General features: G+C 61.8%; 58 protein-coding genes and 1 pseudogene (2 of these 59 cut by a window edge). 33 read left to right on the plus strand and 26 right to left on the minus strand.

Annotated elements, in window-relative coordinates; all coding sequences use genetic code 11:
• Both Tel_03150 and Tel_03155 read left to right on the plus strand, forming a co-directional pair.
• On the plus strand, window positions 1–374 hold the 3' end of the coding sequence (locus Tel_03150; GenBank protein ALP52223.1) for a hypothetical protein. It extends 1,036 nt beyond the left edge of the window; only the last 374 of its 1,410 coding nucleotides appear in the window; its start codon lies beyond the left edge, outside the window; it ends in the stop codon at window positions 372–374.
• A 53-nt stretch (window positions 375–427) separates the two neighbouring features.
• On the plus strand, window positions 428–919 hold the full coding sequence (locus Tel_03155) for a hypothetical protein (GenBank protein ALP52224.1): 492 nt from the start codon (window positions 428–430) through the stop codon (window positions 917–919).
• Between the two features lie 85 nt (window positions 920–1,004).
• Here Tel_03155 and Tel_03160 read toward each other — a convergent pair whose 3' ends face one another.
• The 9 genes from Tel_03160 to Tel_03200 all read right to left on the minus strand — a co-directional run bounded on the left by Tel_03160 (window position 1,005) and on the right by Tel_03200 (window position 11,938).
• The gene (locus Tel_03160; GenBank protein ALP54714.1) at window positions 1,005–1,727 is read right to left on the minus strand and encodes a short-chain dehydrogenase; all 723 of its coding nucleotides are present in this window, start codon (window positions 1,725–1,727) and stop codon (window positions 1,005–1,007) included.
• Window positions 1,720–2,715, minus strand: a complete 996-nt coding sequence (locus Tel_03165; GenBank protein ID ALP52225.1) for a DNA photolyase — start codon at window positions 2,713–2,715, stop codon at window positions 1,720–1,722. The genes Tel_03160 and Tel_03165 overlap by 8 nt, the downstream gene beginning before the upstream one ends.
• Window positions 2,712–3,527 (minus strand): hypothetical protein, encoded by an 816-nt coding sequence (locus tag Tel_03170; GenBank protein ALP52226.1) that lies wholly within the window; start codon window positions 3,525–3,527, stop codon window positions 2,712–2,714. The genes Tel_03165 and Tel_03170 overlap by 4 nt, the downstream gene beginning before the upstream one ends.
• Before the next feature lie 42 nt (window positions 3,528–3,569).
• Window positions 3,570–4,763, minus strand: coding sequence for a hypothetical protein (locus Tel_03175; GenBank protein ALP52227.1), 1,194 nt, complete (start codon window positions 4,761–4,763; stop codon window positions 3,570–3,572).
• A 344-nt stretch (window positions 4,764–5,107) separates the two neighbouring features.
• A complete protein-coding gene (locus tag Tel_03180; GenBank protein ID ALP52228.1) occupies window positions 5,108–7,540 on the minus strand; it encodes a response regulator receiver protein in 2,433 nt (810 codons plus the stop codon).
• Window positions 7,541–7,561: 21 nt separating this feature from the next.
• Window positions 7,562–7,993 carry a two-component system response regulator gene (locus tag Tel_03185; GenBank protein ALP52229.1) on the minus strand — a complete coding sequence of 144 codons (432 nt, stop codon included), beginning with the start codon at window positions 7,991–7,993 and terminating at the stop codon, window positions 7,562–7,564.
• On the minus strand, window positions 7,990–10,122 hold the full coding sequence (locus tag Tel_03190; protein ID ALP52230.1) for a hypothetical protein: 2,133 nt from the start codon (window positions 10,120–10,122) through the stop codon (window positions 7,990–7,992). Before Tel_03190 ends, Tel_03185 begins: the two co-directional genes overlap by 4 nt.
• Window positions 10,123–10,411: 289 nt before the next feature.
• Window positions 10,412–11,230 (minus strand): glycosyl transferase, encoded by an 819-nt coding sequence (locus Tel_03195; GenBank protein ALP52231.1) that lies wholly within the window; start codon window positions 11,228–11,230, stop codon window positions 10,412–10,414.
• Entirely contained in the window at window positions 11,231–11,938 is a 708-nt protein-coding gene (locus tag Tel_03200; protein ALP52232.1) for a glutamine amidotransferase, read from the minus strand. It abuts the gene before it with no gap.
• 89 nt (window positions 11,939–12,027) lie between these two features.
• On the opposite strand from Tel_03200, the gene Tel_03205 reads away from it, so the two are divergent.
• From Tel_03205 to Tel_03220, 4 genes are all read left to right on the plus strand, one after another.
• The gene (locus Tel_03205; protein ID ALP52233.1) at window positions 12,028–13,197 is read left to right on the plus strand and encodes a sodium:proton antiporter; all 1,170 of its coding nucleotides are present in this window, start codon (window positions 12,028–12,030) and stop codon (window positions 13,195–13,197) included.
• A gap of 8 nt (window positions 13,198–13,205) precedes the next feature.
• A complete protein-coding gene (locus Tel_03210) occupies window positions 13,206–13,694 on the plus strand; it encodes a hypothetical protein (GenBank protein ALP52234.1) in 489 nt (162 codons plus the stop codon).
• Window positions 13,694–14,575, plus strand: coding sequence for a 1-aminocyclopropane-1-carboxylate deaminase (locus tag Tel_03215; protein ALP52235.1), 882 nt, complete (start codon window positions 13,694–13,696; stop codon window positions 14,573–14,575). The genes Tel_03210 and Tel_03215 overlap by 1 nt, the downstream gene beginning before the upstream one ends.
• A gap of 62 nt (window positions 14,576–14,637) precedes the next feature.
• Window positions 14,638–15,003, plus strand: a complete 366-nt coding sequence (locus Tel_03220; protein ALP54715.1) for a hypothetical protein — start codon at window positions 14,638–14,640, stop codon at window positions 15,001–15,003.
• Here the strand turns inward: Tel_03220 and Tel_03225 are convergent.
• The gene (locus Tel_03225) at window positions 14,984–15,643 is read right to left on the minus strand and encodes a haloacid dehalogenase (GenBank protein ALP52236.1); all 660 of its coding nucleotides are present in this window, start codon (window positions 15,641–15,643) and stop codon (window positions 14,984–14,986) included. The genes Tel_03220 and Tel_03225 overlap by 20 nt on opposite strands.
• Window positions 15,644–15,691: 48 nt before the next feature.
• Between Tel_03225 and Tel_03230 the strand changes: the two genes are divergently transcribed.
• Together Tel_03230 and Tel_03235 are read left to right on the plus strand one after the other, a co-directional pair.
• Window positions 15,692–16,246 carry an ADP-ribose diphosphatase gene (locus Tel_03230; protein ALP52237.1) on the plus strand — a complete coding sequence of 185 codons (555 nt, stop codon included), beginning with the start codon at window positions 15,692–15,694 and terminating at the stop codon, window positions 16,244–16,246.
• Window positions 16,243–17,058, plus strand: coding sequence for a 3'(2'),5'-bisphosphate nucleotidase CysQ (locus Tel_03235; protein ID ALP52238.1), 816 nt, complete (start codon window positions 16,243–16,245; stop codon window positions 17,056–17,058). The genes Tel_03230 and Tel_03235 overlap by 4 nt, the downstream gene beginning before the upstream one ends.
• A 7-nt stretch (window positions 17,059–17,065) precedes the next feature.
• On the opposite strand, the gene Tel_03240 is transcribed toward Tel_03235, so the two are convergent.
• The gene (locus Tel_03240; protein ALP54716.1) at window positions 17,066–17,491 is read right to left on the minus strand and encodes a hypothetical protein; all 426 of its coding nucleotides are present in this window, start codon (window positions 17,489–17,491) and stop codon (window positions 17,066–17,068) included.
• 84 nt (window positions 17,492–17,575) lie between these two features.
• Between Tel_03240 and Tel_03245 the strand changes: the two genes are divergently transcribed.
• Window positions 17,576–18,355 (plus strand): hypothetical protein, encoded by a 780-nt coding sequence (locus tag Tel_03245; GenBank protein ALP54717.1) that lies wholly within the window; start codon window positions 17,576–17,578, stop codon window positions 18,353–18,355.
• A gap of 13 nt (window positions 18,356–18,368) precedes the next feature.
• Window positions 18,369–18,569 (plus strand): hypothetical protein, encoded by a 201-nt coding sequence (locus tag Tel_03250; GenBank protein ALP52239.1) that lies wholly within the window; start codon window positions 18,369–18,371, stop codon window positions 18,567–18,569.
• On the opposite strand, the gene Tel_03255 is transcribed toward Tel_03250, so the two are convergent.
• The 4 genes from Tel_03255 to Tel_03270 form a co-directional block, all read right to left on the minus strand.
• A complete protein-coding gene (locus Tel_03255) occupies window positions 18,563–19,579 on the minus strand; it encodes a hypothetical protein (GenBank protein ID ALP52240.1) in 1,017 nt (338 codons plus the stop codon). The two genes, Tel_03250 and Tel_03255, sit on opposite strands and share 7 nt — an antisense overlap.
• A gap of 108 nt (window positions 19,580–19,687) precedes the next feature.
• A complete protein-coding gene (locus tag Tel_03260; GenBank protein ALP52241.1) occupies window positions 19,688–20,461 on the minus strand; it encodes a hypothetical protein in 774 nt (257 codons plus the stop codon).
• Between the two features lie 38 nt (window positions 20,462–20,499).
• Window positions 20,500–21,825, minus strand: a complete 1,326-nt coding sequence (gene rimO / locus Tel_03265; protein ID ALP52242.1) for a ribosomal protein S12 methylthiotransferase RimO — start codon at window positions 21,823–21,825, stop codon at window positions 20,500–20,502.
• 66 nt (window positions 21,826–21,891) lie between these two features.
• Window positions 21,892–22,323: a hypothetical protein gene (locus Tel_03270; protein ID ALP52243.1), complete on the minus strand. Its 432-nt coding sequence runs from the start codon at window positions 22,321–22,323 to the stop codon at window positions 21,892–21,894.
• 318 nt (window positions 22,324–22,641) lie between these two features.
• Here Tel_03270 and Tel_03275 point away from each other — a divergent pair, with 318 nt between their 5' ends.
• Window positions 22,642–22,896, plus strand: a complete 255-nt coding sequence (locus Tel_03275) for a hypothetical protein (GenBank protein ALP52244.1) — start codon at window positions 22,642–22,644, stop codon at window positions 22,894–22,896.
• On the opposite strand, the gene Tel_03280 is transcribed toward Tel_03275, so the two are convergent.
• Window positions 22,893–25,262, minus strand: a complete 2,370-nt coding sequence (locus Tel_03280) for a hypothetical protein (GenBank protein ALP52245.1) — start codon at window positions 25,260–25,262, stop codon at window positions 22,893–22,895. The two genes, Tel_03275 and Tel_03280, sit on opposite strands and share 4 nt — an antisense overlap.
• 303 nt (window positions 25,263–25,565) lie before the next feature.
• On the opposite strand from Tel_03280, the gene Tel_03285 reads away from it, so the two are divergent.
• A complete protein-coding gene (locus Tel_03285) occupies window positions 25,566–26,081 on the plus strand; it encodes a hypothetical protein (protein ALP52246.1) in 516 nt (171 codons plus the stop codon).
• A 497-nt stretch (window positions 26,082–26,578) separates the two neighbouring features.
• Here the strand turns inward: Tel_03285 and Tel_03290 are convergent, their stop codons facing one another.
• A complete protein-coding gene (locus tag Tel_03290; GenBank protein ID ALP52247.1) occupies window positions 26,579–26,899 on the minus strand; it encodes a hypothetical protein in 321 nt (106 codons plus the stop codon).
• A gap of 274 nt (window positions 26,900–27,173) precedes the next feature.
• On the opposite strand from Tel_03290, the gene rbcL reads away from it, so the two are divergent.
• The 14 genes from rbcL (at window position 27,174) to Tel_03360 (ending at window position 38,029) form a co-directional block, all read left to right on the plus strand.
• On the plus strand, window positions 27,174–28,586 hold the full coding sequence (rbcL, locus tag Tel_03295) for a ribulose 1,5-bisphosphate carboxylase (GenBank protein ID ALP52248.1): 1,413 nt from the start codon (window positions 27,174–27,176) through the stop codon (window positions 28,584–28,586).
• 30 nt (window positions 28,587–28,616) lie between these two features.
• Complete coding sequence (locus Tel_03300; GenBank protein ALP52249.1) at window positions 28,617–28,967, plus strand: ribulose 1,5-bisphosphate carboxylase small subunit; 351 nt, start codon at window positions 28,617–28,619, stop codon at window positions 28,965–28,967.
• A 62-nt stretch (window positions 28,968–29,029) separates the two neighbouring features.
• Window positions 29,030–30,928 (plus strand): hypothetical protein, encoded by a 1,899-nt coding sequence (locus Tel_03305; GenBank protein ALP52250.1) that lies wholly within the window; start codon window positions 29,030–29,032, stop codon window positions 30,926–30,928.
• A gap of 172 nt (window positions 30,929–31,100) precedes the next feature.
• Window positions 31,101–32,510: a carboxysome shell protein gene (locus tag Tel_03310; protein ALP54718.1), complete on the plus strand. Its 1,410-nt coding sequence runs from the start codon at window positions 31,101–31,103 to the stop codon at window positions 32,508–32,510.
• Window positions 32,510–32,764 carry a carboxysome shell protein gene (locus Tel_03315; protein ALP52251.1) on the plus strand — a complete coding sequence of 85 codons (255 nt, stop codon included), beginning with the start codon at window positions 32,510–32,512 and terminating at the stop codon, window positions 32,762–32,764. Before Tel_03310 ends, Tel_03315 begins: the two co-directional genes overlap by 1 nt.
• Entirely contained in the window at window positions 32,764–33,018 is a 255-nt protein-coding gene (locus tag Tel_03320) for a carboxysome shell protein (GenBank protein ID ALP52252.1), read from the plus strand. Before Tel_03315 ends, Tel_03320 begins: the two co-directional genes overlap by 1 nt.
• A gap of 50 nt (window positions 33,019–33,068) precedes the next feature.
• Window positions 33,069–33,377: a carbon dioxide-concentrating protein CcmK gene (locus Tel_03325; GenBank protein ID ALP52253.1), complete on the plus strand. Its 309-nt coding sequence runs from the start codon at window positions 33,069–33,071 to the stop codon at window positions 33,375–33,377.
• Between the two features lie 33 nt (window positions 33,378–33,410).
• Complete coding sequence (locus Tel_03330) at window positions 33,411–33,707, plus strand: carbon dioxide-concentrating protein CcmK (GenBank protein ID ALP52254.1); 297 nt, start codon at window positions 33,411–33,413, stop codon at window positions 33,705–33,707.
• 111 nt (window positions 33,708–33,818) lie between these two features.
• On the plus strand, window positions 33,819–34,259 hold the full coding sequence (locus tag Tel_03335) for a bacterioferritin (protein ID ALP54719.1): 441 nt from the start codon (window positions 33,819–33,821) through the stop codon (window positions 34,257–34,259).
• Window positions 34,260–34,287: 28 nt separating this feature from the next.
• The gene (locus Tel_03340; protein ALP54720.1) at window positions 34,288–34,548 is read left to right on the plus strand and encodes a pterin-4-alpha-carbinolamine dehydratase; all 261 of its coding nucleotides are present in this window, start codon (window positions 34,288–34,290) and stop codon (window positions 34,546–34,548) included.
• A gap of 367 nt (window positions 34,549–34,915) precedes the next feature.
• Window positions 34,916–35,956: a sodium-dependent bicarbonate transporter gene (locus Tel_03345; GenBank protein ID ALP52255.1), complete on the plus strand. Its 1,041-nt coding sequence runs from the start codon at window positions 34,916–34,918 to the stop codon at window positions 35,954–35,956.
• A 39-nt stretch (window positions 35,957–35,995) separates the two neighbouring features.
• Complete coding sequence (locus Tel_03350; GenBank protein ALP52256.1) at window positions 35,996–36,316, plus strand: transcriptional regulator; 321 nt, start codon at window positions 35,996–35,998, stop codon at window positions 36,314–36,316.
• A 42-nt stretch (window positions 36,317–36,358) separates the two neighbouring features.
• Complete coding sequence (locus tag Tel_03355; GenBank protein ID ALP52257.1) at window positions 36,359–37,390, plus strand: LysR family transcriptional regulator; 1,032 nt, start codon at window positions 36,359–36,361, stop codon at window positions 37,388–37,390.
• A 24-nt stretch (window positions 37,391–37,414) separates the two neighbouring features.
• On the plus strand, window positions 37,415–38,029 hold the full coding sequence (locus tag Tel_03360) for a hypothetical protein (GenBank protein ALP52258.1): 615 nt from the start codon (window positions 37,415–37,417) through the stop codon (window positions 38,027–38,029).
• A gap of 49 nt (window positions 38,030–38,078) precedes the next feature.
• On the opposite strand, the gene Tel_03365 is transcribed toward Tel_03360, so the two are convergent.
• Both Tel_03365 and Tel_03370 read right to left on the minus strand, forming a co-directional pair.
• Window positions 38,079–38,669, minus strand: a complete 591-nt coding sequence (locus tag Tel_03365; protein ID ALP52259.1) for a nucleoside triphosphate hydrolase — start codon at window positions 38,667–38,669, stop codon at window positions 38,079–38,081.
• Window positions 38,670–38,790: 121 nt separating this feature from the next.
• Complete coding sequence (locus tag Tel_03370) at window positions 38,791–39,057, minus strand: hypothetical protein (GenBank protein ID ALP54721.1); 267 nt, start codon at window positions 39,055–39,057, stop codon at window positions 38,791–38,793.
• 116 nt (window positions 39,058–39,173) lie between these two features.
• Here Tel_03370 and Tel_03375 point away from each other — a divergent pair, with 116 nt between their 5' ends.
• From Tel_03375 to Tel_03400, 6 genes and pseudogenes are all read left to right on the plus strand, one after another.
• Window positions 39,174–39,524, plus strand: coding sequence for a hypothetical protein (locus Tel_03375; GenBank protein ID ALP52260.1), 351 nt, complete (start codon window positions 39,174–39,176; stop codon window positions 39,522–39,524).
• Between the two features lie 77 nt (window positions 39,525–39,601).
• A complete protein-coding gene (locus tag Tel_03380) occupies window positions 39,602–40,876 on the plus strand; it encodes a hypothetical protein (GenBank protein ID ALP52261.1) in 1,275 nt (424 codons plus the stop codon).
• Entirely contained in the window at window positions 40,869–42,218 is a 1,350-nt protein-coding gene (locus Tel_03385; GenBank protein ID ALP52262.1) for a hemolysin D, read from the plus strand. The genes Tel_03380 and Tel_03385 overlap by 8 nt, the downstream gene beginning before the upstream one ends.
• 167 nt (window positions 42,219–42,385) lie before the next feature.
• A complete protein-coding gene (locus Tel_03390; GenBank protein ALP52263.1) occupies window positions 42,386–45,550 on the plus strand; it encodes a cation transporter in 3,165 nt (1,054 codons plus the stop codon).
• Entirely contained in the window at window positions 45,547–46,026 is a 480-nt protein-coding gene (locus Tel_03395; GenBank protein ALP52264.1) for a hypothetical protein, read from the plus strand. The genes Tel_03390 and Tel_03395 overlap by 4 nt, the downstream gene beginning before the upstream one ends.
• A 38-nt stretch (window positions 46,027–46,064) precedes the next feature.
• A pseudogene (locus tag Tel_03400) lies at window positions 46,065–46,490 on the plus strand (hypothetical protein).
• 220 nt (window positions 46,491–46,710) lie between these two features.
• Here Tel_03400 and Tel_03405 read toward each other — a convergent pair.
• From Tel_03405 to Tel_03435, 7 genes are all read right to left on the minus strand, one after another.
• Window positions 46,711–47,166 carry a hypothetical protein gene (locus Tel_03405; protein ALP52265.1) on the minus strand — a complete coding sequence of 152 codons (456 nt, stop codon included), beginning with the start codon at window positions 47,164–47,166 and terminating at the stop codon, window positions 46,711–46,713.
• 11 nt (window positions 47,167–47,177) lie between these two features.
• Complete coding sequence (locus tag Tel_03410; GenBank protein ALP52266.1) at window positions 47,178–50,351, minus strand: cation transporter; 3,174 nt, start codon at window positions 50,349–50,351, stop codon at window positions 47,178–47,180.
• A gap of 11 nt (window positions 50,352–50,362) precedes the next feature.
• Window positions 50,363–51,619: a hypothetical protein gene (locus Tel_03415; protein ALP52267.1), complete on the minus strand. Its 1,257-nt coding sequence runs from the start codon at window positions 51,617–51,619 to the stop codon at window positions 50,363–50,365.
• The gene (locus Tel_03420) at window positions 51,616–52,863 is read right to left on the minus strand and encodes a hypothetical protein (protein ID ALP52268.1); all 1,248 of its coding nucleotides are present in this window, start codon (window positions 52,861–52,863) and stop codon (window positions 51,616–51,618) included. The genes Tel_03415 and Tel_03420 overlap by 4 nt, the downstream gene beginning before the upstream one ends.
• A 222-nt stretch (window positions 52,864–53,085) precedes the next feature.
• A complete protein-coding gene (locus Tel_03425) occupies window positions 53,086–53,481 on the minus strand; it encodes a hypothetical protein (protein ALP52269.1) in 396 nt (131 codons plus the stop codon).
• 73 nt (window positions 53,482–53,554) lie between these two features.
• A complete protein-coding gene (locus Tel_03430; GenBank protein ID ALP52270.1) occupies window positions 53,555–54,952 on the minus strand; it encodes a hypothetical protein in 1,398 nt (465 codons plus the stop codon).
• Window positions 54,953–55,639, minus strand: coding sequence for a two-component system response regulator (locus Tel_03435; GenBank protein ALP52271.1), 687 nt, complete (start codon window positions 55,637–55,639; stop codon window positions 54,953–54,955).
• Between the two features lie 278 nt (window positions 55,640–55,917).
• Here Tel_03435 and Tel_03440 point away from each other — a divergent pair, with 278 nt between their 5' ends.
• Window positions 55,918–56,068, plus strand: partial view of a copper resistance protein CopA gene (locus Tel_03440; GenBank protein ID ALP52272.1) — the 5' portion only. It continues 1,547 nt past the right edge of the window; the window shows 151 of its 1,698 coding nt (coding positions 1–151); the start codon lies at window positions 55,918–55,920; its stop codon lies off the right edge, out of view.

A 56,068-nucleotide genomic window follows, 5' to 3' on the forward strand; every position in this document is an offset into this window, starting at 1 on the left:
TTCTGCCCTCGGCCATCCATTGGCAGCTGGGTCGCAGCCTGCGCCGCGCCGACGCCTTGTTACAGCAGGCCGGATGTTCGGCGACGCAATTGCTCGCCTTGCTGCGCAGCGAAGTGGGGCCGCGGGTGGGACGCAACGGCCGCGACGTGCCGGGACTGACCCTGGGTGAGTATAGCGATGCGGCGCTGCTGCAGGCCGCTCAGCCGCCCGACACGGCCCAGTGGCGCCAGCTGCAGGATGGGCTTGGCCGGGGCGTCAGGCTACGTTATCGGGGACGCCCTGTGCCGGGTGAGGATTTGCAGCGGCAGGTTGAATGGTTGCAGCTCTATTATGGTCCCTTGGAGAGCCGCATCGGACCGCTGCAGGCGGGCTGATTTGATGCCTATGTTAAGCTAATGGGTATCGCTTAGAGATCAAAGATGTCCCCATGAGTAACGAATACAAGAAACACGAGGGCAAGGGCGCGCTGCACCAAGGTCATGCCCGTTCCGCCCCTTATCCGGTCAGCCGTCTCGGCGCCAATGTTGAATTGGTGGACCTGGTGCAGCAGATCGCCACCGCCGACAGCCATATCAATACCCGTGTCTCGGCCAAGCTGCAGGTGATTGCCGATCAAATCCGTAATCTGCAGGCGGAGGCGCGCGAGGTGCTGGAATCGGCCCAACGTGATCAGGATCTGCATCGCGCCCAGTGCAATTTCAAGCGCATTCCCGGGCGCACCTATCACCTCTACCAACGCAATGACGGCAGCAACTATTTTTCCATGCTTGGCCCCGACGACTGGGGCGGCCGCGCGCCCCATGAATTCCAGGGCAGCTATCGGCTGGAAAACGACATGTCATGGACGCCGGCCGATCAGGTCGACATGCCCGACGACAGCCGCGAGCTGGTCAGGCGTTTGCTGGGAGAGCGTTCATAACAGCAGCACCCCTTATTTTCCCTTGCCGTTCGCACAATCCGGCAGCCGCCCGGTGAGAAATGCGGGTGAGGTGTGTCCCTGCGCGTTAATCCTTGTCCTTCCTGAAACTGACGACCTTTTTGAGTGGCGACAGGTTGATCTCGTCGATCACCGTGCCGGGGCGGCTGTCGAGGATCATCCTGATGGCGGCGGCGACATCGGCGGCTTCGATGTAATTGGCGGCGTCTGCGCCGTGGCTGAAGCTGAGTCGGTCGAAGAAAGCGGTCTTCACCATGCCGGGATTGATGATGCTGACGTGCACCCCACTGCCGCTGCATTCCTGCCGCAGGGCCTGGGCGAAGCCGCGCAGGGCGAACTTGCTGGCGCAATAGAGGCTGCCTTTCTGTGAACCTTCCAGCGCCGCCTCCGAACCGATGAAGATGATGTTGCTGTGGCTGCGTTTTTTCAATTGAGGCAGGAAGGCGCGGCAGACGAAGGCGTGGCTGGTGAAGTTGAGATCCATCAGTTTGTAGATCTGCTTGTAGCTGAATTCCTCCAGACTGGCGAAGCGTCCTTGGCCGGCGCAATTGATAATGGCGTCCACCTCGGGGTATCGCCTGGCCAATGCGCCGAGCTGATCCGGCAGGGCCTTGATATCGCCCAGGTCCATTTCCGTTGCGATGAAATTGGCCGAGTCAATCTTGCATTTACTGAAATCGCGGGCGATGCCGATGACATGGTGGCCGTCCTGCAATAGCCGTTCGGCGCTGGCGCGGCCGATGCCTGAACTGGCGCCGCTGATGAGCAGGGTGCGGGGCGGGTTAGTCATCATCCTGACAGATAAACAGTTTCTCTTCGGGCATTAACTGTAATAGTTTTTCCCGGCAAAAGGCTAGCATCTCCTGTTCCAGTTGTGTTTCGTAGGAGACCATCGGCTGCGATTCGGCCAGCGGCCCGGCGAACAGTTTCTCTTGTGGATAGAGTTTGACCATGTTGCGGTAAAAGCCCTGGGGCATACGAAAGGCGCCCAGACTGACCGAGTGCAATCCGTCCAGATCGATGCGGGTGAAGACCTGTTCAAAAAAATCACTGTACAGCCGTTGATACTCGTCGCAGTAAATGAGCGGGTCGAAACGCAGCCCGACGGGCCAGCCGGCCTGTTGCAGTTTTTCCAGGGCGTCGAGCCGCTTCGGCAGCGGCGCGGCCTTGTGTTCCAGCGCCTCGGCCACTACCGCGGGTGAAAGACTGAAGGCGACCACGCAGTTCGGCATGGCCTCCATTTCCAGCAGGCTGCGGATCTGGGTGCTCTTGGTGCGCAGCTCCAAACGGGCCTTGTCTAGATTTCTGAACAGCGGCAGGGTGTGCTGCATAAAGCCGGTGACCGGTTCCAGGGCCAGACTGTCGCAGTCGTAACCTGAGAAGAACCACGTCGTCTCGTCCGACTCGGCGACGCGCTGTTCGATGGCGCCGTGAAAGTCTTCGTAGTTGACGAACAACACATAGTTGGCCGAGCGGTACATGCCCTGTAAAAAACAATAACGACAGTCATAAATGCAGTTGAGCATGTGCGAGAAATAATAATTGCGTCGACCGCCGATGTTGTAGCCGAGCGGCGCCTCGAGGACCCAGTGGTCATGCTTGCGCGCCAGGATCAACGCCGGGCGTTGCTTTTGCAGGCGAAAGTTCTGGCCCTTGGGATTGAACACCTCGCCGTAGCGTTCACACGTGACGACCCGGGCGTGGGGGAAGCGCTGGCGTATGGCCACGCTGCGCGGGTGATCGAGGACCGCCTGCTCGATGTACAGCGTCTCGATCATGCCGGGGCGAAGCTCAGCGGCATGGCATCAATGCGCTGCCTGAGTGCGGTGATGACCTGCCTGCTATTGCGGGCCCCGGCGAAATCCTCCACGTCGGGGCGTGTCTCGCCAAGCGCCTGGCAGCGCTGCAACAGGCGCTGCAGTTGGTGTTGTTGTGCGACGCTGAAGTGCCAGCGTTGCAGGAAGGTGTCCATGATCGCCGCCGTCGCTTGCTGTTCTGCCAGCTGCTGGTCTAGCTGGGTGAGCGTCTGCAATAGGGCATCAAGGCAGTCGAGCCGGGCGTCGATGAGCGCCTCGACCTGTACGGCGGTAAGCTGGTCGGCCGGATGGGCGGCGTTGTCCGAGATCACCTTGAATACATGCACCAGCTCATGGCTGTTGAACCGGCTCGCGGCGGCGTAAAACCCCGCGGCCTCCATGTCGTAGGCGCTGTTGTCGGGGTAGGCGTGCTCGGCTTGCGCGACGCTCACCAGGTCGACCGTCGCGCAGGGCGGCTGAAACGGCAGCGGCGGATACCAGGTGTTGCCGCTGGCGGCGTCGCTGAGCTTGTGCGCCAGCACCGCCTCACCCACGTCGAGATGGGGATGACCGGCGACACCGAGATTGATCCAGACATGTCGGGCGCGGGGATCGGCGCCCTGCAGATAGGCGCAGGCCGCTGCCGCGGCGCAGCTGCCGATACCGCTGATGATCAGGCGCAGTTGTTCATTTTCATAGATACGAAAGCCGTTCTCGCGCTGCCGTCCGTGCAGGCGATAACGGCGAATCAGGGGCTTGGCCTCGCAGGGGAGGGCGGTGACGAGGTGGATCATGTCTCTGTGCCATAAAAAATGGAACAGAGATTTTAACAGCCTTTAGCCGGAGAGTTTGAACTGGCCCACCAGGGCCTCCAGGCCGCGGGCCAGCTCCGCGAGCTGCTGGCTGGTCTGGGTGGTGCGGCCGGCGCCGTCGGCGGTGACACGGGTGGCCTGGTTGATGGCGTCGATGTTGCGGTTGACCTCTTCGGTGGTGGCGCTCTGTTCTTCGGTGGCGCTGGCGATCAGGGTGTTGAGATTGGAGATGTTCATCACCGCTGTGGTGATCTGGGACAGGGATTCGTTCACCTGAGCCACCTGCCCAGCGCCCGCCTGGCCCTGGCTGCGGGCCGATTCCATCACCTGTTTGGCGTTCTGGGCCGCGCTTTGCAGCTTGGTGATCACCTCTTCGATTTCGTGGGTGGAATCCTGGGTGCGCAGCGCCAGGGTGCGCACCTCGTCCGCCACCACGGCGAAGCCGCGCCCCTGCTCACCGGCACGCGCCGCTTCGATGGCGGCGTTGAGCGCCAGCAAGTTGGTCTGCTCGGTAATATCCTTGATTACATCCAGGATGACGCTGATGTTGCCCACATCGTCGCTGAGTTGATTGATGGCTGTGGCGGCGTCTTCCACTTCCTTGACCAGATCGTTGATGCCGTTCATGGCCTGGCTCGAGATATTGGCCCCTTCGCTGGTCTTGCTGTCCGCTTCCCGGGCCGAGGCCTCGGCGTCGGCGGCGTTGCGCGATACTTCTTGTACCGTGGTGGCCATCTCGTTCATGGCCGAGGCGGCCTGGTCGGTTTCGCGCTGTTGGCTTTTCAGTTGATTCTCGGATTCATCGGCGATGCTTTGCATTTGTTTGGCTTCGGCGGCGAGGCGGTGGGTGGACTGCGCCACTTCGGCGATGATCTTGTGCAGTTTGTCGAGGAAGGTATTGAAGTGGCGCGACAGCTCGGCGACCTCGTCATTACCCTTGGGGGTCAGGCGCTGGGTGAGGTCACCGTCGCCCGAGGCCAGTACCTGCAGCACCTCAACCACTTTTTTCAGGGGGCGGGTAATGGCGCGCGATACGATCAGGCCGTAGATGAACGCGATGACGCCATTGAGCAACAGGTTGGCCGCGATCGCCTCCAACGGGTGGGTGAAGCCTAGCAGTTCCCGTACGACAAACTCACCCAGTATAATGGCGAGGATGACATTGATGGCGATGGCGAGTTGGATCTTGTGGCCTATCTTAAGGTCCTGCAACTTCATAATCCCTCCGGCGGATTGGGCCTCATGCACGTGTGCTAATAAACTATCTTGATTGTGGTTTTCGGGTGTTCTAGACGTCAAACTCAGGTGCCCCTCCCCTTTGTGTCGGCCGCCGGCCGACGATGTTTAGTTCGACAGTCCGCTTTCAGCGCTCAAGTTTTGAGCTCTGCGGTGGTGCGGGTTGCCTCGACATTGATCGCTTACGCCGCCCAGTCCCAGGGCCATGGCCGCGATCTGAGCTTTGCCGCGCACCTGCCGCGGGGGGCGGCGTCGATCTGTGTGAAATTTACTGGCGCGTCAGGATTGCCTGACAGCGTTGCCTCGGTCAGCGCGATGGTGACGCGCTACTCGGCCAGTTCCTCCATCGGCACGGGCTTGCCGAAGAAAAACCCCTGTGCCAGGTTGCACTGACTGGCGCGCAGAAAATCGAATTGGGCGGCGTTTTCCACACCCTCGGCAATGACCTCCAGCCCCAATTTTTGTGCCAGTGAGATGCTGGCCTCGACAATGGCGGCGTCGTTGGGGTCGTGGGTGATGTCGCGCACGAAGGTCTGGTCTATCTTGAGCACATCCAGAGGAAAGCGTTTGAGGTAGGCCAGCGAGGAATAGCCCGTGCCAAAGTCGTCGATGGCGATACGAATGCCCATGGCATGCAGCGCCTGCAACTGTTCGGCGGCGGCGGCCGGGTCGTGCATGATGGTGTTTTCGGTGATTTCCAATTCAAGCCGTTCAGGCGGCATGCCTTCCTCCGCCAGCACCCGGCGCACCTTGTCGAGCAGGTCGGGGTCGCTGAATTGGCTGGCGGAGATATTGACGGAGACGCGCAAGCCGTTGTGACACCCGTCCCGATGTTGCACACAGGCCTGGCGCAGCGCCCACTCACCGACGGCGATGATCAAACCGGTGCTCTCCAGCATGGGCACGAATTCGGCGGGGGGGATTAACCCGCGTTGCGGGTGCTGCCAGCGGATCAATGCCTCAATGCCGACGGCGCGACGGCTGGTGAGTTCCATCTGGGGTTGGAAATGGAGCCGGAACTCATCTCGTTCCAGGGCGCGACGCAGGTCGGTCTCCAGGGCCAGAAGTTCGTGGCCGCGATCATTCATTTCCCGTGTATAGAAGCGATACTGGCCACGCCCCGCGGCCTTGGCTCGATACATGGCGCTGTCGGCATTGCGCAGCAGATCCTCGACGCGGCTGCCGTCGTGTGGAAAAACAGCGATACCGGCACTAAAGGTGACAAATATATCCTGATTTTCAATCATCAAAGGGCGCTCGAAGGCGGCGCGTAATTTGCGCAATACTGCCAATACGGCGTCGACCTGCTCCAGATCGGCGACCAGGATGGTGAATTCGTCTCCCCCGTGGCGGGCGATTGTGTCGTTGGGCCGCAGCACGGATTGCAGCCGCCGGGCCACCAGCTGCAGCAATTCATCGCCGGCGGCATGTCCGAAACTGTCATTGACCCGTTTGAAGTTATCCAGGTCGATGAACATGATGGCGACAAAGCGGCGGCGCCGCTTGGCGCCTTTCAATTCAGCCTGCAAACGGTCCATTAACAGAAAGCGGTTGGGGAGCTTGGTCAAGCCGTCGTGGGTGGCTTGATGCTGAAGTTCGGCTTCGAAGCGTTTGCGTTCGGTAATGTCACGCGCAATCATTGAAAGGTATTCCACCGTGCCGGACTCATTGGCATGGACAAGCATGACCTGGGAGACAGGGATTTCTCTGCCCTGGGTGCTGTGCAGGACGGTTTCTCCGGCCCAGGGTTCTGGTTTGTGAGTGGTATGCATGATTTCTTGCATTATGTTATCTACCAAATGGCGCGGAAAAATGTCCTTAACACGGTATTCACGGACATCTTTCTCGCCTTCGAGTGCAAGCATGTCGCGTCCCGCGGCATTGATATAACATAGTCGCCCGCCGGGCTCGAACATGGCTACCAGGTCGGTCGTTGCCTCGAGGATGGTCACCAGGCGTGAATGCTCCTCGTCGGCCAGTATGCGCTCGGTGATGTCCCGGCCGGTGGACACCAGGTGCGTAATCTCGCCCCGGCCGTCTTTAAGCGAGGTGATCACTTTTTCTTCGTAAAACAGTTCTCCGTTTTTGCGCCGATTAATCATTACGCCTTCGAATGCTTCACCGCGTCTCACCGTCGACCACAGCGCCCGATAAAAGGCCTCGTTATGACGGCCCGATTTCAGGAGCGAAGGTCGCCGACCGACAGCCTCTGCGCGGGTATAGCCCGTCAATTGTTCAAAGGCCGGGTTGACGTATTGGATGTGGCCGTCGGGGTCGGTGATAAATACACTGTCCGCGGCTTGCTCCACCACCAATGATAATTTTTTTACCGTTTCCTGTACTTGACGCCGTTCGCGCCGCAAGCGGAATTCATGAATTTCACGATTCACGGCCGGCAGCAAGCGCGTCAAATTATCTTTCATGATGTAATCCTGTGCGCCGCTGCGCATGGCTTCGACCGCGGTGTCTTCGCCGATGGTGCCGGATACAAAAATTAAGGGTAAGTCCGGATCGTGTTGTTTGGTGATTGCAAGCGCCCTGATGCCGCTGAAACTAGGCATGGAAAAGTCTGACAGCACGATATCCCAGGGCTGTGTTAAGGCGGCCTCCAGCGTCTCTTGTTTATCCACCCTGTACCAGTCAATATTGGCGCCGGCAGTTTTCAAATGCGCCGCCAGTAACAGAGCATCGTCTTCAGAATCTTCTGCCATCAGGATGCGCACTGTTTCAGTGTCCGGTTTCTCTTGCGGATGTTTCATGCGCGCTTCACCCAGTATGTGTTAACCGATTGCGGGTTCATTGATGAGTAGCCAGTAAAGCCCAAGTTGTCCGGCCGCGCGAACGAATTCGTCAAAGTCTACCGGTTTGCGTACATAGCTGTTGGCACCCAGCGAATAACCCTTGAGGCGGTCCTCTTCTTCGTTGGAAGAGGTCAGAATCACCACCGGCAGGTAACGGGTCCGCTCGTCAGCGCGTATGCGCCGCAATACCTCGAGGCCGTCGATTTTGGGGAGTTTGATATCCAGTAATATTACGGCGGGCAGGGTGACCTCGGCATCGCTTGCCTCCGAACCAAACAGATACGCTAAGGCTTCAACGCCATCGCGCGCCACAATCACCTTGTTGTTGATATTGTTTTTCTTCAACGCATGGAGGGTAAGTGCCTCGTCGTCGGGGTTGTCTTCTACCAGCAGAATGTCCTTGTGGTTCATCGCGACTCCATCTGAGTTTGCAAAGTGAAATAAAAGCTCGTTCCCTGATCTACGCTGCTCTCGGCCCAAACGCGCCCGCCGTGTTTGCTGATGATTCGCTGGACTGTCGCCAGGCCGATACCGGTGCCGGGAAATTCACTGCTGGCATGTAAACGCTGAAATGCGCCGAACAGCTTGTCGACATAGGTCATATCGAAGCCGGCGCCATTGTCGTGCACAAAATAGGTATCGACGCCATCGCTGCTTGTGCTGCCGAATTCAATCTTGGCGATGTCGCGTTTGGCGGTGAACTTCCAGGCATTGCCGAGCAGATTGTCCAATACAATACGTAGCAATCGGCTGTCTCCGGTAGTCTGTAGGCCGGGCTGGATTCGGACTTGCGCCTGTCGTGTGGGATCGCCTTTTTGAAAATCCCGTATCACGTCGTCGGCCAATCGGCTTAAGTCTACGGGCTCACGTTTCAGCTCCGCGCGGGTAACGCGTGAAAGCTTGAGCAGGTCGTCAATCAGCGCCCCCATCTTCTGGGCGGCGGCGCAAACGCGTTGCAAGTATTCGCGGCCGCCATCGTCGAGTTGTGCGCCGTACTCGTTTAGCAGGATGCGGCTAAAGCCGTCGATGGCGCGCAGGGGGGCGCGCAGATCGTGTGAGACCGAGTAACTGAAGGCCTCGAGTTCGTGGTTGATGGACTCCAGTGCCTGGGCCCGCTGGCTGAGGGCCTGGTTCAGCTGTCGCACTTGTTGTTCCGCCTGTTTGCGAGCCGACGCGTCGCGGATAATGCTGGTGATCAGAGTGCCGGCTTCGGTGTATATCGGGCTCAGACTGACTTCCACCGGGAATTCACTGCCATCCTTGCGCAGGCCGTAGAGTTCGAGTCCGGTGCCCATGGGACGGACGATGGGCCTGGCGATGTATTCGTTGCGGTAGTCCTTGTGGTGATTGCGCAAATGCCGAGGAATGAGCACTTCGATCGCTCGTCCTATCAGTTCTTCACGGGTATAGCCGAACCATTGCTCGGCCCGTGCGTTCACCAGGTTGATACAACCTTGTTGGTCGACGATGACAATGGCGTCCGGCGCCAACTCAAGCAGGGTTCTGAAACGGGTTTCACTGCTACGTAGTTCGTGCTCCGCCCAGCGACGTCTTGCCAGGTGATGGGCGCTCAGCCAGCTGATGGCGGCCAATAATATAATCATGACCGCAAAGATGATGCCCATGTTTTTAGCATAGTCCTGGGTTTGGTTGCTTAATATGTCGGTGGGCAGCCGGGTCATGACCAGCCAGTCATTCGGGCCAATTGCGGTGGGAATACCGGGGTTTCCGAGCGCAGTCTCAGGCGCTATCCTGCTATAGGTAAATAGGTTGTTTTTCAGGCGGAACTGGGAGTGTTTGGGGCCTTCGTTTATGATCGACCAAGCCGCACTATGGTGCTTGGCGAAGCTGGTGTCGCGGCGCTGCGGATACATAAAGCCCCATTCCAGCTCCGGACTCGGGCCAAGCAGCCAATATCCTTCCGCGTTAAGCAGCCAGATTTGCCCGGCGCCTTCGGCGGCGATGGCGCGGATGCGCTCGAGTAGTCGCTGCCCGAGGTAATTAAGCGCAATCAGCCCACGTTTTTGCCCTTGCCGATCAAATACCGGCGTCGCGATACGCAGCGTCGGTTTGATGGGCTGCACGATTTCGCCGAACTCGACGTTAAGATCAAAAGGCGTGGCGTATAGCTCGCCTTGTTTGAGGGGCAGGGCTTCTTGAACGTAATAGCGTTCTGATTTGTCCTGCAACGCTTGCTTAGGTACGGGTATAACAGCACTTCCTTCACGGTTGACCCGTGCTTGCTCCAGGCCTTGTAGGTCGATAAAGCGGAGATGGTCATAGGCGGGCCGGTGCTGGAGAAAATTGAGTAATTCAGCACCGAACCGCTGGCGCGTCGCTGGAGTGTCTTGGGCGAGAAAGTCTTGCAAGGCAGGTAAGTTGGCCAGGTACAGTGCGTCATTGCCGAGGCTTTGCAGTTCGGTGGTGATGACTTGCCGCGCCAGACGGATCGACTGCCACTCGCGTTCGCGGGCAATGGTCAGCGCGGAGGCGGCCTGGGTACGATATAACAGCCACAAGATGACAGCCAGTAATAGCATTAACGGCAGCCAGATCGATATGAATGTCAACCACGTGCGTCGGCTATTCATGCGGCCTGGGTCCCGTCATCTGCTACTGGGAATGAATCCTTGTGCATACGGAGCGGCAACTATCCTTAGTCTCAGTCTATCCGTGTTAGGCCTTGAAAGCGGTCGACAGGCCTGAAGCTATTTCTGTACAGAATATGGGGAAGAGCGCGCGTATTATTGCCGTGTAAAACCAAACCCCCGCTTGAAAATAGATCATTTAATCAAGGAAGTACAGTGATTCGACGGATGGGTCCGCGGTCTAAGCCGGGTTAAATAAGGGCGCGAATTCCCGGATGATTTCCAGATTATTGTGTTTATGCGCACCCTTGAGCAGAACGCGCAGTTTGCTTTGCAGCATGTCTTCGGCGGCACGGCGATCCGCTTCCGCCAGCGCCTGCTGCGCGAGACATTTGTGCAGGGCCCGGATGCGGAAGCGGTCCATGCCCCAGTGCTGTCGCGAGAGCTGATCCGCATGGCCGCCGTGTTTGATGATCAGCGGCTGCTCGCAGTACAGCACCGGATAACGCGCGCTGATGCGCAGCCATAGATCGTAGTCTTCGCAGGCCGGCAGGGTCTCGTCAAACAGGCCGATCTCATGGAATAGCTCGGCTTGTATCATGGTCGCGGAGGGCGAGATGGCGCACAGGGGCAGGCAGTGGTGAAAGATCCAGCCGCCGGCCTTGGCGTGTTTATCCATTGGATTGACACGCACGCCGTGGCGAATCCAGATCTCGTCGCTGTGAATCAGTGTATTGCCGGGCTGTTGTGCCAGCATATGCAGTTGCGTTGCCAGTTTATGCGGCAGCCATTCGTCATCCGAGTCGAGCAGGGCGATCCAATCGCCGCGCGCCTGCCGAATGCCGCGATTGCGCGCCGCGCTGACGCCGCGGTTGTCCTGCTTAAGATAAATCACCGACGCATAGTGCTGCCGGACCAGCTGTTCGGTGCCGTCGGTGGAGCCGTCATCGACCACGATGACCTCGTCCGGCGCATGAGTTTGTGCCAATACCGAGTCCAGCGCGCGCGCCAGAGTATGAGCACGATTATGGCTGGGAATGATGACGGAGACGCTGTGCATTTAGAGCTTAACCAGCGGGCGCAGCCAGCGTTTATAGAGTGCATCAGCGTGAGACTGGAGTGTGGCGATGCGCTGTTCCAGGTCCTGGCTGAGTTGTTCCAGGGTTTGAATACTGTCGCCAGCGTGGGCGATTTCATCGGCATGCAGTCGCGCCCAATCCATTACCATATCCGCAGTCATCTCCACATGGCATTGCATGGCCAGGGTGTTGCCCATGACGAAGGCTTGGTGTGGGCAATGGCGGCTGCTCAGGATGTTGCTCGCGCCCTCGGGAATGGTGAAGGTCTCGCCATGCCAGTGGAAGGCGGTGAAGCTTGGCGGGAGTCCTGCCAGCCAGTCGGCCGCGGCCGGGTTGCGCGCTTGCCGCACCTCGAACCAGCCCAGTTCCTTGACCGGATTGGGGCGGACCGTGCCGCCCAGGGCCTTGCTGATCAACTGTCCGCCGAGGCAGTGACCCAACACCGGCATCTCGATCGCGACGGCGCGGCGGATCAGGGCCAGCGCCGGGCCGATCCAGGGAATGTCATCATTCACGCTCATGGGGCCGCCCATGAATACCAGCGCGGCGCAGTCCTCCGGGGTGGCGGGTACCGGTTCGCCCAGGTCGAGATGGATGACCTGAAACGGCAGATGATGGCGCTTAAGAAATGTGCCGAAGTAGCCCGGCCCTTCGGCGGCGACATGGCGCAAGATACAAATCGGTTTCATATGCTTGGTCGGGTGAAAACACGATGGCGTAGTGACTTATTGTGGCTTAACATGGTGGCCGGGTCCAATCGGTCATCTGATGTAAGGCCATGAGCGCAGACGCTATCGTTTTTTACATATTCGTCATCTTCACCGGCGCCGCCTTGCTGGCCACAGTGGGCCTGTATGCGCGTCAGTCCCTGTTGGTGGTGTATATGCTGCTAGGTGTGTTGGCCGGGCCGTCGGTGCTGGGCTTGGTCAGCGATGCGGAGGTGGTCAAGGGTATCGCCCACATAGGCGTGATCTTTCTGCTGTTTCTCATCGGCATTAATCTACCGCCGCAAAAACTGATGCAGATGCTGGGCAAGACCAGCATCATTGCCGGCATCAGTTCCGTGTTGTTCATGATCATCGGCACCCTGTGTGGAATCGCCTTCGGTTTTGGCGTGGCCGAATCTTTGATCATGGGCGCGGCGATGGTGTTTTCCAGCACCATCATCGGCCTCAAGCTGTTGCCCACCACGGTGCTGCATCACCAGCACATCGGTGAGATCATTATCAGTATCCTGCTGCTGCAGGACATTCTCGCCATATTCATCCTCATGCTGTTGCCGGCGCAGTGGCATAACGGCGCCCCCTGGCTCGACATGCTGACGATGGTGTTTTCCCTGCTGGGCCTGATCGCCTTCGCCTATCTGTTCGAGCGCTATGTGCTGATCAAGTTGATCCGGCGCTTCAACCGCATTCATGAATATATCTTTCTGGTGGCCATCGGCTGGTGCCTGGGCATGGCGGAACTGGCCGAGATAGCGGGGCTGTCGGCTGAGGTGGGGGCCTTCATCGCCGGCGTGGCCTTGGCCACCAGTCCCATTGCCTTGTTCATCGGTGACAATTTGCGGCCGCTGCGCGATTTCTTCCTGGTGATCTTTTTCTTCGCCCTGGGGGCCGGCTTCGAGCTGGACATGCTGGGCAGTGTCCTGTGGCCCAGTCTGGTATTGGCGCTGTTGGCCCTGGTCTTGAAGCCGCTGATCTTCAAGCTGTTGCTGGTGCGTTATGACGAGACCGATAAGGTGGGCATGGAGGTGGGCGTGCGGCTGGGGCAGATTTCCGAGTTTTCCCTGTTCATCGCCGTGTTGGCCTTGGAGTTAGACGTGATCGGACAGCAGGCCTCCTACGTGATCCAGCTCAGTACCATGCTCACCTTCGTGTTTTCATCTTATTTTATTGTCATGCGTTATCCCTCGCCCATCGCCCTGTCTGACGAATTGCGGCGGGATTGATCCGATCAATGAAACTGTTTGATGATGCATTGTTGGACGGGTTGGTGGCGCAGGCCAAGGCCGCGCCGCGGCTGCGCGCCAATCATAACGTACATGTTCATCTGGACGAGCCGGTGCAACGTCTGTTTATCGCGATTGAGCCAGGCAGCTATGTGCGCCCGCATCGCCATCCGGAAGCGGGTAAGTGGGAGTTCTTTCTGGTGTTGCGCGGCCGTATCGACGCACTGTTGTTTGACGCCGGCGGCACGCTGCTGCAGCGTGAAGCCTTGACGCCCGGCGGCCCGGTGCAGGGGTTCGAAATCCCACCCAACACCTGGCATTGTGTGCTGGCTTTGGAATCGGGCTCGGTGTTCTTCGAGGTCAAGCAAGGCCCCTATGCGCCGCTCGGCGACAAGGACTTCGCCGCCTGGGCGCCGCCGGAGGGCGCCGCGGGCAGCGCCGAGATGTATGACTGGTTGGTGCGTGCCCGTCCCGGTGACTCGCCGCCGGACCTGTGATGGTGTTGCTCCCCCGGCCCACGCCCGTACAGACGCTCCATGATCCCCTGTTGGAGCGCGCCGGCGTGGAGCTGCTGATCAAGCGGCTTGATCGGGTTCACCCGCTGATCTGCGGCAACAAGTGGTACAAGCTCAAATACAATCTGCCGGCGGCGCGTGAGCAGGGTTACGAAACCGTGCTCAGTTTCGGCGGCGCCTGGTCCAATCACATCCATGCCCTGGCCGCCGCCGGGCGCGCATACGGCTTTGAAACCGTCGGCGTGATCCGCGGCGAGGCGCCGCGCAGTCTGACGCCGACGCTGCGCTTCGCCCGCGATCAGGGCATGCGGCTGCACTTTCTCAGCCGCGCCGATTATCGGCGCAAGCACAATGCCGAGATCGTCGAACGGTTGCGGACTGAATTCGGTGATTTTTATTGGCTGCCGGAAGGTGGCAGTAATGCCTTGGCGGTGCGCGGCTGCGCGGAAATCGTCGCCGACGTCGATCAAGCCTTTGATGTTATCGCCTGTGCCTGCGGCAGCGGCGGCACACTGGCGGGGTTGGTGAGCGGGCTGGCGGGCAGGCGCCGGGCGCTGGGCGTCGCAGTGCTGAAGGGGGCGACGTTCTTATATGACGCGGTACGGGCACTGACGGCGGCCGATTATGACAACTGGCATATCGATCTGGATCATCATTACGGTGGTTATGCCAAGACCACACCGGACTTGTTGGCGTTTATGCATGAATTCGAGGCGCGCCATGCCATGCCGCTGGACCAGGTGTACACCGGCAAACTCATGTCGGCCTTGTACGATTTGATCGCCCGGGGCGCGTTCGCCCGGGGCAGCACGCTATTGGCCCTGCACAGCGGCGGTTTGCAGGGCCGCGCCGGGCTGGCGTAGAGTAAGGACGATTGAGCTCTGAGACTGTTCCCATGAATAAAGCGATTCCCATCAAGGTGGAGATGACGCCGGAAACCAAATGCGGCTTTTGCACCGCCTCCAAATGTTGTACCTATATCACCCATCAAATCGACGGGCCGCGCAGCAAGGCCGAGTTCGATTATCTGCTCTGGCAGGTGTCCCACGAACGCGTGGCGGTGTTCAAGGACGACGACGGCTGGTTTCTGCTGATCAATAATCCCTGTACCCATCTGCTGCCCGACGGTCGTTGCGGTATTTACGCGACCCGGCCGCAGATTTGCCGCGAGCACAGCAATGATAACTGCGAGTTCGATGCCAATATGGAAGAGGAATTCGAGCTCTATTTCGACAGCTATGAGGCCTTGTTGAGGTACTGCAAAAAGCGCTTCAAGCGCTGGGGGGCGTGATTTCCTCGAACTGGTGGAAGTAGGGGAATTCCGCGCTGTAACGGGGCGATTGTTTGCTGTCGGGATGACAGGCCGCCAGCAGATGGCGGATGCCGAACCGCGCGGCGGAGCGCAGGGCGTGTAGATTGTCGTCCACCAGCAGGGTCCGGTGCGGGGTAAAGGGGCTGCGCGCCTGCAACTCGGCCCAGAACTCGGGCGCCTCTTTGGGCAGGCCCAGTTCATGGGCCGAAATCAGTTCATCCAGGTGCGTGTCCAAGCGGGTGTGCTCCAGTTTCAGCGCCAGGCTGCGGGGATGGGCGTTGGTGACCAGCACGGCGCGTTTGCCGAGTCGGCGCAGGCTGTCAAGAAAGACCAGCGCGCCCGGCTTGATGGCGATCAAGTGGGCCACCTCGCGCTTCATGGCGGCGATGTCCAGCGTCAGTTCGCGGCTCCAGAAATCCAGGCAGTACCAGTTGAGGGTACCCTCGTGGCGCTTGAAGCAGGGCGCCAGCACCCGCTTGGCGGTGGGGATGTCCAGGCCGCGGCTGAAGGCGTAGCAGTGGGGGACATATTCCTGCCAAAAATGGCTGTCATAATTGAGGTCCAGCAGGGTGCCGTCCATATCCAGCAGGACGGTACTGATATTATTCCAGTCAGGCATGATTCACTCAGGAGGCCGAGGCGCTGCAGCTCGGGCTATAATACAGACATGCGCAGGAAACCTGAAATACTGGCGGCCGAAACCATCATCCAGACGCGGCTGTTTCATCTCGAACGCGTGGATCTACGCTTCGCCAATGGCATGGAGGTGCAATACGAGCGCCTCAAGACCGGTTCGGGCGGCGCTGTGCTGGTGGTGCCCATGCTGGATGACGATACGGTGATGCTGATCCGCGAATACGCCGCCGGCGTGCACCGCTACGAGTTGGCCCTGCCCAAGGGCCGCATCGAGGCGGGCGAGGACCCGCTGGCGGCGGCCGATCGTGAATTGATGGAAGAAATCGGCTACGGCGCCAAGCACTTGGAGCACCTGACCACGTTTAGCGTAGCCCCCGGCTATCTTGGACATCAGACCCAGGTAATCCTGGCCCAAGGGCTGTATCCGCAGCGCCTGGCCGGCGATGAGCCGGAGGAGATCGAGGTCGTGCCCTGGTCGCTCACCAATCTATCTGAACTGGTGGGGCGGGAAGACGTTACCGAGGCACGTAGCATCGCGGCTTTATATTGGGTGCGCGACCTGCTCGCCGACAGGCGCGGGGCATGAGTCCCTCGGCGCCCTACAGCGAGCTGCTCGAGCCGGTCAAGGCCGTCGCTCACGCGGCCGGTGATGCCATCATGAAGGTCTACCAAGGCCATTACTGTGTCGAGCAGAAATCAGACGACAGCCCGGTAACCGAGGCGGATTATGCCGCCCATAACGTGATCGCCGAGCGCCTGGCGGCCTTGACGCCGGATTGGCCGGTATTGTCGGAGGAGGGCGAGGCGGTGGCCTTCGAGCGGCGCCGGCAGTGGCGGCGCTACTGGCTGGTGGACCCCCTGGACGGCACGCGCGAGTTCATTAAGTGCAATGGCGAGTTCACCGTCAACATCGCCTTGATCGAAGACCATCGGCCGGTACTGGGGGTGATTCAGGTGCCGGTCAGCCGGGAGTGCTATTTCGCCGCCGCGGGCGACGGTGCCTGGTTTCAGCCGGATGGACAGGCGGCCTACGCCATCCGTGCCAGGCAATGGGACGGCGGGAACATCACCATCGCCGGCAGCCGTTCGCATCGCAGCCCCATATTTTGTTCCTTTTTGGAGTTTTTCGACGATTATCGCGTGTTGTCATTAGGCAGTTCGCTCAAGTCCTGCTACGTGGCCCAGGGGCGGGCCGATATTTATGCCCGTTTCGGACCGACCTCGGAGTGGGACACGGCGGCGGCGCAGTGCGTGGTCGAAGCGGCGGGCGGTCGGCTCACCGATCTGGCCTTGCGGCCCCTGCGCTACAACACCAAGGACTCGCTGATCAATCCGCCCTTTTTCGCCTTCGGCGACAGGCGCCACGACTGGTGCCGCTATGTGCCCAAGGGGCGATAAGGCCGATTCAGTCGATCTGCTCTTCGCGCAGCTCTTTGCCCTTACCGTGGGGATAGGGCCACTTGAAATGTCCGTAGCGGATGGCCAGCACCGCCAGGGCCAGCAGGACAATGGCGCTGGATACCGCCATGATCTTCCAGGCGTCCATGTCTTTGGCGTCCAGGATGAGATATCGCGCCAGGGCGACGATGCCGATATAGATGGGCATGCGCACCGGCAGCTTGCCTGATTCTAGATAGACCCCGACCATGGCGATCACCTCCAGGTAAAGGAACAGCAACAACAGATCGGCCAGGGTGACCCTGCCGGCCTTGATCATATGCATAACCTCCTGGCCGCCGGCGATCAGCGTGGCGATGGCGATCACAAACAGGCCGCCGTATTCGAGGAGGCGAATACCCTTGCGGCTGATATGATCCGGGTCTACAGACATGTTCATAAACTCTCCCTGCGAGTTATTAATTGTCCACTGTATGTGAGGGTGGCAACGACGGTTTTCAAGCAGAATGAACGTTTTATTGTGCAGACACATGAATTGAGCCGCCTGGCGGTGTATGCCCCGGCGGGGACGCTGCAGGCCCAGGCCGTCCAGCTGGCGCTGCGCCTGGGCTTGCCCATGATAACAAAGCCAGCTGAAAATACGTTCTTGTTGCGCATGACGCCGCAGCGCCTGGAACTGGTGCAGACCGGCCCCGGGGCGCCGGGGCCGGTGTATGTGGATTTTGTCGCCGGCGCCATGGGGCACCGGCGCCGCTTCGGCGGCGGCCGCGGACAGCTGGTGGCCAAGGCGGTCGGTATCAAAAAGGGTTTTATCCCCAGCGTCATCGATGCCACTGCCGGTCTGGGGCGGGATGCCTTCGTGCTGGCCCAGCTGGGTTGCCGCGTCCACATGCTGGAGCGCTCGCCGGTGGTGGCGGAATTGTTGCGCGACGGCATGCAACGCGCCGCGCGGGATGTGGAGGTGGCTGAGACCGTCGCGCGTCTGTCGCTGGCGGTGGGGGAGGCCGGGGACTACTTGCGCAATCTCGATGTCTCACAGGTGCCTGACGTGGTCTATGTCGATCCTATGCATCCGGCGCGCGGCAAGGCCGCCGCGGTGAAAAAAGAGATGCGCCTGTTCCGGCAGCTGGTGGGCGCTGACGAGGACGCCGCCGAGTTATTGCAAGCGGCGCTCGCGGTCGCCGGAAAACGCGTGGTGGTCAAGCGGCCGCGCAAGGCTCAGGCCATTGCAGGCCCTGCGCCGAATCTGGTGTTTGAGGGCAAGAGCACGCGCTTCGATGTCTATTTAAAGCACTGACAGGGGTTGACGAATGGAACAGCGATTGGAAGATCTGGAAGTCCGCATCACCTACCTGGAATCAACCGTAGACGAGTTGAACCAAGTGGTGATCAAACAGCAAGGCCACATCGATCTGTTGATCGAGGAATTGAAACGCCAAAAACAGCAGCTGGAGCAGGGCGGCGAGTGGGTACGGCCCTTATCGGAAGAGACCCCGCCGCCTCACTATTGAGGCGGCTGCTGTGCGTCCTGAGGCAGTTCCTCCTCACGGCCGAGCAGCTTGGCGATGGCCGGCACGCCGAAGAGTTTGAAGCCTCTCAAGGCTTCCGGCGGATGACCGGCCACGCACACCAGGGGCTTGCCGTCAGCGACGCCCATGATCAACGGCCGTCCCGACTTCATTGGCACACCGTCCACCAGCAGTTCGCCCACCTGTTTGATCAGATCGGAGATGAAGTCGCGGCCGCCCACGGCGGTGCCGCCGGCGATGACGATCATGTCCGCATCCTGCAAGGCTTGTTTGACCGCGCCGACGAAGCTGTCGAAATCATCGCCCATGATGCCGCCCAGTGCGGGCACGGCGCCGGCGCTGCGCACCGCCGCCGCCAACATGGGGCTGTTACAGTCGCGGATCATGCCGGGTTTGAGTCCGGCGGTGTAGGGGATGACCTCGTCACCCGAGGCAAATAGGGTCACGCGCGGCTGACGCGCGACCTGGACCTGATCCAAGCCGAGGCTCGCCAGGGTGCCGATGTGGGCGGCCTCGATCAGCGTGCCGGCGCTGATGATGGTGTCGCCCTGCTGGATATCGCAGCCTTGATCCTCGATGAAAAAGCGCGGCGGGAAGGGGCGGCTGATACTGATCTGATCACCGTCGCGCTGGGCCTCCCACATGCGCACGATGGAGACCTGGCCGTCGGGCAGGATGCTGCCGGTGTGCACCTCCACCGCCTCGCCGCTGCCGACGCTCGGGCAGCGCGCATCCCCCGGCGCCACGTGCCCCACGACCTTGAAACGTTTCGGCTTGTCTTGCGTAGCGCCCTGGGTCTCCGCGGTGTTGACCAGAAAACCTTCCACAATGGCGCGGTGGTAGGGCGGGGCGTCTTCCGGGGCCTTGAGATCGGCATGCAGGGTCCGGCCCAAGGCCTGATCCAGCGCCACCGTCTCGGCCGTCATGGCGCCTGCGGCCAGCGCGTTGATGAATGTCTCCTGGGCGTCCGGCAAGGGTGATTTCTCTGACATAAGGCCTCTTCGCTGTTGGCTGTTTGGCTAGCCCGGGGATAATACTATCTTTCTGATTCGAAACATAACGGCGCGGTAAAGCGCGGGGCCGTTAGCGCGCGGTCAGAATTAGCGACATTCGCCCACCGAGCCGGAGCGGCAGCGGCTGCGGTCGTTCCAAGTGGTATAGCTTAACTGCGCGCCGCTGATATCCACGTTGATCATTTCGGCCTGGGCCAGGGTGGCGCTGCTGAGATTGCTTTCGGACAGATCGGTATTGACCAGAAAGGCCTGGTCCAGTTTGGCCTTTTCCAGGTCGGCCCGGTGCAGCACAGTGTCTTCCAGATTGGCGCGTGACAGCACCGCCTTTTGCAAATTGCTTTGGCTCAGATCGGCGGCGGTCAGCTGGGCCTGGCTCATGGTGGCGCCCTTGAGATTGGCCTTGATCAAGGTGGCGCCGCTGAGATTGGCGTCATACAACTTGGCGTCTTCCAGATAGGCGCCGTTGAGATTGGCCTGACTGAGATTGGCGCGGTCGAATGTGGCGCCCTTGGCCAGGACATTTTCCAGATTGGCCTGGCTCAGATCGGCGGCAACCAGGTAGGCGTCGAGCAACTTGCTGCGGCTGAGATTGGCGCGTTGCAGCCGGGCGCGGCCCAGGTAACTGTTGCGCAGGTTGGTGTTGCTGAGATCGGCGCCTTCGAAGTTGACGCCGTCGAGCACGGCGCCGCGCAGATCCATGCCGCTCAGGTCGATGCCCGCCTTGTCGCAGTCCTTCCAGTTGACATTGGGGGCGGGGGGATCACTACAGTCGGCCTGGGTCAGCGGACTGGCGAGCACGAGCGCCGCAAACAGCAGGCCAGGCAGTGAATGGCTGGAACGGTGTGTTTTTGTTTTTCGCATGATCTCTCTGACAACCGATTCCTGCCAATGTTAGCAGATCATTGCGTGGTCAGGCGTTCACCCCATAGATCATGTTCGCCTGCCGCGACGATCGTGGCGTGGACCCTGTCGCCCGGCGCCAGGCCGGGGGCGTCTTCCAGAAACACCTGGCCGTCGATCTCGGGGGCGTCGGCATAGCTGCGGCCGACGGCCTGTTCGCCGTCGCTTTCGTCGATGAGGATCTCCAGGGTCTGGCCGATGCGCCGGCGCAGCTTGGCGGCGCTGATGTCGGCCTGGAGTTCCATGAAACGCTCCAGCCGTTCCTGTTTTACCGCTTCCGGCACCGGGTCGGGGAGGGCATTGGCGGCGGCGCCCTCCACATCTGAATAGGCGAAGGCGCCGACCCGGTCCAGTTGCGCCTGGTCGAGAAATTCCAGCAATTGCACGAAGTCTTCCTCCGTCTCGCCGGGGAAGCCGACGATGAAGGTGCTGCGCAGCACCAGTTCGGGGCAGGTTTTGCGCCAGCCCTGGATGCGCGCCAGGGTGCCTTCGATGTTGCCGGGCCGTTTCATGGCCTTGAGGATCTTCGGACTGGCATGCTGCAGCGGTACGTCCAGATAGGGCAGGATGAGTCCCTCCGCCATCAGCGGAATCACCTCGTCGACATGGGGATAGGGGTAGACGTAGTGCAGGCGCACCCAGGCCTCCAGTTCGCCCAGGGCGCGGGCCAGCTCGGTCATGCGCGTCTTCAGCGGGCGGCCGCCCCAGAAGCCGGTGCGGTATTTGACGTCGACGCCGTAGGCGCTGGTGTCCTGGGAGATCACCAGCAGCTCGCGCACGCCGGCATCGACCAGGTGTTCCGCCTCCTGCATCACCTCGCCCACCGGCCGGCTCACCAGGTCGCCGCGCATGGAGGGGATGATGCAGAAGCTGCAGCGGTGGTTGCAGCCCTCGGAGATCTTCACATAGGCGTAGTGTTGCGGCGTCAGCTTGATGCCCTGGGGCGGGATCAGACTGGTGAAGGGGTCGTGCTGCGGCGGGAGATGCTGGTGCACCGCGGTCATCACCTCCTGGGTGGCGTGGGGGCCGGTAACCGCCAGCACGCTGGGGTGGGTCTGCTGCACGATGTCGCCCTTGGCGCCGAGGCAGCCGGTGACGATGACCCGGCCGTTTTCCGCCAGCGCCTCGCCGATGGCCTCCAGCGATTCCTCCACCGCGGCGTCGATGAAGCCACAGGTGTTGACCACCACCATGTCGGCACCGGCGTAATCGGGGGCGATCTCATAGCCTTCGGCGCGCAGCTGGGTGATGATCTGTTCGGAATCGACCAGTGCCTTGGGGCAGCCGAGGCTGATGAATCCGACTTTGGCTGGAGGGTGTGACATGAAAAAAGCCTGCTTGAATGAAGCAGGCTATTCTAACCGACATCCTTGTCCGAGGATATGTGGGCGTCAGGTAATGACGAACAGCTCACGCTCTGCCGTGCCATAGCGGCGCCGGGTCGGCGGGCCGTCGCTGTCGCGGTGCGGGGCGGCCATGCGTCGACTGAGTTGCTCGCGGGTGCTATCCAGGGCCTTGGTCACCAGGGCACCGGCTTGGTAATGATAATAGCTCAACAGGCACCGAACCGGTTCATGCAAATTGGCGCGGCCGGCGGCCTGAAAATCGGTCCAGGCGATGATCGGGAGGTCGTTCAGACTGCTGTCCACACAGACCCAGGAGTCCTCGTCGAGGATCATGTTCATGTGCGACAAGTCTTTTAGTTGCAAGATAATGGGTCCGGGCAGGCGGCGCAGGGCCAGGCGCACGGTGTTGTAATCCCGGGCTTGGACCCGGCTCTCGGCCTGGGTGTATTTGGGAACGTCCTTCAGTCTCCACATCATGGCGTAGTCTCCGTCGGTTGTGGCGCTATAAACAGGCAGCAAGTTCCATGCCGCAAAATCCCGCCTACACCTTAAGACAACGGCAGCCGGAAATCCTTCCTTTAGTCCCCTTTCTCGCCACCGTCCGGAGTGAGATGATTTCGGGGGGCGGTATGGCTGGCGTGCGCGACCGAGGCGCGCACAGGCATGCTTGACAGTCTGTCGAGCACGCTGACGAGGCCGGGCCGGGCGTCGCAGCAAGGAGGGGATGAGAAAAAGGGGATAGGGGATGAGTGATCGGCAACGAGCATTAATGCGCATATCGACAGCATCGAAGGGGTGGCCGACCTGATTGCGGAAATCGATCAGGATGAAAAGGGCGTGCCCATCCTGCTGAAACAGTATCTGAAGCTGGGCGGTCAGGTGTTGGAATTTAATGTGGACGACCCGTTTAGCAATGCTCTCGATGGCTTGATCATGGTCGATCTAATGGCCACCGATCGCCGTACCCTGAGTAAGTACATGGGTCCGGCGGGGATGGAGCGTTTTTACAAGTACCGGCGCGACATGGCTGCGACAGCGTCGGCCGCTTAATCGGCCTGGCGGCGCTGCAGGCTGTTGATCACCGCGTCCACGGCGCGTTCGAATATGGGCAGGCTTTCCACCAGCGCGGCCTGGCCGGCGCGGAACTTGGACGCCAGTTGATTGAAGCTCAGATCGGCGGCGATCTTGAATTTCCAATTGATGAAGGTGCATTCGCCCAGCATGTCACTCTTCCAAGACAGTTTGATCTTCTGCTGCTTGCCTTTGCTGTCCGTCAGCGAGATCCATTGTCCCTGTTTCAGGTCCTGCACCATGGACCAGTAGTGGTCGTCGATCTCGGGGAGGGTTTTTTCATTGACGAATGCGGATGACATGACGATCTCCTCTACCTCAGTGTCGAAAAATTGCGCCGCTATCGCTTGTTTGCGCGACGGTGCGGACCCCGGACGATCGGGATTGATGTCGCTGAGCAGGTCGTCCAGCATGTCGTCCACGTCACCCAATTCTGACAGGGATTGGCGCATGGCATCCAGCTCACGGTTGATATCCACGCACGCGGCGGCCGGATTGTCGTGCGCCGCCTTGACCTTGACGGTCTTGTGCTGGCCGCCGGCGTCGCCGCGCAGATTGGCCAGGTGCAAGGCCTCCAGTTCAGCCAGCAGTGCGTCCAGCCGCGCTGGCGGATAATAGATATTTTCCAGCTCACCGCGCAGTTTGCGCACCAGTTCGGGGACGATTCTGCCCAGTCGCTGCCGTTCGGGCTTGCCGCTGACATCCACCGACCAAATGAGTAAATCGATAAACAGCAGGTTTTCCTGCCAGTGGTCGCTCTCTTGGCCGTCGTTGAGATAGGTCTCGATCATCACTTCTTTCCACGGGCCGTCGAGCAGCTCGAAGACGGGTTTGGGCAGACGGCGGTCGTTAATGGCGGCGGCGATCACATCCGTCACCCAGGCGCGGCTCAGGGCGTGTTGTTCGCGCGCCTCGATGCGTTGGCGGCTGATCTCCTGGGACTGATGCTCCTGTTCCGATTCATGCGCCAGAAACTGCTCGAAGGCCTGCAACAGCTCGACAAAGAGCGACACGTCATCGTTGAAATCGTTGCAGATACGGCTGACGACGTCGTCTATGCTTGCAATCAAGGGGCAGTTGTCACGCGTGATGTCATTGCCCAGTCCCACCGCGGCCTTGGCCATCTGGTTCAGCAGTTTTTTGGCCGGATGTTGTTTGCTGCCGAAGAACTCTCGGTCCACCAGCGCCACCTTGATCATGGGGATCTGCAGCCGGGCCAGCAGGGCCTTGGCGATGGTGGGCAGGTGATCGTCGTCGAGGATGAAATCGAACAGCATGTCGACGATGTTGATGATGTCGTTATCAACGGCGCTGATCTTACCGCGGCGTCTGAGCGCGTTGATCTCGCCGCGGAAGCTTTCGGCCGAGGTGGCCAGGTTGAATTGCTGCAGCCTGGACAGCACGGCCATGACGGCGGCGCTGTCGGCGCTTGAAGCCCCGCCCTGGGCGGTGCCGTGCGGCGCCTGATCAAGCCCGGCATGCTGCCGCTGCAGCAGACCGCGCAGGGTCTCCAGGGTGGAAGATGGCAGCGCGTCGCGATAGCCGGCGCCGTTGTAGAGCGAGGCCTGGGTCGGGCTGACCGCACTGTCGTCAAGCCAGGCGATATCCTCCGGCGGTGCTTGGTGGCGCGGCGAGGCATGGTCCCCGTTCGGTTGCTTGTTGACCTGCATCTTCAGCCTCGGCAATACACCCGCCGAGATAAACAGCACGTTGGTTTCGTCATACAGGGGCTGCAGATGGGCGAGCACATGCCGGTCGAACAGTTTATAGATGATGAGTTTGATCTTGATGTCATTGTCCAGCGCGTTGACCGCTTCGTGGAAGGCATGGCAGATGGCTTTAGGGCCGATGGGGATGCGTTCCCGCGCCGATGCGGCGTCGCCGATGATGGCCTGAAAGCGTTGCTCGATGGCGTGGAGTTCCCGCGGGTAGCGACTCTTGACCTTGGCCGTCATGCCGGTGAGGGCCAGCGACTCTTCCAGGTCGCGCTCCTCAACCAGGCTCATCTCCTCCGCGTCCAGTTGTGCTGATCCCTGGGGCGAGGCGCCCTGTGCGGAGCATTGCAGAAACTCAACGAAACCGCGTTCCAGATGTCGTTTGAAATCTTGTTCCAGATCGCCGCGCGCCAGGCGCAGTTCGCGCATGGCGTCGAAGTAGCTGGTTTGCTCCTGGTTGCTCTCGGCCTTGTCCGCCAGTTCGAAAAGGATATCGTCGGCATTGTCCAGCATTCTCTGCAACAGCGCCGGCAGGTACTTGAGCGCGATGTTCCGGCTCTCATCAACGAGATAGCCGGGCCGGGCCGACTTTGGGTTGGTGTTGAGCGGAATGACTTTGCCGTGTCGCATGGGACTCTCTGTTAGATGTCTTCAACCGTCTTGTCGGTATGGGATGCTACGTTCGGGTTAACGACAGTCTGCGGTAGAGGCTTAAGCACAGAACCGCCGCTGACATGAGCGGGCCGGTGTTTTTGTGATGCCGATCAAGAAAGTGCAGCGAGACGGCAGCAGTGCCGCCGTGCTGTTGCGACGCTCGGGCGCCGACCGCAATCCGGCGTTGTGAGCACTGCTGCGATGGGCTATATACAAAGTGAGTGAATAGACGTGCGCTAAAAGGGACTTGGTCCAATTTTGCAGCAGGAGGATGAGAAAATGAGTGATTTTTGTGTGGTTGTGGCGGACAGCGCGCGGGCGCGTTTGTTTACCCTGGAAGAGTCCGGTGTCGCCGAGGGCGGCCCCAATCTGGTGGAGATTTCCAGCCTCGCGAATGCAGCGGCCGAGGCGCAGGACAACGAGATCTTTGCCGCAAAACGAGGTCGCAACACGGCCCCCGCCGAGGGCGGGATCCATGCCTATGACGACCATCGTGAGGACCATAATCAGGAAAATGAGCGGCGTTTCGCCAAGGATGTTATCGCTGCAGCGGTGCAGACCCTGCAGCGTGAAAAGGCGGGGGTCTTGGTGCTGGCTGCCAATCCCCGCATGATGGGCTATCTGCGCGAGGCCCGCGACGCGGCGTCGCTCGATGTCAGAGTCAAGGAGGTGCACAAGGATTTGACCAAGCTGTCGGTGCATGAGGTGCATCGACACCTGACGGCGGACGGCTTGTTACCGCAGCGTGAGCCGGCCGAGAGCCAGCGTTACACGCCCTCAGGTCAGCCGCAATAAGCACTGGCCCGTGAGCCGAAGGGTCTGCGACGCAGGCCTTTTTTGGCATTGCAGATACTTCGTTGTGCCCCGGGGCGCAGGGTCGCGCCCAGCGCCGATCCTTTTTCTATGATCAGGAAATGTTTATATAGAACCGCCAGGCGAAAAATCCCGGGCATCGCCGGGATTATCAGCGGGCGCTTGAGCTCAGGCAGCCGTCTGGCCGCGTGGTCTCGGGGCAGGTCGAGGACGGGGAGTCCGGATATGTGGAATCACGTGGTCGGCAGTGACGCCGTACCATGTGCCGCAGGCGATCAATGCGCTATCCACAGTCTTAAAGGTGAATAGATGATGGCCTTCGCGGGTAATCAGCGTGGCCGATTTGTCTGCCCATTCTTTGATGTAAAACGCCATGACGACCTCTCCTGGTTCAGATTCGGAGCCGTCATTGTGCGGCGCGACGCTTACAGTTTTATGACGAGCGGATGGCGCTCGTATGACAGGCGGCTGCGCCGGCGTTATTGATCCTCTTCCACATCGCGCTGCGGATCCCAGCCCTGTTGTTTGGCCCGTTCCACGGCCTCGGTCTGGATACGCTCAAAACGTTCGCGCAGCTCGGGCGGCAGCTTGCTCACCTGGAAGCCGTATTTGCCCCACTCGTTACTGGTCTTATGCCATAGGTCTTGGATGCCTTCGGATAGCCAGCCCTCGCAGGTCTGGGTTTCGGGAATGATGCCGAAGATCCAGGCGTCGCGGATGATCTTGCCGGTGTCGGTCATGCCGCCGTAACGATCGTTATGGATGCCGACATATTTCTTTTGTCCTTTGCTGCTGCGCATGACTTGATTCTCCCGTTGTGGACGTGGCGATTATACCAGTCTTGCGCAGGCAAGACCTCGCCACAACACATTTGTCCGGTGTAAATCGCAGCCAATCACGGCGCTTAGTCGCTTGCTCGTTGCATCGGTCATTCTCAATGGGGTGCATTCAGCACCGTGAATCATTGAGTATTGTGAATGTTGCGGATTCAAACTATCGATTGGTCACAATGCGCCCCCGGGAATAGTCTTAGCTCCGAAGGCTTTTGGACAACCACAGCAGGAGTAACTGACTATGGCAAAGAAATATGATGCGGGCGTTAAAGAGTACCGCGATGTGTACTGGACACCGGACTATGTCCCCCTGGATACCGACTTGTTGGCCTGTTTTAAGGTCACCCCGCAGGAAGGTGTGCCCAATGACGAGGCCGCCGCAGCCGTTGCCGCCGAATCATCCACCGGCACCTGGAGTACCGTATGGTCGGAATTGCTGACCGATATGGAGTTCTATAAAGGTCGCGCCTATCGTATTGAAGACGTGCCCGGCGACAAAGACGCCTTTTATGCCTTTATTGCCTATCCCATCGATCTGTTCGAAGAAGGTTCCATCGTCAACGTGCTGACCTCCCTGGTCGGTAACGTATTCGGCTTCAAGGCGGTCAAGCATCTGCGCCTGGAAGACATCCGTTTCCCCATCGCCTTCGTCAAGACCTGCCTGGGTCCGCCCAGCGGCATCCAGGTGGAGCGCGATAAGCTTAACAAATACGGCCGTCCGCTGCTGGGCGCTACCATTAAACCGAAGCTGGGTCTGTCGGCCAAGAACTACGGCCGTGCCGTGTACGAGTGTCTGCGCGGCGGTCTGGACCTGACCAAGGACGATGAGAACGTCAACTCCCAGCCCTTCATGCGCTGGCAAAACCGTTTCGAATTCGTCGCCGAGGCGGTACAAAAGGCGCAGCAGGAAACCGGCGAGACCAAGGGGCATTACCTCAACGTCACCGCCAACACGCCGGAAGACATGTACGAGCGCGCTGAGTTCGCCAAGGAGCTGGGTCAGCCGGTCATCATGCATGACTTCCTCACCGGCGGCTTCACCGCCAACAGCGGTCTGGCCAAATGGTGCCGCAAGAGCGGCCTGTTGTTGCACATCCACCGTGCCATGCATGCGGTCATCGACCGTCATCCCAAGCACGGCATCCACTTCCGCGTGCTGGCCAAGTGCCTGCGACTGTCCGGTGGCGACCACCTGCACACCGGGACCGTCGTCGGCAAGCTGGAAGGCGACCGCGCCTCCACCATGGGTTACGTGGATCAGCTGCGTGAGTCCTTCGTCCCCGAAGACCGCAGCCGCGGCATCTTCTTCGACCAGGACTGGGGCTCCATGCCCGGCGTCTTCGCCGTCGCCTCCGGCGGTATTCACGTCTGGCACATGCCCGCCCTGGTCACCATCTTCGGTGATGACTCCATCCTGCAGTTCGGTGGGGGTACGCAGGGCCACCCCTGGGGTAACGCCGCCGGCGCCGCCGCCAACCGTGTCGCCCTCGAGGCCTGTGTCAAGGCGCGTAATCAAGGCCGCGACCTGGAACGCGAATCGCGCGAAATCCTGGAAGGTGCCGCCCAGCACAGTCCCGAGCTGGCCATGGCCATGGAGACCTGGAAAGAGATCAAGTTCGAATTCGAAACCGTGGACAAACTCGATATCGGCTGATCCCGGACGCATTCAAATTAGGAGAACACCATGCAAAACACACCCACTCAAATGGGCGATTACCGCACCCAAGAGACCCTGGAGACCTTCTCTTTCCTGCCGCCGCTGACGCAGGAAGAGGTCTATGAGCAGATCAACTATATGCTCGGCGAAGGCCTGACGCCCGCCATCGAGCACGAAGAGCCGGCCAAGGCCAATAATCATTACTGGACCATGTGGAAGCTGCCCTTCTTCGGTGAGCGCGATCTGGGCAATGTGGTCGCCGAATTGGAGGCCTGTCACCGCAACTACCCGGATCATCACGTGCGCCTGATCGGTTACGACAACTATGCCCAAAGCCAGGGCGTTTGTTTCGTCGTCTATCGTGCCAAGAGCTGGTAAGGCGGGGGCTGCCGCCATAGCGGCGGCAGCGACGAACGCGAATCCAACATGAGGTAACAGAAATGGCCCAGCAAACATTGTCAGGCCGAGCCGCCTCTCTGGCGCGCCGGCAGGCCCAGGTGCACGGCAAAGCCGCGTTACCGCCCAAGGGCAGCGGCGCCAAGGCGTCCGCGCCGCAGGCCGCTGCGAGTCGGCCGGCCGCCAGTGCCGGCGGTGACAGCGGTCGCGATGCCGCCCGCGCCCGCCGCCGCGCCATGGCCACCCACGGCAAGGCCGCGGCTCAATCCGGTGATCGCCAGCGCATGGTGGACACCATGCGTCATGCGCGTCAGCAGACCCAGGGGGATAAGGGTAAAGACTGCGGCTGTGGTTGCGGCGGCAGCGGCGAGTGCGACAAGCAGGCCGCGGCGGCATCCCCGGGTGATTCCCAGCGTAGCCCCCAGAGTAAGTCGCAGAGTAAGCCGCTGAGCACCAGCGCTGCGGCGGCCAAACCGATGCCGCGGCGGCGTGAAGTCAAACCGGTAACGGCCGCCAATGCCGGGCGCCTGAATGCCCGAATGCGGCGCCTGGCCCTGGCCCGCCACGGTAAGAACGGCGTCGACGCGACGGCCAAGGGGATGAACTCGGCGCAGCTGGTCAAGCAGCAAAATCCGGACATTTCCGGACGCGAGCTGGCCCGCAGCGTGCGTGCCCAGCGTGCCTGCAACGGCGCTCAGGGTAAGACCCGGTCGGCGCCGGTGGGCAGGCAGCGTCCGCCGCGTCCGGCGGATGACGTCACCGGTACCCACGTCGGTCACAGCACCAAGACCACCGGCAGTGAGACCGGCTTATGCCGCAGCATCACCGGCACCGAGTACTTCTCTGGCGCGGTGTTCAGCGAATTCTGCCAGGGCCAGCCGCCCCAGGCGCCGCGCAAGGTCGATGTCACCACCACGCTGCGCGGCGGCCAGGTGACCAGCGGCGGCCGGGTGGGGCGCGCGTCCCACGTTACCGGCGATGAGCGCGGCAGCTGTCGCAACGTCACCGGTAACGAATACGTAGGGCGCGAGCAGTATGACGATTTCTGTCCGTCGCGGCCCGAGCCGGGCAGTGCCAAGGTCAGCCATTCGCAGACCAGTCGCGGCCAGATCGTGTCCGGCTCCAAACCGGCCCGCTCGGAGCGGGTGACCGGTGACGAGGCGGGCACCTGCAAGGCGGTCACCGGCACGCCCTATGCCGGCGCCGAGCAGTATAAAGACTACTGTGCGCCGGACCAGGCCCGCTTGGCCGAGACCCGCAGCCAGCGGCGTCCCGCCATGGCCGGCCGCGACATCACCGGCCTGCAGCCCGGACTGGGCGGCCTCACCGGCGCCGAGAAGGGTGCCTGCGAACCGGTCAGCGGTACCGGCTATATCGGTGCCGCCGAGCGTCAGGCGGTATGTGGTACGGCCCCGGCCCAGCCGGGCGAGGCCGATTTTCCGCAGTCCTTGGCCGCGGCCCCGTGGGGCGCCTTCAGCGTAGTCGCCCCCGGCCATGCCACGCAGGGCGCGGCCGAGCCGCATGGCGTTACCGGTACCCGCTATGAACAGGGGCGTATCAGCGGCACCTTCTCCCTGGCCGAGGGCAAGATCACCGGCACCGAGCAGTTCCGTTTCGGCGAACGCCAGGGCCGTGCCGCCGAGGCCGCTCAGGCTGTCCCGGCGGCGGCGTCGCAAAGTGCGCGCGGCATTACCGGCGAGGGCATCGATACCGGTCTCAAGATCACCGGTGACGATTGGGACCGCGGTGATCGGGTCACCGGCACCGAAGGCATGTCGGCGGTGAAGCGGAATCCCACCCGGCGCGGCCCTGTCAGTGCCATGCCGGCGCATGCGCCCAAGCGTAACGAGGATCTGCCTCAAAGCGAACTGCTGGTCACCGGCGGCAGTGGTAATAGCGACAAAGGGGCGGCGGTGACTGTGTCCGGCGGTGCCCGGGGATAGTCGAACTGTCCCTGGCCGGCGCTCATGGCGCCGGCCGCGACGGAGAGTGAGCCAGGTAACTTAGTGACAACGGATGAAGACGATGTTCAATACACGAGCTAAAGTCAGACGCACCCTGCCCGGGCCGCCACCACGGCGTCCGCTGGCGGCCGCCTCTGGTGCCGGCGTCGGTATCGGGCACCATCCGTTGGTGCGCGGCGATGAAAACGCCCGCCTGTATCAATACGAACAGGCGGTCAAGCAGGCCTTCGCCGGCATCGAAGCGGTACTGCGTCAGCTCGCTGCCTGGCAACACGAGTCCGATTTCGTCGGCCGTGCCCAGGGTCACGCCCGCGCCACGCTGGGGTTTGAGCTGCCGGCCGAGCTGTTGCAAGACACCTGGATCCAAGCCTTGGATACCGGCCGCCTGTATGCCTGGTGCGTGTTTGAGACCTTTCGCCGCATGTCGGCGGAGTTCTTTGAACAACGGCCGCTGGCAGTGGAGGGCGCGGCGAGCTTCCACGCGTTTTTGCAGCAGTGCGGCTTTCATACCTTGGATATATCGCCCTGCGCCGACGGCCGCCTGGCCCATGTCATCCGCTATGTGCTGCGCCTGCCGCACGAGCCGGTGCGGCGTAAGTCCTATGCCGGCGCCCTGTTCGATGTGGAGGACAGCCTCGAGAAGTGGGTGGAGACCGAGATGCTGCGCCAGCGCGAAGGCCGGCCCAACGCCGCCGACGCGCCGACACGTTATTTGAAGGTGGCGGTGTATCACCACAGTTCCACGCGGCCCGATCAGGAAGGCTGCGCGGCCCACGGCAGCGACACCCGGCGTGCGGCCCAGGGGGCGCTGGAACGGTTGCAGGCGTTTCGCCAGGGCGTGGAAAACAGCTTTTGCTGCGGCGCCTCCATTGACCTGCTGCTGATCGGCGTCGACACCGACACGGATGCCATCCGCCTGCATCTGCCGGATGCGGACGGCGCCATGGATGTGGATGACTACATCGATGCCAACGAGCTTTATCACGCCACCGCCAATGCCGCCATGGGCGACGCGGAGGCCACCGTGCAGGATCATCTGCGCCGTCACTGCAGCGCGGCGAATATGACGGTGCCGGCGCCCGGCATGTTGCGTCTGGCGGCGCGCCTGCTGTGCGCCAATCTGGCACAGATCGATTACGTGCGCCGCTATCACGGCGGCCGCTATGCCGACATCGGCCATCAGGAGCGTTTCATCGGCATGGGCATCGGCTTTGAAGAAGTGCAGTTGCGCAATCTGACGTATTTCGCCTATCTGCGCACGGTGGAAGAAGGTGCCCAGGATCTGGACGTGGGGATCAAGATCTTCAACGGCTTGAATGTGCGTCGCGGTCTGCCCATACCGGTGGTGATCCGCTACGACTACCACGGCCAGGTGCCGGGTGCCCGGGCGCGGGCCGAGGCGCGTTGCCAGCAACTCGAAGCGGCCTTGCAGCAGCGCTATCACGCGTACGTCGAGCAGGGTCTGTTGCATACCCTGTTGATGGTGCGCGACTGCCATGCCGGCGCGTCGGCCGAGGTGGTGGGGGGTTCCCTGCTGTGTAGTGATCAAGAGGTGCACTGATGAAGATCTGCAAAGTTGAAAAGCCGCTGGTGGCCACCAACCGCATCCCCGGCCTGGAACACCGACACCTGCAAGTGGTGCTGGACGGCAGTTCGCGTCTGGTGGCGGTGGATGCGGTGGGTTGTACCCCCGGCGATTGGGTGATCTGCGTCGGCAGTTCGGCGGCGCGCGAGGCGGCCGGCAGCAAGGAATATCCCAGCGACCTCACCATCGTCGGCATCATCGACTACTGGAGCGAGGAGGCGCAGGGCTGATGGAGATCATGCAGGTGGTCGGACCACTGGTATGCACTCGCCGTCACCCTGGTCTGTATCAGCACAGCCTGCGGGTGCTGCGCGATGCCAAGGGCAGGATACAGGTGGCCCTGGATACCAGCGGCTGCCGGCCGGGCAACTGGGTATTCGTGGTGAGCGGTTCGGCGGCGCGCTATGCCTGCGGGGATGCGCGTGTACTCACCGATCTCACCGTGGGCGGGATTATCGATTTTTGGGACAGGACTGAACATTAACCAAGTAAGCGTATTTTTAACGAGTCACAACTCAAGATGGAGAGAAGACAATGAGTGAACACAACTACGGTATTGCATTAGGCATGATCGAGACCCGCGGTCTGGTGCCCGCCATCGAGGCGGCGGACGCCATGACCAAGGCGGCGGAAGTGCGCCTCATCGGTCGCGAATATGTCGGCGGCGGTTATGTCACCGTGCTGGTGCGCGGTGAGACCGGCGCAGTCAACGCCGCCGTGCGCGCCGGCGCCGACGCCTGCGAGCGGGTCGGTGACGGTCTGGTGGCGGCCCACATCATCGCCCGTCCCCACAAAGAGGTCGAGCCGGTGCTGGGTAGCAACCTGGCACTCGACGCCAAGTAATTCTTTTCGCCATAGATATAGGAGATAAAGACCATGGCAAATGATACATACGGTATTGCATTAGGCATGATCGAAACCCGCGGGCTGGTGCCCGCCATCGAGGCGGCGGACGCCATGACCAAGGCGGCGGAAGTGCGCCTCATCGGTCGCGAATATGTCGGCGGCGGTTACGTCACCGTGCTGGTGCGCGGTGAGACCGGCGCGGTCAATGCCGCCGTGCGCGCCGGCGCCGACGCCTGCGAACGGGTCGGTGACGGACTGGTGGCGGCCCACATCATCGCGCGTCCGCATCGCGAAGTGGAGCCGGTGCTGGGCGGCCCGAAAGAGTAACCGGGTAGGGTCCGGGTGGGGGTGGGGAGTGCTCCTCTCTAGCTTTCCGCCGGCGCCCGGGCCCGATTTTACAGTGCAGTCTGGAGACGGTTCATGACACAGGATCCTGCCATTCTGGGGTTTCTGGGACGTGCCCTCAGTTTCGAGCTTTCCGCGGTGCAGCAATATCTGTCGCTGGCGCGACTGTTGCAGCTGCGCGGCATGACCGAAGTGGGGCAACGTCTGCGACAGGAGGCGCAGGATGAGATGGAGCACGCCGATCGCATTATCGGTCGCATGTTGGCTCTGGGCGTGGCGCCCAATGCCAGTCAGTTGCGACCGCCGCGTCTCGACGGTTGCGTGACCGATGTGCTGCAGCATGCGGCACGCCTCGAGCACGACATCATCAGCCTGTATACGCAGGCCGTAGAGTATTGCGCGCGGCGTCAGGATCATGAAAACCGACTCTTCTTCGACACCTTGTTGCAGGAGGAACGGCAACACGCCGGTGCCATCGACCAGTGGCAACAATCGTTGACGGCGGGTGAGTGGGGCCGGGACACGAAAACTTAATTATCAGCAAGCGAGGAGTATGACCGTGATGAACGATTGGAAACTACGCAAACGTCCGGCGCGTCTGGAGCGTCGCATCGAGTTCGACGACTATGAGCAGACCCGCGAATTTCTCGAACGGGCCGCCGAGCTGGCCGAACGCGAAGGCTATTACCCGGACCTGAGTTTCGGGCGCACCCATGTCAACCTCACACTGCAGCCGCAGAACGATGCCGATGAGATCGGCGAGCCGTTGATGCAATACGCCCGCGAAGTGGATGCCTTACTGCCGGAGCGCCAGGTGAACTGAGATCGGCGCATACCCCCGCTAAATCGCAGCGCAGGAGAACAGCAATGACGAACAAAGCAAATGATCAGAAACCCAGTGGTGCCGCCGGTGAGGCGGCGCCAGCGACAAAAGACCGCGGCACTGCTGCACAGCGTGCACCAGCAAAGAAAGCGGCGCCGCGCGCGCAGGCAGCAGCGAGTTCTGAAAATAAAGACAACGACCCGTTCGCATCACGCCGGGTATGGCCGGACTGAGCAGCGTCGCCGACGCTCGCTGAGTTTTATCGACTTTCTTCAATAGCTCCGGTTGGCAATATCAATTGGCGTCGATCTCATGCCTCAGTGATAGTAGAGCTTGATAGCTCACCACTAAACAGCGGAGAAATAAGATGGGAAGTTTGACCAATTTGTTGTTGCCGGCGGTGCTGTTTTTTGCCTTGGGGTTTGTCGCCCGGGTGATCAAGTCCGATCTGCGTTTTCCTCCCGATCTTGCCAAGGTGTTATCGATTTATCTGCTCATGGCCATCGGCCTGCACGGCGGTTATGAGCTGGCTAAGGCCGATATAATGACGGCGGTGAATTCCATCGTCTGGGCGCTGGTCCTGGGCTTCACGCTACCCATTATCGGTTATATCGCGCTGGTGCTGACGCGCAAGGTGAATCCTATGGACGCGGCGGCGATCTCGGCCCATTACGGCTCGGTGAGCGCCGGCACATTTCTGACCGCCATCGCCTATCTGGATAGCGCCGGGGTCTCCTACGAGACCTATCCTCTGATTATGCTGGCGGTGATGGAGTCGCCCGCCATCATCGTCGGTCTGTTGCTGGCGGCCAAGGCGCGCATGTCCCTGGCGGCGCGCGACGACGTCGTGGCAGCGGGCGACGGTACGACGGCAATGAGCGCCGATGACGGCAACGAAAACGACGCCCATAGCATGGCCGCGCTGCTGCGTGACGCCTTTACCAACGGCAGCGTGGTGGTGTTGATCGGCTCCATGATCATCGGTGCCATCTCCACCCCCTCAGGCATGGAAAAACTGTTCCCCTTCATCGACGACATCTTTATGGGGGTGCTGTGTCTGTTTCTGTTCGATATGGGCATGGTGGCGGCGCGCCGCATCGGCGATTTCCGTAAAGTGGGTCTGGTGTTGGCGGCCTTCGGCGTCCTGATGCCCTTGCTCGGCGGCGTGGTGGGCGCCTACGTCGGCTTTGCCATTCTCGACTTCAGCGTCGGCGGCGCCACCCTGGTGGCGGTGCTCGGCGCCAGCGCCTCCTACATCGCCGTGCCGCCGGCCATGCGCCTGGCGGTGCCCGAGGCCAACCCATCCTTTTATCTAACCTTGTCCTTGGGGATCACCTTTCCGTTTAATGTGCTGGTGGGAATTCCCCTGTATCACAGCCTGGTGCAGAGCATGGCAATGTCAGGATGAGGACCGTTGATTGAAACTGGCGAACAAAATAGGTGAACTATGGTAGCGTTATATCCTGAAAAGCTTCTGACTATCATCTCTATTGATTCCATGGAAGAGTCGCTGGTGGCTTCGTTTAAAAAGTACGGCATAAGTGGTTATACCGTCATACGTGCCCGCGGCGAGGGAGCATCCGGAATACAGGCGGACATGACCGGCTTCGATGCCAACATCATGGTCAAGGTGGTGCTGCCGTTAGAGCGTTTGCAGCCCTTGCTCGAAAGCCTGGAACGCAAGATACGCAAAGGCCACCACTTGACCGTGTTCGTGGCCGATGTGCAGGTCATCACGCCGGATAAATTCACACGATCTCTGCGCTAGGGGCATGGCGATGCCGCAGTCGCGAAGATCGAGAGTTGAAATATGATAAACAACGATGCTAACCCCAGATTCAAAGGCGGCTTGCCCGACTATTTGATTCGGCATGTCACCTTTCGGCAGATGCAGATCTTCGAAGCGATTGTGCGCCTGGGCAGTTTTACCCGCGCCGCCGAGGAACTGTTTTTGACGCAACCCACGGTGTCGACCCAGTTTAAGAAGCTCTCCGACACCATGGAGTTGCCCCTGCTCGACCAGTCGGCGCGCCAGTTCAAACCCACCGAAGCGGGCGAGGAACTGTACCAGACCATTCGCAAGATCTTCGACTCGCTGGCCGATCTGGACACCCGCCTGGCCGAACTCAAGGGCCTGCGCCGCGGCCGGCTGCGCCTGGGGGTGATCACCACCGCCAAGTATTTCGCGCCGGAGATCCTGGGTGATTTCTGCCGCCAGTATCCCGGGGTCGACGTGGCCCTCAAAGTTACCAACCGCGATCGTATATTTCAGCGCATTCACGAGAATGAGGATGACGTCTACATCCTCGGTCAGCCGTCGGAAAAGGAATTGGGCGTCAAGTCCTATCCCTTTGCCCCCAACCCCATGGTGGTGATCGCCGCCAAGGACCACCCGCTGTGCGCCGAAAGTGATATCTCGTTGGCGCGTCTGGTCAAGGAGCCATTCATTTCGCGCGAGGTCGGGTCGGGCATACGCGACACCGCCATGAAGATGTTCGCCGCCCACGGCCTGATCCCCAACATTCGCATGGAGCTGGGCAGTAACGAGGCCATCAAACACGCCGTGGTCGGCGGTCTGGGCGTGGCGCTGCTGTCGTTGCACACCCTGTCGCTGGAAGGGGCGGACGGGCCGGTGGACGTGCTGGATGTGAAGGGCTTTCCCATCGAGCGCAAGTGGTACCTGGTGCATAGCAAGGACAAGGAGCTGTCCCCCATCGCCCGCGCCTTTCTTGAATTCGCCATGACCAAGGAGGCGCCGATTCGCGCCCACATGGCCGATCTGTTAGAGAAATTCTCCAAGCGGCACAGGCGTCGCCGCGCCGCGCCCAAGCGCAAGACCTAACCCTCATCAATCTGGATTGCGGCTGTGATTAAGCTTCGCACGTATGTGTTTATTGATTCCCTGCAACCGCAGTTGGCGGCCTATATGGGGACAGTGGCGCAAGGCTTTCTGCCGGTGCCGGGGGATGCCTGTCTGTGGGTGGAAGTGGCGCCGGGGATGGCCATCCACCGCCTCAGCGATGTAGCCCTCAAGGCCACCCGCGTGCATCTCGGGGCGCAAGTGGTGGAACGCGCCTTCGGCTCGATGGTGTTTCATCACCGTGATCAAAGCGATGTCTCCGAAGCGGGCAGGGCGCTGCTGTATGCCCTGCATACCCGCGAGGAGGCACGCCAGAAGTGCCGCATCGCCTGGAGCGAGACGGTGCGCTCCATTACCCCGGATCACGCCGTGTTGATCAATCGTCAGGACCGCAAGGGCTCCATGATCCTGCCGGGTCAGAGCATGTTCATTCTGGAGACCGAACCCGCCGGCTATATCGTCTATGCCGCCAATGAGGCGGAAAAGGCGGCCAGTATTACCTTGGTGGATGCGCGTGCCGTGGGGGCCTACGGTCGTCTTACCCTGGCCGGGCGTGAGGCGGATATCGATGCCGCGGCGCAGGCGGCGATTCACGCGGTGCAGGCGCTGTCAGGCGTATAAGCCACGTGTCTTACCGCAGATTTATCGCGATTGCCCGAGGCTGCTCTGGCTACGACCCGTGCTGAGACATGGGGGATAAACGGGCGCCGCCTCTGCGCACGCGGCGTGTCTTGTCCACCATGCGATGCAGCGACAGGGCGTTGTTGAAACGCGATACCTGATGCAGCGGCACCCAGGCCACTTGGTGGGATTCGTCATTACCCGGCAGGGGCAGGCGGTCATCGATCTCCAGTAGAAAGCGGATATCGAAATGGGTGTGACGCGGGTCGTGTTCGCTCTCGTGCACCACGTGTACATCGACGTCGAAGATGGCGTCGTCGAGCAGGCGGATCTGCGCCATATCGATACCCGACTCCTCCGCCGTTTCCTGCATCACCACCCGGTGAATATCCGTCTCGCCGTCGGCATGACCGCCCGGCTGCAGCCAGCGCTCCAATTTGCGATGATGCAGCAACAGCACCCGGTCGCGCGCCGGATTCACCACCCAGGCCGAACCGCTGACATGGCCGTGCATCAGTTCGCGATTGAAACAGTCCGGGTGTTGCGCGACGAAGCGGCGCGTGCGCGCCACCATGCCCGCCTCTTCCATGTAGGGCGTACGGTAGCGGGCCAGCAGCTGCAAGAGTTGTTGCCGATGCATAGGGGTGATGGTTCCTCAGCGGGTTGCTCGGACGCGACTTTGATGAATAGCTTAGCGCAATGCTGGCGTCGCCATGATTGTGATGTTCTATGGCGGGTATTGAGGATGGTGAATGCCTCGGCTAGCGGCGGCGCTTGTCGACGAAGGCGATGGCTTCGGCCACGGCGTCGTGTACCGATTCGCCAATCAGCCGGTGCTCGTCGGCGGTGAGGTAAAAGGCCAGGTCGACGTGGTGACGCACATAGCGTGCCGGCAGGCGATTGAGGGCGACGCAGGCGACGTCTTCGAGAAAGTCTTCGTCGGCCTTGAGTTTGTGTTTCTTGAGGCTGTGTCTGATCTCCGTGAAGACCAGACGTTCATAATAGTTGTGTACCGAGTCGAAGGCCATAAGGGAATTCTCCTGGAGGCCGGATAGGCGAAACTTTGCCAAGTTGCTGAAGTCTGATACATTCATCGGGCCTGATAGGTGTTAACTTGAATTCGAGAGCTGTCGATAGTCGAGCGATGATGTTGCGTCAAAGCCAAAAGATATTCGCCGCCTTGCTGGCGCTGGCCCTGTTGCTGGCGCCCGTCGAGTTCGTCTATGCCCATGACGTCGAGCCGGGGCCGATGCCGATGCAGCATCAACATCACGCCGAGGCCGACCACGCCGCTGCGGCGCAGGGCGTCGACAGCGGTGCCCACGCCTGCGGCAGCCAGGGTGGCTGCAGCCTCTGCGTGTATTGTAGTCCGGCCCTGAGTCATGCCCCCCAGGTCGGCATAGATCGGCCCCAAGCGCCGCGCATTGCCGCCGCGGCGCCGGCCTACCACGGTATCGATCTGCCGGTCGATATCCGACCTCCGAAAACGCTCTGAAGCATGATTTGACGGCCCCCGGCCGTCCGCGATGCGCCTGAACCGTCGGGCGTTGACGATTGCTTTGGAGATCGACCATGAACAACTTTTCAGTCAGCTGCGTGGCTGTGGTGCTGATGCTGGTGCTGGCAGGCCGCGCGCTAGCCGCGCCAGCCCTTGAAACCGATACCTTGTCACTGCCCGAGGCGCTGCGCCAGGGCCTGGCACAAAGTCCGGGTCTGGCCGCCAGCCGTGCCATGGCCCTGGCGGCGCGGGCGCGGGTACCCCAGGCCGGCAGCTTGCCCGACCCGCGCTTGAACATCGGCCTGGCCAACCTGCCCAGCGACAGTTTTTCGCTTTCCCAAGACCCCATGAGCCAGATCCAGGTGGGCATCAGCCAGGCCTTGCCCTTTCCCGGTAAGCGCGGTCTGGAAGAGGAGGTGGCCGAATACCACGCCGAGGCAGCCAGACAGGGCAGTGACGAGGCCCGCCTGGCCTTGCTGCGCGACATCAAGCAGGCCTGGTGGGGCTTGTTCTATTTTGATCGCGCCCTGGAGACCAATGCCAATAACCGCGGCCTGTTCGAGCAGCAGTTGGAGACGGCCCAGACCCGCTACACCGTCGGCCGGGGCGAGCAGCATGACATCCTGTTGGCGCAGCTGGAATTGGCCCGCCTGGACGATGAACGCTTGCAGCTGCAACAAGCGCGCGGCGAAACCGAGATCCTGCTCAATCGTCTGCTCAACCGTCCCCCGGAGACGGCTATCCACCTGCCTGAGCAGAGCGCCGCCGCCTTGCCCCTGCTATCAGATATGGCGCAACTGCAGGCCGTTGCCCTGAACCAACGTCCGGATCTTTTCGCCGCCCAGGCCCGGCTGGAGGCAGCCCGCGCCCAACGTGCCTTGAGTGCGCGGGACCAGTATCCCGATTTTACCCTGGGCGCCATTTATGGTCGGCGTGACGGTCGTCAGGACCTGGCCTCCATCCAGTTTTCCATGAGTCTGCCCTTGTATGCAGGGCGCAAGCAGTCCAAGGCCGAGGACCAGCGCCAGGCCGAGTTGATTGCCGCCCAGGAACAGCTGCGCGACCTGCACAGCCGCGTGAGTGCGGCCGTGGCGTCGGCGGTGCTGCGCTACCGGCGCGCCCGGGATCAGGTCACCCTGTTCGAGCAGGCCATCCTGCCGCAGGCGCGCCAGACGGTGGAGGCCATGCTGGCGGGCTATCAGGTCAACAAGACGGCCTTTATCAATCTGGTGCAGGCCCAGGCTGACTTGTACGACTACGAAACCCGCTATTGGCGGGTCTACAGCGCCGCCCATCAGGCCCTGGCCGAGCTGGCGGCGGCCATCGGCGAGGAGAGGATGTATGAATAAGACAGTGATCATGGTGGCGCTGGCGGCGCTGGGACTGGGGGCGGCCGGGGGCTACTTGTTGAATGAGAGACTCGGCGCGCCCGCCAGTGCCAAGCACGAAGCGACCTCGGGCCAGCGTGAGGTGTTGTTCTGGCGTAACCCGATGAACCCTGAAATTACTTCGCCGGTATTTACTCAGGACGAGATGGGGATGGACTACATCCCGGTGTATGCCGGCGGCGACGACGCTGCGGACACGCCGGCGGGCACGGTGAGCATCGACCCGACCGTGGTGCAGAACATCGGCGTGCGCACCGCCGTGGTGGAGCAGCGCCCATTGGCGCGCCGTATTCATGCGCTGGGCCACGTGGATTTCAACGAAGAGCGCCTGGCACGGCTGCACCCCAAGACCTCGGGCTGGATCGAACAACTACGTATCGAAGAGACCGGCACCGCCGTTAAGCAAGACACCATCCTGCTAAGCATCTATGCGCCCGACCTGGTGGCCGCTCAGCAAGAGTATCTGGTGGCCTTGAGCAACTGGGAGGCGCTGCGCAACAGCGGCGCGACCGCAGTGAAGAATAGCGCCAAGCGGGTGTTGCAGAGCGCCCGCCAGCGTCTGGAGCTGTTCGATGTGCCGGCCCACCAGATCCACGAATTGGAGCAGTCGCGGGAATTGATGCGCAATCTGCATATCCATTCGCCTTTCGCCGGTCGTGTCATGAACATCGGCGCACGCGAGGGGCAGTACGTTACGCCCCAAGACGAGCTCTACCTTATCGCCGACCTGAGCCGCATCTGGGTCTCGGTGGATGTCTACGAAGACGATCTGCCCTGGATCGAGCTGGGCGACAGGGCTGAACTGGAGGTGCGCGCCGCGCCGGGTGAGGTGTACGAAGGCGAGGTGAGCTTCATTCATCCGGTGCAGGATCGCCAAACCCGCACCGTGCGCGTGCGTCTGGCGGTGGACAATCCCGATCTCACCCTCAAGCCCGGCATGTTCGCCAATGTGGTACTGCACGCCGACCCACGCCCCGACGCGGTGGTAGTGCCCAGCGAGGCCATCGTCCGCTCCGGTCAACGCGAGCAGGTCTTCGTCGCCCGGGGTGAAGGCAAGTTCATCCCCCGCGACGTGCAATTGGGCATCAGCGCCGGCGGTGAGACCCAGATCCTGTCCGGCGTGGAACCGGGCGAGCGGGTGGTGGTCTCCAGCCAGTTCCTGATCGACTCTGAATCCAAGCTCAAAGAGGCGACGGCCAAGATGATGGCGCCGGAGCCCGTGGATCACGGCATGTCCATGGAAGGGATGGAAATGGACGACATGAGTATGGATGACATGGATATGTCGGAGATGGGGGAGTAGACCATGGCTAGGAATATAGATGTAGGTGTGACGACAGGGGCTGAGGTGACATCCTTTGCTGGGTGTCCCATCGCGGGCGGTGAAATCCCCCCTCGCCCCCCTTTGCAAAGGGGGGATGGGGGGATTTTTCAGCGTCGCAGCGATGATCCGTGCACGGGTGAGCGGTCATGATAGAAAAAATCATCTCCGCCTCCCTGCGCGATAAATTCCTCGTCCTCACCGCCACCCTGCTGTTGGTGGCGGCCGGTGTCTGGGCGCTGAAGAATACCCCGCTGGACGCCATTCCCGATCTCTCAGATGTGCAGGTGATCGTCTTCACCGAGTACCCCGGCCAGGCGCCGCAGGTGGTGGAGGATCAGGTCACCTATCCCCTCACTACGGCCATGCTGGCGGTGCCCCGGGCCAAGACGGTGCGCGGCTACTCCTTTTTCGGTTTCTCTTTCGTCTATGTCATCTTCGAGGACGGCACCGATATGTACTGGGCCCGCTCGCGGGTGCTGGAGTACCTCAACTATGCCGACAGCCGTCTGCCCGACGGTGTTTCGCCCTCGCTCGGGCCGGACGCCACCGGGGTGGGTTGGGTCTATGAATACGCCCTGGTGGATAAAACCGGCGAGCACGATCTGGCCCAGCTGCGCTCCATCCAGGATTGGTATCTGCGCTATCCCTTGCAGACCGTGGCCGGTGTGGCCGAGGTCGCGTCGGTAGGCGGCTACGTTAAACAGTATCAGGTGGAGGTCGATCCCAATGCCCTGCTGGCCTATAACATCCCCCTGTCCAAGGTGACGCGGGCCATCCAGCGCTCCAACAACGACGTGGGCGGCAAGCTGGTGGAAATGGCCGAGACCGAGTACATGGTGCGCGGCCTGGGCTATATCCAGTCCATCGACGATCTCAAATCCGTTCCGGTGGCGGTGGGCGACGACGGTGTGCCCATTCGGCTGCAGGATGTGGCCCACATTCACCTGGGGCCGGAGCTGCGCCGCGGTCTGGCCGAACTCAACGGTGAGGGCGAGGTGGCCGGTGGCGTGGTGGTGATGCGCTTTGGTGAGAACGCCCTGGCCACTATCGAGCGGGTCAAGGCCAAGCTGGAATCCCTCAAAAGCGGTCTGCCCGCGGGGGTGGAGATCGTGCCGGTCTATGACCGCAGCGATTTGATCAAGCGGGCGGTGGACAATCTCAAGCACAAGCTCATGGAAGAGAGCATTGTCGTTGCTCTGATCGCCATCCTGTTTTTGTTGCACGCGCGCTCGGCGCTGGTGGCCATCGTCTCGTTGCCCATTGGTATCCTGGCGGCGTTCGTGATTATGAAATGGCAGGGCATCAACGCCAACATCATGTCTCTGGGCGGTATCGCCATCGCCATCGGCGCCATGGTGGACGGCGCTATCGTCATGATCGAAAACGCCCACAAGCATCTGGAAAATGCCGCTACCCGCATCGGCCGTGAACTGAGCAATTCCGAGCGCTGGCAGGCGGTCGGTGATGCGGCGCGGGAGGTCGGCCCGGCGCTGTTCTTCTCGCTGCTGATTATCACCGTCTCCTTCCTGCCGGTGTTTACCCTGCAGGCGCAGGAGGGGCGTCTGTTCAGTCCGCTGGCCTTCACCAAGACCTACGCCATGGCCGCCGCGGCGGTGTTGGCCATCACCCTGGTGCCGGTGCTGATGGGGTATTTCATTCGCGGCCGGATTTTGCCCGAGGCCAAGAATCCCATTAATCGCTTTTTGCATTGGCTGCATGCGCCGCTGTTGCGGGTTGCCATCCGCTGGCGCGGGTTGACGTTGTTGCTGGCCGTGGGCCTGCTGGCGGCCACCCTCTATCCCTTGAGCAAACTGGGCAGTGAGTTCATGCCGCCGTTGGACGAGGGGGATATCCTCTATATGCCCACCACCTATCCCGGTGTTTCCATCACCAAGGCCAAGGAGCTGCTGCAGCAGACCGACAAGATTCTGCGCAGCTTCGCCGAGGTGGAGCAGGTGTTCGGCAAGGTGGGACGGGCCGATAGCGCCACCGACCCGGCGCCGCTCTCCATGCTGGAGACCACAGTGAAGTTGAAGCCGAAATCGGAATGGCCCGATCCCGGCAAGAGCACCCGCGAGCTGATGGACGAGATGGACGCGGCCATCCAGTTCCCCGGCCTGGCCAATGCCTGGACCATGCCCATCAAGACCCGCATCGACATGCTCTCCACCGGCATCAAGACGCCGATTGGGATCAAAGTCAGTGGCCCCGACCTGGCGGTATTGCAACAGGTGGCCGGCGCTATCGAACAGACCCTGAAGCAGCTGCCCGACACCCTGTCCGCCTTCGGCGACAAGGCCGCCGGCGGCTACTACCTGGACTTCGATATCAACCGCGCGGAGGCGGCGCGCTACGGCCTCACCGTCGGCGATGTGCAGGACATTATTCAGAGCGCCATCGGCGGCATGAATGTCACCCAGACCGTGGAAGGACTGGAGCGCTATCCGGTCAATGTGCGTTATCCGCGTGAAATGCGCGACAACTTAGATCAGCTCAAGCGGGTGTTGGTGCCCACGCCCACTGGGGCGCAGATCCCCTTGTCGCTGGTGGCGGAGTTGAAACTGCGCCGCGGCGCGCCGTCTATCAAGTCGGAAAACTCACGTCCCAATGCCTGGGTCTATGTGGATATCACTAGTTCCGACATCGGTGGTTATGTGCAACGGGCCAAGCAAGTGGTGGCGGAGCAAGTGGAGATTCCCCCCGGCTACACCCTGGTCTGGTCGGGGCAGTACGAATATATGGAACGCGCCGCCCAGCGGTTGAAGATTGTGGTGCCGTTGACGCTGTTGATCATTCTGCTATTGCTCTACTTCAACTTCCGCAATCTTGCAGCACCGCTGGTGGTGATGCTGTCGATTCCGTTCGGTCTCATCGGCGGTTTCTGGCTGGTCTATTGGCTTGGTTTCAATCTCTCGGTCGCCGTGGCCGTGGGCTTTATCGCCCTGGCCGGGGTGGCGGCGGAGATCGGAGTATTGGTGCTCACCTTCATCGATCAGGCGGTCGCCAAAATGCGTCGTGAACACGAAACACTGTCTGCGCAGCAGATCATGCAGGCGGTACACGACGGCACGGCCGAACGGGTGCGCCCCATTGTCATGACCGCCACCGCCATCACCGCCGGCCTGCTGCCCATCATGTGGGGCAGCGGCACCGGTTCCGAAGTGATGCAGCGCATCGCCGCACCCATGGTGGGGGGCATGGTGAGTGTGACGGTGCTGAGCCTGCTGGTGCTGCCGGTGATCTACGGCCTGGTCCTGCTGATGCGGGAGCGCGGCAAAACACAAACTCAAATAACAGGAGAAGCGCAATGAAAAAGCAGTTGCTGGTGACGACCTTGGCGGGCGCCTTCGCCCTCTCCGGCGCTGTCTATGGCAGCGGCGATCATGACCACAGTCATGACGAGGAACACAAGGGTATGACGCAATCGGGCCATGATGAGAAGGGCGGGGCACATAACAAGACTGACATGTTCCTGAAACAACGGGCCGTCGACGGCTATCAGATCAGTTTTCACGTGATGCGGGCCAAGTCAGGTATGGAGCACGGCGGCAGTCACAACCTGATGGTCAAGGTTGAGCAGGGCGATAAGGCGCTGAATGATGTGGTCATCAACTCCAAGGTGGTTTACCCCGATGGCGGCGCGGATATCAAGCCCCTGATGAAAATGGGGGATTGGTACATGACCGGTTACGACCTGGGCGAGCAGGGGGAGCACCAGCTGCTGATTCTGTTTGAGACGGCGGACGGCGCAAAACACAAATCCGGCGTCTATTATTCTGTTGAATAAGCCGTTTTGAAAAAACTGACTTCTGAAAGGAAACTATGATGTTTGAGATTATCCCGAACTGGCATCCGATCTTTGTGCATTTCACCGTGGGCTTGTTGAGCATCTCGCTGGGATTGTATGTGATTGCCACCGTGATCGACCATGATCCGCTGCGCCTGGTGGCCAAGTGGAATCTCTGGATCGGTGCCGCCATTACCCTGGCGACCGTTGGCGCCGGCTGGTACGCCTTCAATACGGTGGAGCACGACGATCCCTCCCACGCGGCCATGATCGAGCACCGCAACTGGGCGCTGACCACGGTTGCAGTGCTGATTCCCGTGCTGATCTGGTCGGTGCTGGCCGAGCGCAAGGCGCAACGGCTGGGCTGGGGCTTCATCATATTATTCGGCGTCGCCGGGGCCCTGCTAGGTAGCACTGCCTGGCATGGCGGGGAGCTGGTGTATCGCTACGGTTTGGGGGTGATGTCCCTGCCCAAGACCGACAGTCACGCCCATGGCGCGGGCGACGATCATGCGCACCAGGCGCCGGGGCATGACGACGGCCATGATGAGCCCGGGGCCGGCCACGACGACGTACCCATGGATGCCGGGACGTCGGATATGGATTTCTCGGGCATGGAGATCGGGGCGGGCGACGCCCCCCATGACGACGGCCACGATCACAGCCACTGAAGCGGAGACGCCGTTATTCACCCTCTCTCCAGGCGGGGGCGTGCGCCGGGACTTCATGCGTTTCGGTATAGAAATGCGTTATCCGCACGGTACTGCCGGGTGCCAGCGGCAACGGCAGTTGAGTGCTGAATGTGGCGCTTGAAGATCGCGCGCTGCGGCGTACATAGCCGATGTCGGCTTGTTTCAGTGTCTTGCCGTGCGGATCGATCAGGGTGATATGGAGGTGGCCGGGGATGGCGCCGCGCCCGACGGCACGGCGTGTCACTTCGCCCCTCAACAACAAGTGGCCGTTCATCCGGGTGAGGTAGGCAGCGCTGATGCGTGCCCCTTCGGAATCAACGCGCTCTATGTTGAGGGCGGTTTCCTTGTTGACCTTGCCGGTGGTCGAGCACGCCGTGACGGTGAATACGGCAAGCGCGGCGATCAGCAGGCCGGGGAGACAGGTGCTACGGGTGATGCTTGTCGACATGATGAACTCCTTTAGGATGTGGGTGACCCGGGCGTGCCGGACGCCTGCCTGCGATAGGCTAGGCGATAGAGCACCGGTAATACCAGCAAGGTCAGCAGGGTGGATGAAATAATTCCACCGATAACGACGGTCGCCAGCGGTCGCTGCACCTCCGCACCGGTGCCGACATTGAGGGCCATGGGCACAAAGCCGAGGCTGGCGACCAGGGCAGTCATCAGCACCGGCCGCAGGCGCGTCAGGGCGCCTTCGATGATGGCCTGTTCCAACGCCATCCCTTTGGCCGCCAGGTCGCGGATGAAAGACAGCATCACCACGCCGTTGAGCACCGCCACGCCGGACAGGGCGATGAAGCCCACGGCGGCGGAGATGGACAGCGGCAGATCGCGCAGCGCCAGGGCCGCCACGCCGCCGGTCAAGGCCAGCGGCACGCCGCTGAATACCAGCGCCGCATCCCTGGTTGAATTGAAGGTCATGAACAGCAGGCCGAAGATGATGGCCAGGGTCAGCGGCACGACGACAGTCAAGCGTTTCGAGGCCGAGATCAGCTGCTCGAAGGTGCCGCCGTAACTGAGCCAGTAGCCGGCGGGCAGGGCCACCTCGCGCGCCACGGCCGTCTGCACCTCTTCCACGAAGCTGCCCAGATCCCGGTCACGCACGTTGGCGGTGACCACCACGCGGCGCTTGCCGTTCTCACGGCTGATCTGGTTGGGGCCGAGGCTGATCTCGATCTCGGCGACCTCCTGTAACGGGATGGTATGGGGCGGCATCCGGATCAACCCCAGGCCGTCCGCGTCGCCCGTGATCTCCGGTTGACTATTTTGCGGCAGCGCAACAGGCAGGCGCCGCAGCGTGTCGAGATCGCCGCGCAAGGATTCCGGCAGGCGCAGCACCAGGTCGAAACGCCGGTCACCCTCGAAGATCTGCCCGGCCACCCCGCCGGCGACGGCGACGCGCAACACCTCCTGCACGTCGGCCACGTCCAGGCCGTAAAAGGCCAGGCGTTCGCGCTTGGGGGTCACCGTCAGCAGGGGCAGGCCGGTGACCTGTTCGGTGCGCGCGTCCGCCGCGCCCGGCACGGCCGAGACCACCGTTTCGATGCGCTCGGCCAGTTCCACCAGCGTGTCCAGGTCGTCGCCGTGGACCTTCACGGCCAGGTCGGAACGCACTCCGGAGATGAGTTCGTTGAAGCGCATCTGGATGGGCTGGGTGAACTCGTACTTGTTGCCGGGGATGGTTTTGGCGGCGGCCTCCATCTCAGCGATCAGCGCGGCCTTGGGCTTGCGCGGGTCGGGCCACTGCTGCCGCGGTTTCATCATCACGAAGGTGTCGGCGACATTGGGTGGCATGGGGTCAGTGGCCACCTCCGGGGTGCCGATCTTGGTGAAGATGTGCGAGACTTCCGCAAACTCGCTCAGGCGCGCCTCCAGCAGGCGCTGCATCTCCACCGCCTGGGTGAGGCTGGTGCCGGGGATGCGCAGGGCGTGCAGGGCGATGTCGCCCTCGTCCAGCTCGGGCACGAATTCGGCGCCCATGCGGGTGACCTGAATGGTGGCGATCGCCACCAGCAACACTGCCGCGGTCACCACCGGCAGGCGGTGCCGCAACGCCCAGCGCAGCAGCGGTGCATAACCGCGGCGGGCGCCGCGCATGAACAGGTTTTCCTTCTCCTCCACCCTGCCGCGCACGAACAGCGCCACGGCGGCGGGTACGGCGGTGAGCGATAGGATCAAGGCCGCCGTCAGCGCCATCACCACCGTCAGCGCCATGGGGTGGAACATCTTGCCCTCGACGCCGCTGAGGGCGAAGATCGGCACGTAGACGATCATGATGATGATCACGCCGAAGACACTGGGCCGGATCACTTCCAGCGTGGCTTGGCGCACCAGGCGCAGACGTGTCGCCAGGTCGGGCAGGGCGCCGGTGTTGCGTTGCTGCAGGGCCAGGTGCCGCAGACAGTTTTCGACGATGATCACCGCGCCGTCGACGATGAGGCCGAAGTCCAGGGCCCCCAGGCTCATCAGGTTGCCGGAGACGCGCGACTGCACCATGCCGGTAATGGTCATCAACATGGCCACCGGGATCACTGCCGCCGTCACCAGCGCCGCGCGCCAGTTGCCCAGCAGCAGGAACAGCACGGCGATCACCAGCAAGGCGCCCTCGGCCAGATTTTTCTGCACCGTGGCGATGGTCTTGTCCACCAGCTCGGTCCGATCGTAGAGCGGCGTCAGCGCCACGCCGTCGGGCAGTGAAGGCTTGATCTGCTCCAGTTTTTCCGCGGCGGCGCGGGCGACGAGGCGGCTGTTTTCCCCCATCAGCATGAACACCGTGCCCAGCACCACCTCTTCACCGTTCTGGGTGGCGGCGCCGGTGCGCAGCTCGCTGCCCAGGGTGATTTCGGCGACACTGCCCAGCTTGATGGGTACGCCGTCACGCTTGGCCACGGTGATGGCGCGGATGTCCTCCAGGTCGGCCAGCTGTCCCGGCGAACGGATCAGGTATTGGGCGCCGAAACGCTCGATGTAACCGGCCCCGGTGTTGAGATTGTTGCGCGCCAGCGCTGCCATGATCTGCTGCAGGGTCAGGTCGTAGGCCAGCAGTTTGTCGGGATCGGGCAGCACGTGAAATTGTTTGGTGTAGCCGCCGATGGTGTTGACCTCGACCACTCCGGGGGTGTTGCGCAGTTGCGGCCGCACAATCCAGTCCTGCACGGTGCGCAATTCCATGGGGCTTAGGCCGCTGCCTTCCTCGCTGGAGACGGTGTACATGAAGATCTCGCCCAGCCCGGTGGCGATGGGGCCCATGGCCGGCTCGATGCCGGCGGGCAACTGCGCCTTCACCTGCGACAGGCGCTCGTTGATCAGCTGGCGCGCCAGGTAGATGTCGGTGCCGTCCTTGAACACCACCGTGACCTGCGACAGGCCGTAGCGCGAAAGCGAGCGAGTATAGTCCAGCCGGGGGATGCCCGCCATGGCGGTCTCGATGGGGAAGGTGATGCGCTGCTCCGCCTCCAGCGGCGAATAGCCCGGCGCCGCGGTATTGATCTGTACCTGGATATTGGTGATGTCCGGCACTGCGTCGATGGGCAGTTTCTGAAAGTTGTACAAACCCAGTGCCGACACCGCCAGCACGGCGATCAGCACCAGCCAGCGATGGGCGAGGGAAAAGGCGACTAATTTATCGATCATGGCGGCGCTCCCTAGTGGTCATGCGAAGCGCCGGACTTTTCGATGTCGGCCTTGATGAGAAAACTGTTTTCGGTGACGTATTCCGTGCCGGGTTTCAGTCCGCCGAGCACTTCCACCCAGTCGCGGTCTTGCCGCCCCGCTTCCAGCATGCGCACCTCGTAGGTGTCGTCGATGCGGGCGAACACCACCTGAAAGTCACGGAAGGCCTGGATCGCCGATTTGCGCACCGCCAGCGGCACCTCGTGTTCGGCCAGGGTGACGCGGCCGCGCACGAATTGGCCGGGGCGGAAGTCGATGTCGGGATTGTCGATGATCACCCGCGCCGCCACGCTCTGGCTGGCGTGGACGGCCATCGGCGAGAGCCAGTCGATCCTGCCTTCGACGCCGTGGCCGCCAAGGGTTTCAAGACGCACGGGCTGGCCCCTGCGCACACGGCCGATGTCTTCGTTAAAGACATCCAGCTCGGCCCAGACCCTGGACAGATCGGCGATGACGAACAGCGGCGCGGCGGCGGTGGTTTCGCCGACCTGCACGTCGCGCTCAACGATGACACCGTCGATGGGCGCCGTAAGCTGATAGCTTTGCAGGCTTTCATTGCTTTGAATCTGCGCCAGCACATCGCCGTGGCGCACCCGTTCCCCCAGCTCGCGCCGAACCTGCTGCACCACGCCGGGAAAACGGGCCCGGACCTGTGAAAGACGATTGGGATCGGTGCGGATGCGGCCGGTGAGGCGCAGGGTTTCGCGAATGCTTGCCGGTCCGGCGCGCTCGGTTTCGATGCCGCTGGCGGCGGCGATGTCCGTGGCGATGCGGACGCGGCCTTCGTAATTCTCGTAGTGCCAGGCATGGCGCTCGCCCTGATATGTCGCCGTGACGCCGACATCGAAGGAATGCGGTTCGGTGACCACGCCGTCGCCGCGCAGATAGTCGTCGCGCGGCTGGAAACTGAAACTGTCGACCTGACCGTCAAGGCGGCTGAGCTCGATCCGCGCGCTGACGTCATTCGGGTCGACCGGCTTCCCCGCCTGATAGGCGTAGAGGTGGAACTCCGGCGGCACGCCCTGCTCGAACAGTGTGATCTCCAGGGCGAAGTCGCCGTCGCGCAACAGGCGCCCGCCGTGGGGCCCTTTTTCAATCGCCGGGCCGGCGGCCTCATCATGATCGTGATGGCCGTCCTCATCATGCCGCGGTGTGTCCAGCAGCAGCCAGACGGCCAGCGCGACACCGGCGAAGGCGATTAAAAGCGCATAAAAAATATTCTTGTTCATGGTTGTTCTCCTGAGTGCAGGGCCGCACCCGTCAGGCGTTCGATTTCGATTTTCAGGCGGTGGTAATTGGCCGCGGTCATCACCGCTTCCAGGCGGGCGTCGAGCAGGGTGGCCTGGATCTGGTTCAGCTCCAGCAGCGCGAAGCGGCCGCTCCGGTAACCCTCTTCGTAGTCCGCCGCGGCGCGCTGCGCGGCGGGAATGATGCGTTGGCTCAGTGCCTCATAGGCGGCGCGGGCATGCAACAACTCCTGGTAGATCTCATACAGGCTGCTGTACAGCGCCAGGCGCCGTTGTTGATAACGCAGCGGCTCCTGTTCCGACAGGCGCTGCATTTCATCGATCTCGGCCTGGGCGCGTGCGCGTGCGCCAAGCGGCATGCTGAGGGAAAACACCAACGCCGCATCGTCGGCCGCGTTGAGGTAACGGATACCGCCCGCCAGCGCCAGGTTTGCCGTGCGGCGCGATTGTGCCAGCCGCACGCGGGCCTGGGCGATGCGCGCTTCCGAGGCAAAGCGCACCAGGTCGGGGTTGTCGGCCAGCAGGGTCTCCAGTCGGGCGAACGGGGCGACCGCCGGCAGCGCAAACAGGTCGGCCCGGGCGCGGGAAAAGTCGGGCCGGGTTGCCCCCCACTGCGTTGCCAGCTTCAGGCGCGAAGTGCTCAGTTCGTGCTCGGCGTGTTCCAGTTCGATCTCCGCCCGCGCCAGATCGATCGCCAGGCGCCGCTGTTCGGCTATATGGCTTTTCCCGGCCGAAACCCGTTGCGAGACGATCTCATGGGTATGGCGCACGAGTGCCAGCTGATCCTCGGCGAGCTTCAGGCGATGTTGGTCGACGACAACATGGATGAAATTTTCCGTCGCCTCGGCCAACAGGTCCAGGCGTTCGCGATCCTGCTCGTTGCGCAACAGCCTGCTGCGCTGCCGGGCCAGATCACTGCGCGAGGAAACGGCACTCTCCGGTTCCAGCACTTTGGCCAGGCTCAGGGTGGTTTCCATGCGCTTCACACCGCTGTGGTCGCCGCTGCCGGCCAGGTTATCCAAATCGAGTTGGAGTTCCAGCGGCGTGCTCTGGGCGGCCTGGCGTATGCGTGCCGCGGCCGCTTGCGCCTCGTAATCGTGAACGCCGAGTCGGGGGTTGTGTTCCAGCACTCTGACGATCACTTGATCCAGTGTGATCGGGCCTGGATCTGTGCTTTCCATGGCATGGGCGACGGGTATGCTGATGCACGCCAGCGCCAGAATCATTGCGAATCGCATTTTTTTACCTCATGTCGGCCTGTTTCCCAGGCGTAATGCTTACCTCAAGCTGCGTCTGCAGCGGGCCTGAGCCCGCCCCGGGCGGATCGGCGTTCGAGGCCGATCACTAGGCCGCAAGGGGCGCGATTCGGGCGCCTGCGGCAAAGCCACGATGAAACGCCTGGCGCGGGCTGCGTCAGTGCTTACGGGGGTGGTGGAACCGGGCAGGAATCAGCGCGGCGGTGCGCGCAGTTGCGGCGGCAAGGCCGCGCGCCAGCGGATGTAGGGGGGGATGTCGCGGCGGCGTTGCAAGACCGGCGCCTGGCCCGGCGCGAGCAGAAACAGCAGGCCGAGGCCCACGAGGGCGCAAGCGAGCAGCGTCGAGGCGAAGGACTTTTTCAGGCCGTCGGGTGAAATGTCGACGGTCAAGGTGGCGCCGTCGGGGTGGTGTTGATCGGGCGCGTGGGCGGTGCTGTCCAGGGCGTTGCCGAAATGCGCCTGGTGCAGGTCGGCTGCGTGACTGTGCCCGGGCGTGTCACTGCCTTGTTGGTGGGCGGCGTGAACGTGGATATGCGGTTGCAGCGCCAGCATGAAGAACAATGCCGGCAGCAGGCAGACAAGCCACAAGGACGGGAAGCGCTTTATCCGTTCACGTAGTTTTCGCATAGCGTCGGATTTGACCAGCAATCATCACTCGATGTCAAGTGATGGCGCCCGCGCGTTGGCGCAACGGCTGCGGCAGGTCGATCACGAATGTGGTGCGCTCGGGGTCGGACGTCACGCTCACGGTTCCGCCATGCGCCTGGACAATCGATTTGACAATGGCCAGGCCCAGTCCCGCGCCCTCGCCGCTGCGTTGGCGCGAGGGGTCGGCACGGTAGAAGCGATCGAACAGTTTTTCGAGATGCTGCGGCGCGATGGGCGGTCCCGGGTTCGCGACCGTGATTCGAGCCGCGCCCGCGCTCTGGCTGAGCGCGACGTTTACCCATGTGCCCGGCGGGCTGTGGCGGATGGCGTTGGCGAGCAGGTTGCCGAGGGCGCGGCGCAGCATCAAGCGGTCGCCCTGTAGCCGCGCGTCGCCCTCCAGCTGCAGCGCAAGCCGGCGTTCTTCCGCCCAGGCCTCGACGTACTCGAACAGCTTTTCCACCTCGCCGTGGACATCGATCGCTTCGCTGTGGGGCGGACTGAGGCCGTTGTCGGCCTTGGCCAGAAACAGCATGTCGCCGATCATTTGTGCCAGGCGTTGGTATTCCTCCATATTGGAATAGAGTATCTCGCGGTACTGCGCCGCACTGCGTTGCTGGGTGAGGGCGACCTGGGTCTGGGTCATCAGGTTGGTGACGGGGGTGCGCAGTTCATGGGCGATATCGGCGGAGAAATTGCTTAGCCGGGCGAAGGATTGCTCCAGACGCCGCAACAGCTCATTGAACGCATGCGGCAGCCCGGCAAGCTCGGCGGGCACGGTGTCAGGGCTGAGGCGCGTGTTCAGCTCGTCGGCGCTGATCCGGCCGATCTGCGCCACGATGCGATGCAGCGGCCGATGGCCGTGCCGCACCACCGCCCACCCCATCAGGCCTGCAACGCCGATGCCGCCCAGGATCATCAGCCAGAGGCTGCGGTGGAAATCGTTCAGGAAGTCGAGGTGATAGTCGATGGCAACGGTGATGACGATGCTGTACGGGCCGTTGCCATTGACGGTGACGCGCTCGGTGAGCACGCGGTAGTGGTGTTGGGCGTCGCGCCATTCCCGCACCGCGCCCGGCTCGCCGGCGCTCAGGGGGATGGCTGAAAAATCGGGGCCCGGGCTGGTGTAGAGCGGCGTGCCCGCCGCGTCGCGAATCTGCAGCGCAGCGCCGTGGTGGCCCACCAGCAGATCGTCCAAGCGTTGCTCGATGCGGGGCAGATCGTCATCCGAGCCAAGACCGGCGAGCGACTGCTCCACCGCCCGGGCGACCACTTCGAGTTCCTTCATGTCCCCGGCATGGAAATGCGCCTCAAGGGCGCGCTCAACCACCCAGCCGAAGATCAGGAACACCACGGTGGCGGCGCCGCCGAACAACAGGGTCAGTCGCGTCGTCAGGGATAAGGGGCGCTTCATCTAGGCACTGCCGTCCGGCGCGTCGATCATGTAACCCATGCCGCGTACTGTCTGGATCAGCTTGGTGTCACAGCCATCGTCGATCTTGGCGCGCAGGCGGCGGATCGCCACATCGATGACGTTGCTGTCGCTGTCGAAGTTCATGTCCCAGACCTGGGAGGCGATCAGGGAGCGGGGCAGCACCTCGCCCTGGCGCCGCACCAGCAGTTCCAGCAGGGCGAACTCCTTGGCGCTCAGGTGGATGCGCCGGCCGCCGCGCATGACCCGGCGGCGCGCCAGGTCCAGCTCCAGCTCGGCTACAGCCAGGCGCGTGACCGCCGCATGGCCTGCGCCGCGCCGCAACAGGGTGCGGACACGCGCCAGCAGTTCGGCGAAGACAAAGGGTTTGAGCAGGTAGTCATCCGCCCCCAGCTCCAATCCCTTGACACGATCATCGACACTGTCGCGGGCGGTCAGAAACAGCACCGGCACCTCCTTGCCCGCCTCGCGCAATGAGGTCAGAATCCGCCAGCCGTCCACATCCGGCAGCATCACATCCAGAATGATCAGGTCGTGGTCTTCCGTCATCGCCCGGTGATGGCCGTCCAGGCCGTTGCGGGCCAGGTCGACCATGAAGCCGGCCTCGCTCAGCCCTTGGCTGAGGTATTCGCCGGTTTTGAGTTCGTCTTCGACGATCAGTATTTTCATCGCCCGCCGGTAGATCCTTCTCGTTAAATCAGCGTATGCCGTCTGCAGCCAAATTAGCGCACCTCACCTGCCGGTGAGATGACTAAAACATTACAAAATTGTAATGCACACGTCACCTTGGCGACAGGCGCCGGTGATTACGATGGTAACCGCTAACAGTCACGTACATGACCAGAGGACGGATAAGGATGACACGCAGGACTGCGGATTACCACGACTCTCACCCCTGGAAATCGTCCACTCTGCCGCGCCGGCGCTTTATCCAGGGTGTCGCTGCGATGGGGTTGCTGGCCGGGCTGGACGCCCTGGTGCCGGCCTGGGCCTGGCAGAAAGGCGGCAACCTGACCGCCGCCAGGCGGGTCGACGGCGACAGCGACATTTTCGAGCTGGCCATCCGCCGCACGCCGATGAGCATCGGCGGGCAGCCCG

This window comes from Candidatus Tenderia electrophaga, assembly GCA_001447805.1.
Classification (GTDB): domain Bacteria; phylum Pseudomonadota; class Gammaproteobacteria; order Tenderiales; family Tenderiaceae; genus Tenderia; species Tenderia electrophaga.

What these genes read in the sequence shown, in the direction of transcription:
- Tel_03155 (ALP52224.1), top strand. Translation starts at nt 428, where the DNA reads ATGAGTAACGAATACAAGAAACACGAGGGCAAGGGCGCGCTGCACCAA.
- Tel_03160 (ALP54714.1), bottom strand. Translation starts at nt 1,727, where the DNA reads ATGACTAACCCGCCCCGCACCCTGCTCATCAGCGGCGCCAGTTCAGGC.
- Tel_03165 (ALP52225.1), bottom strand. Translation starts at nt 2,715, where the DNA reads ATGATCGAGACGCTGTACATCGAGCAGGCGGTCCTCGATCACCCGCGC.
- Tel_03170 (ALP52226.1), bottom strand. Translation starts at nt 3,527, where the DNA reads ATGATCCACCTCGTCACCGCCCTCCCCTGCGAGGCCAAGCCCCTGATT.
- Tel_03175 (ALP52227.1), bottom strand. Translation starts at nt 4,763, where the DNA reads ATGAAGTTGCAGGACCTTAAGATAGGCCACAAGATCCAACTCGCCATC.
- Tel_03180 (ALP52228.1), bottom strand. Translation starts at nt 7,540, where the DNA reads ATGAAACATCCGCAAGAGAAACCGGACACTGAAACAGTGCGCATCCTG.
- Tel_03185 (ALP52229.1), bottom strand. Translation starts at nt 7,993, where the DNA reads ATGAACCACAAGGACATTCTGCTGGTAGAAGACAACCCCGACGACGAG.
- Tel_03190 (ALP52230.1), bottom strand. Translation starts at nt 10,122, where the DNA reads ATGCTATTACTGGCTGTCATCTTGTGGCTGTTATATCGTACCCAGGCC.
- Tel_03195 (ALP52231.1), bottom strand. Translation starts at nt 11,230, where the DNA reads ATGCACAGCGTCTCCGTCATCATTCCCAGCCATAATCGTGCTCATACT.
- Tel_03200 (ALP52232.1), bottom strand. Translation starts at nt 11,938, where the DNA reads ATGAAACCGATTTGTATCTTGCGCCATGTCGCCGCCGAAGGGCCGGGC.
- Tel_03205 (ALP52233.1), top strand. Translation starts at nt 12,028, where the DNA reads ATGAGCGCAGACGCTATCGTTTTTTACATATTCGTCATCTTCACCGGC.
- Tel_03210 (ALP52234.1), top strand. Translation starts at nt 13,206, where the DNA reads ATGAAACTGTTTGATGATGCATTGTTGGACGGGTTGGTGGCGCAGGCC.
- Tel_03215 (ALP52235.1), top strand. Translation starts at nt 13,694, where the DNA reads ATGGTGTTGCTCCCCCGGCCCACGCCCGTACAGACGCTCCATGATCCC.
- Tel_03220 (ALP54715.1), top strand. Translation starts at nt 14,638, where the DNA reads ATGACGCCGGAAACCAAATGCGGCTTTTGCACCGCCTCCAAATGTTGT.
- Tel_03225 (ALP52236.1), bottom strand. Translation starts at nt 15,643, where the DNA reads ATGCCTGACTGGAATAATATCAGTACCGTCCTGCTGGATATGGACGGC.
- Tel_03230 (ALP52237.1), top strand. Translation starts at nt 15,692, where the DNA reads ATGCGCAGGAAACCTGAAATACTGGCGGCCGAAACCATCATCCAGACG.
- Tel_03235 (ALP52238.1), top strand. Translation starts at nt 16,243, where the DNA reads ATGAGTCCCTCGGCGCCCTACAGCGAGCTGCTCGAGCCGGTCAAGGCC.
- Tel_03240 (ALP54716.1), bottom strand. Translation starts at nt 17,491, where the DNA reads ATGTCTGTAGACCCGGATCATATCAGCCGCAAGGGTATTCGCCTCCTC.
- Tel_03250 (ALP52239.1), top strand. Translation starts at nt 18,369, where the DNA reads ATGGAACAGCGATTGGAAGATCTGGAAGTCCGCATCACCTACCTGGAA.
- Tel_03255 (ALP52240.1), bottom strand. Translation starts at nt 19,579, where the DNA reads ATGTCAGAGAAATCACCCTTGCCGGACGCCCAGGAGACATTCATCAAC.
- Tel_03260 (ALP52241.1), bottom strand. Translation starts at nt 20,461, where the DNA reads ATGCGAAAAACAAAAACACACCGTTCCAGCCATTCACTGCCTGGCCTG.
- rimO (ALP52242.1), bottom strand. Translation starts at nt 21,825, where the DNA reads ATGTCACACCCTCCAGCCAAAGTCGGATTCATCAGCCTCGGCTGCCCC.
- Tel_03270 (ALP52243.1), bottom strand. Translation starts at nt 22,323, where the DNA reads ATGATGTGGAGACTGAAGGACGTTCCCAAATACACCCAGGCCGAGAGC.
- Tel_03280 (ALP52245.1), bottom strand. Translation starts at nt 25,262, where the DNA reads ATGCGACACGGCAAAGTCATTCCGCTCAACACCAACCCAAAGTCGGCC.
- Tel_03285 (ALP52246.1), top strand. Translation starts at nt 25,566, where the DNA reads ATGAGTGATTTTTGTGTGGTTGTGGCGGACAGCGCGCGGGCGCGTTTG.
- Tel_03290 (ALP52247.1), bottom strand. Translation starts at nt 26,899, where the DNA reads ATGCGCAGCAGCAAAGGACAAAAGAAATATGTCGGCATCCATAACGAT.
- rbcL (ALP52248.1), top strand. Translation starts at nt 27,174, where the DNA reads ATGGCAAAGAAATATGATGCGGGCGTTAAAGAGTACCGCGATGTGTAC.
- Tel_03300 (ALP52249.1), top strand. Translation starts at nt 28,617, where the DNA reads ATGCAAAACACACCCACTCAAATGGGCGATTACCGCACCCAAGAGACC.
- Tel_03305 (ALP52250.1), top strand. Translation starts at nt 29,030, where the DNA reads ATGGCCCAGCAAACATTGTCAGGCCGAGCCGCCTCTCTGGCGCGCCGG.
- Tel_03315 (ALP52251.1), top strand. Translation starts at nt 32,510, where the DNA reads ATGAAGATCTGCAAAGTTGAAAAGCCGCTGGTGGCCACCAACCGCATC.
- Tel_03320 (ALP52252.1), top strand. Translation starts at nt 32,764, where the DNA reads ATGGAGATCATGCAGGTGGTCGGACCACTGGTATGCACTCGCCGTCAC.
- Tel_03325 (ALP52253.1), top strand. Translation starts at nt 33,069, where the DNA reads ATGAGTGAACACAACTACGGTATTGCATTAGGCATGATCGAGACCCGC.
- Tel_03330 (ALP52254.1), top strand. Translation starts at nt 33,411, where the DNA reads ATGGCAAATGATACATACGGTATTGCATTAGGCATGATCGAAACCCGC.
- Tel_03340 (ALP54720.1), top strand. Translation starts at nt 34,288, where the DNA reads ATGAACGATTGGAAACTACGCAAACGTCCGGCGCGTCTGGAGCGTCGC.
- Tel_03345 (ALP52255.1), top strand. Translation starts at nt 34,916, where the DNA reads ATGGGAAGTTTGACCAATTTGTTGTTGCCGGCGGTGCTGTTTTTTGCC.
- Tel_03350 (ALP52256.1), top strand. Translation starts at nt 35,996, where the DNA reads ATGGTAGCGTTATATCCTGAAAAGCTTCTGACTATCATCTCTATTGAT.
- Tel_03355 (ALP52257.1), top strand. Translation starts at nt 36,359, where the DNA reads ATGATAAACAACGATGCTAACCCCAGATTCAAAGGCGGCTTGCCCGAC.
- Tel_03365 (ALP52259.1), bottom strand. Translation starts at nt 38,669, where the DNA reads ATGCATCGGCAACAACTCTTGCAGCTGCTGGCCCGCTACCGTACGCCC.
- Tel_03370 (ALP54721.1), bottom strand. Translation starts at nt 39,057, where the DNA reads ATGGCCTTCGACTCGGTACACAACTATTATGAACGTCTGGTCTTCACG.
- Tel_03375 (ALP52260.1), top strand. Translation starts at nt 39,174, where the DNA reads ATGATGTTGCGTCAAAGCCAAAAGATATTCGCCGCCTTGCTGGCGCTG.
- Tel_03380 (ALP52261.1), top strand. Translation starts at nt 39,602, where the DNA reads ATGAACAACTTTTCAGTCAGCTGCGTGGCTGTGGTGCTGATGCTGGTG.
- Tel_03385 (ALP52262.1), top strand. Translation starts at nt 40,869, where the DNA reads ATGAATAAGACAGTGATCATGGTGGCGCTGGCGGCGCTGGGACTGGGG.
- Tel_03390 (ALP52263.1), top strand. Translation starts at nt 42,386, where the DNA reads ATGATAGAAAAAATCATCTCCGCCTCCCTGCGCGATAAATTCCTCGTC.
- Tel_03395 (ALP52264.1), top strand. Translation starts at nt 45,547, where the DNA reads ATGAAAAAGCAGTTGCTGGTGACGACCTTGGCGGGCGCCTTCGCCCTC.
- Tel_03405 (ALP52265.1), bottom strand. Translation starts at nt 47,166, where the DNA reads ATGTCGACAAGCATCACCCGTAGCACCTGTCTCCCCGGCCTGCTGATC.
- Tel_03410 (ALP52266.1), bottom strand. Translation starts at nt 50,351, where the DNA reads ATGATCGATAAATTAGTCGCCTTTTCCCTCGCCCATCGCTGGCTGGTG.
- Tel_03415 (ALP52267.1), bottom strand. Translation starts at nt 51,619, where the DNA reads ATGAACAAGAATATTTTTTATGCGCTTTTAATCGCCTTCGCCGGTGTC.
- Tel_03420 (ALP52268.1), bottom strand. Translation starts at nt 52,863, where the DNA reads ATGATTCTGGCGCTGGCGTGCATCAGCATACCCGTCGCCCATGCCATG.
- Tel_03430 (ALP52270.1), bottom strand. Translation starts at nt 54,952, where the DNA reads ATGAAGCGCCCCTTATCCCTGACGACGCGACTGACCCTGTTGTTCGGC.
- Tel_03435 (ALP52271.1), bottom strand. Translation starts at nt 55,639, where the DNA reads ATGAAAATACTGATCGTCGAAGACGAACTCAAAACCGGCGAATACCTC.